Source organism: Mucilaginibacter agri, from assembly GCF_009928685.1.
Classification (GTDB): domain Bacteria; phylum Bacteroidota; class Bacteroidia; order Sphingobacteriales; family Sphingobacteriaceae; genus Mucilaginibacter; species Mucilaginibacter agri.
The window spans coordinates 692,059-749,729 of sequence record NZ_WWEO01000044.1 but is presented as its reverse complement, the minus strand read 5'-3'; the positions used below and the strand labels follow the sequence as shown (position 1 = coordinate 749,729).

Below are 57,671 nucleotides of genomic sequence, written 5' to 3'. Positions count from 1 at the left end.
TGAGCTGACAGCCATTGGTAATAAACTAACAGAACTACCTGCCGGTAAACCATTATTCAAGAAGATAGAGAAACTGTTTGAAGATCGCCGTAAGATGGTTAACGAAACCAAAGTGTTCGATTGGGCAATGGGTGAGTTAATGGCTTATGGTTCGTTATTAAAAGAAGGCCATCCGGTACGCTTAAGCGGCGAGGATGTTAAACGTGGTACTTTCTCACACCGTCACGCGGTAATTACACTGCCTGATACCGACGAGGAATACACGCCGATGAATAATATTGGAGCCGAAGCAAACTTCAGCATCTATAATTCACTGCTTTCTGAGTATGGTGTGTTAGGTTTTGAATACGGTTATGCATTGGCTAACCCACATGCCTTAACCATTTGGGAAGCACAGTTCGGCGACTTTGTTAACGGTGCCCAAATTATTGTTGACCAATATGTAGCCAGCTCTGAAACTAAATGGCAACGAGGTAACGGTTTGGTAATGTTATTGCCTCACGGTTACGAAGGCCAGGGGCCGGAGCACTCATCAGCACGTATCGAGCGTTTTATGGAGCTTTGTGCCGATAACAATATCCAGGTAGCTAACTGTACTACGCCTGCTAACTTCTTCCACGCATTGCGCCGCCAGTTAAACCGCGATTTCCGCAAACCGCTGGTTGTGTTTACGCCAAAAAGCTTATTGCGTCATCCTGCCTGTGTTTCTCCATTGGTAGATTTCACCGAAGGTCAGTTCCAGGAAATGATTGACGATAGCTTTGTTGACGCGAAAAAAGTTAAGCGTGTGCTGTTCTGCTCGGGTAAAATCTACTATGATTTGCTAGAGAAACAACAAGCTGATAAACGTAAGGACGTAGCCATTGTACGTATCGAGCAACTTTACCCAACCCCTAAAGATCAAATGGAGAAGCTTAAAGCTAAATACAGCAAAGCCGACGAATTTATCTGGGTACAGGAAGAGCCGGAAAATATGGGTGCATGGCCGTACATGTTGCGTAAGTTCCGCAAGAGCGAATTGCAGCTGGATGTAATTTCCCGCAAAGAGAGCGCAAGTACAGCTACCGGTTATGCAAAACAACATAACTCTCAGCAATTGTACATCATTGGCAAGGCGTTTGCAGAGCCCGCAGGCAGCCCGGTTAAAGAAACCGTAAAAGAGACAACCCAAAAAATGGCTGAAAGCAGCGCAGATTAATTCAGTTGTCGGTTGTCTGTTATCAGTCAGAAACAATTGATGCAGGAGCTAATACCGACAACAGACAGATAACCGATAACAGACAACTATATTATATAACGTATGAGTTTAGAAATAAAAGTTCCGCCGGTAGGCGAATCAATTACCGAAGTTACCTTGTCGCGCTGGATTAAGAAAGACGGCGACGCTGTAGAGATGGATGAAGTGATCGCTGAGTTGGAGTCAGATAAAGCAACATTTGAACTGACTGCCGAACAAGCAGGAACTTTAAAAACAATAGCTGCCGAAGGCGATACTTTAGCAATAGGCGCTGTTGTAGCCAGTATTGGTGGCGATGGTGCAGCCGCACCTGCCGCAACCCCGGCTCCTGTAACAGAAAGTACAACTGCTGCTTTAGCAGACGAGTCTCCAAATGGTGCTGTTAGCGCGCCTGCTGCGGCTCCTGCTGTGCAAGCAACAGGTTCAATCGAAATTAAAGTTCCGCCGGTAGGTGAGTCAATTACCGAAGTTACCCTTTCACGTTGGATCAAAAAAGATGGCGAAGAAGTAGCTATGGACGAAGCCATTGCCGAATTGGAATCTGACAAAGCAACATTTGAATTAACTGCCGAAAGCGCTGGTGTTTTAAAAACCATTGCTAAAGAAGGCGATACATTAGAAATTGGTGCTGTAGTTTGCAGCATTACAACTGGTGGGTCTGCGCCTGCAGCCGCTCCAAAAGTAGCTGCTCCGGCAGCACAACCTGTACAAGCAAGTGCAGCTCCTGCGGGTCCTACATCTTATGCTGCTGGTACACCATCCCCTGCGGCTGCTAAAATATTAGCCGAAAAGGGCGTTGACCCCGCTTCTGTTAACGGTAATGGTGTCGGTGGCCGTATTACTAAAGAAGACGCGTTAAATGCTCAAGCTGGTGCTAAACCTGCTGTTGCCGCTCAAAACGCCCCGGCTGCGCCAAGTGCACCGGCCGCTCCAAAGGCACCTGTTGCTCCGTCTGCACCTGCTGTAGCGGGCTCTAGGGTAGAGCGTCGTGAGAAGATGACTTCATTGCGTAAAACGATCGCCAAGCGTTTGGTTGCTGTTAAAAACGAAACAGCAATGTTAACTACCTTTAACGAGGTTGATATGGCGCCGATAATGGAATTGCGCGGTAAATACAAAGATAAATTTAAAGAGAAACATGGCGTTGGCTTAGGCTTTATGTCATTCTTCACTAAAGCAGTTTGCGAGGCGTTGAAAGAATGGCCTGCAGTAGGTGCCCGTATAGAAAACGATGAGATCGTATATAGCGATTTTGTTGACGTATCTATCGCGGTTTCTGCCCCACGCGGTCTGGTTGTTCCGGTTATCCGTAATGCCGATCAAATGGGCTTAGCTGATATCGAGAAAGCAGTTGTTGCGCTGGCAGGTAAAGCACGCGAAAACAAACTGACTATTGAGGAAATGACAGGCGGTACCTTCACTATCACCAACGGTGGTGTGTTTGGTTCGATGTTATCAACTCCAATCATCAATTCGCCACAATCGGCTATACTGGGTATGCACAATATTATTGAGCGTCCGGTAGCAGTAAACGGTCAGGTGGTAATTCGCCCGATGATGTATCTGGCATTATCGTACGATCACCGTGTAATTGATGGCCGCGAGTCGGTAAGCTTCCTGGTAAGAGTAAAACAATTACTGGAAGACCCTGCAAGGTTATTGTTAGGCGTTTAATACGCATCAATATAAAGCAAAGCCTTTCAGATTTCTGAAAGGCTTTGTTGTTTAACTATCATGGAATTGCATCGGCAAGACACACCCCAATGAAAGTAACCGCATGTTGCAATGCCAATGCTTTTCTCTCTCGAGAGGATTTGTAGTGCGGTACATACAGTACAAACATAAACAGGGGGTGTGTTATTCAACAAGACTAGAAATTTCAATACAAACTATGAAAAAGAGTAAACCTGTAATATTAGTTGTTAACGATGATGGTATAACCGCCCCAGGTATTAAAGCCTTGATGGAAACCATGGCCGAGATTGGCCGAGTAGTGGTAGTAGCGCCGGATAGCCCGCAATCGGGTATGGGGCATGCTATCACCATTGGTAAACCACTGCGTTTAGATAAGGTTGATATTTACGAGGGCTTTGAGATGTACCGTTGCTCGGGCACACCAGTAGATTGCGTTAAACTGGCAGTAAACACGGTGTTTAAAGGCGAAAAGCCCGATCTGTGTGTCTCAGGGATTAACCACGGGTTGAATAATTCAATCAATGTATTGTACTCGGGTACCATGTCGGCGGCTGTTGAAGGCGCAATAGAAGGCATTCCCTCAATTGGCTATTCGCTGGATGATTTTACTTTACAGGCCGATTTTAGTCATAGCCTTAAATATGTAAAAGAAATTGCCCTGCAGGTATTGGCAAATGGGCTACCAACTGCTACATTGTTAAACGTAAACTTCCCCAATACTAAAGATTTAAAAGGGATTAAGATCTGCCGCCAGGCGCGTGCCAAATGGGCCGAAGAGTTTGACGAACGAGTTGATCCTCACAAACGACCTTACTATTGGCTTACAGGTGTATTTCAATTAGACGATCAGGGCGAAGATACCGACGTTTGGGCTTTAGAACACAATTACGTATCGGTGGTACCGGTTCAGTTTGATATGACCGCCCATCATGCTATCCCGGTTTTAAACGGATGGAAGTTTAACGCATAACCCTGATTCATGAAGCTCGGTATCAATAAGTCAATATTTTCGGCAGGGCTATTCTTGCTGCTCGGTGTATTTGGCAATCCAATTTTTGCTCAATCAACAGTGGTAAAAACAGCCGAAGGTTACGTACGCGGAATAAAAGAAGAACAGGCTATTGTTTTTAAAGGAGTGCCGTATGCGCAGCCTCCTATTGGAGCCCTGCGTTTTAAAGCTCCGCAACCACACGCCAAATGGAAGGATACGCTATCCTGCGAAGAGTTCGGTAATGCCGCCTCGCAAGGCGGCGAGGGTGGCAAAGTAAGAGGAAGCGAAGATTGTCTGTTTTTGAATGTGTATATACCTGTGATCGACACCAAAGCTAAATTGCCAGTGGTTGTTTGGGTTCACGGCGGTGGTATGACGGGCGGAACCGGCAGCACCATGAATGGCCATGCTTTTGCCGATCGTGACAGTGTGGTAACCGTTACTATTAATTATCGCTTAGGAATATTCGGGTTTACATATTTAGGTGATGCCGACGCAGGTTTGCGCACGTCTGGCAATAATGGTTTGCTGGATCTGGTGATGGCCTTGAAGTGGATCAAAAAGAACATCAAATCATTTGGTGGTGATCTGTCTAAAGTAACAGTGATGGGCGAATCGGCAGGCGCCAAACTTACCAGTACTTTGTTGTTGACACCAGCTGCAAAAGGCTTATTTAGCCAGTTGGTATTAGAGAGCGGAGGCGTACAATGCGTGCGGGATTCTGTTACTGCAAAAGCCATTCGCCAACGGATTATGGACGAATTGCACGTAACCAAGGCTGCTGATCTGCTAAACCTCCCAACCGATCAATTAATAACTGCACAAGCAAAAGTATGCAATGGTGCGCAAGGGACTAATTACTTTGGACCGGTTGATGATGGTGTAATAATCTCAGGAAATCCTTATCAATATCTAGCGAGAAATAAGAACAAGAAGATAAAATTTCTGATTGGTACCAATAAGCAGGAAGCCAGGCTATTTATGAATATGGATAAAAGGCTGTACAAGCCAGACTCGTCGGTTTTATCAGCTTGGTTTGGCGATAATTATAAATATGTGTTAGGCGGTTATCAAGCCGCTTTAAAAACAATAGATCCTGACTCGGCAGCGGTTAGTGTGCTTACAGAATATATGTATAAAATGCATTCCTACCGATTGTCGGAGGTTTTGGCAGAGGTCAGCAATCCATTATATATGTATCGTTTTGATTATAGTAAAGACGGCAAAGGCGCGTCGCATGGCGAAGAGCTAGCCTATTTATGGTCTGTACCTGGTAGTAAACACGCGGAAGGTTTTAATGCAGCACTATCGGTACAAATGCATGCTGCATGGGTAAACTTTATTAAAAGGGGCGATCCGGGTAAAGTTAACGGCGCCGATTGGCTTGATTGCACCAATAAGGTTAAAAACGTAATGGTGTTTGATAATACTTCGGCACCAGTGGTGCTTCAACAAATATTTAACGACCGCGATCATCCGTACGGTAGTTTGGTGCTTCATTCGGCTAATTAATATAAGTTGTACATTTGAGCAATCATGCTAAAAAAGAATAACTTGTTTTTAGGGATCGTACTGGGGGCAATATTTCCGGCACTATCCTGGCTGCTGTTCGGCTACCTTTATAAAGGAGTAGTTATTATGCATAAACCTGCGGTGCCGTACCTGGTAGCTATTGCATTAAACCTTGCCATTATGAAGTTTATTGGTCAACAGCAGAATAAAACAGCGCAAGGCATTATGTTATCTACTTTTGCGTTTATGATCTTCATGTTTTTATTTGTATTAAAATTCTGATATGAAGTATTACCTGGTTGCCGGCGAAGCCTCGGGCGATTTGCATGGAGCTAATTTGATGAAGGCTCTTAAAGAGCTTGATCAACACGCCGAATTCCGTTATTATGGCGGCGACCTGATGAAGGCCGAAGGTGGCGAATTGGTAAAGCATTATGCCGATATGGCCTTTATGGGCTTTGTAGAAGTGGTGGCCAACCTGCGTACCATCCTCAAAAACATGGCTGCCTGTAAAAAGGACATCAAAGCTTATCAGCCCGAAGTATTAATACTGATCGATTTTCCAGGCTTCAACCTTAAAATTGCCGAATACGCCAAAAAACAAGGTCTTACAGTTTACTACTATATATCACCCAAAGTTTGGGCCTGGAATCAGAAGCGTGTACTAAAAATTAAGCGGGTGGTTGACCACCTGTTTTGTATTTTGCCTTTCGAAGTAGAGTTTTATAAAAGCTGGGGCATGGATGTTGATTATGTAGGCAACCCGCTGTTGGATGCCATTGCAGCATTTAAACCAAATCCGCAGTTTTTGGAAGCGAACAATCTGGCTGGTAAAAAAATAGTAGCGCTCTTGCCAGGCAGCCGTAAACAAGAGATTAGCCGCTTGCTACCCGATATGATTGGCGCTGCCAAACAGTTTCCAAACCATCAGTTTGTGATTGCAGGTGCCCCGTCGTTCACAGCCGATTATTACGACCAATACCTCGCAGGCGAGGCATTTCCAGTTGTATTTAATGCTACTTATGATTTGCTTACCAACGCCGAGGCTGCCGTGGTTGCATCTGGTACTGCAACGTTAGAGACGGCTCTATTCCATGTGCCACAAGCTGTGGTTTACAAGGGCGGAACGGTTACCATAGCCATCGCCCGTGCGCTTATTAAGATCAGGTTTATATCATTAGTAAATCTGATTGTAGACAGGCAGATTGTTAAAGAATTAATCCAGCAGGATTGCAACCCGCAAACTATAGCTGCCGAATTAGACTTGATATTGAATAACGCAGACTACAGGCTGCAAATGCTTGCCGATTACGATAAGTTAGATGAACGGATGGGAGAACCCGGAGCATCAGCCCGTACCGCCAATTTAATTGTGAAATATGCGCAAAAAAAATAGGGCTCTGACGTTCGTCAAAGCCCTATCGTTTTCATAGGTGTTGGTGTTCTTTTATAGGTAGATGGATGTATTTTATGCTGCAGACAAGCGATTGCCCTGTACAGTTTGAGCAATTTTGTCTATCAGTTGATTTTTAGTTTGTTTCATAGCTTTAAGATCAGCTAATAAAATACTTTTAAGTTCGCTATCGAAGCGATTAACTAATTTGCTAACGGTTGAATTTTTTGAGGTCTTCATAACTGTAATGTTTTTCAGGTTAAAATATTTTATTAACTAATTCTTCTTTACTTTATCAATGTGATCTTTTTCGGTCAGGTTATCTTTTCTGCGCTTAGCTTCCTTGTATTGCCTTACCACTTGCTCTTTTTCGCGCTCATCGGTAGGCTGTTCAGGGTTTAACGGGTTTTCCCATTCTTGCTCTGCATTGTCCTGATTGTTTTTATCAATGGCTACCATATCAGCTGTATTTGATAAGAGCTATTCCAATACGATGCCAAAAAAAGATGCTGATAAAAAAAAGTGTGTAGTCTGATGTTGATTTTAGTTCAGAAATGTCGTAATAATGTCACGCGAGCCATAATCTGAACTGAAAAATATTTTAAAATAAATTTAAGTTATGCCTAAAAATTCTTAAAAGTGTCCGAAAAAATTACTGCACCTGCATTTTTTTGTGATTAGCCAGGTGTACAATTAGTACGATAACAGACAGTATTGTACCAATAGCGCACACACCATTCCATTGAAACTGATCCCAAAGTTTGCTGGCCAAAAACGTACCTGCCGAGCCGCCCACAAAATAGGATACCATGTATACTGTGTTGATACGGTTGCGTGCTTCACCATTTAAAGAGAAGATAATAGCCTGGTTGTTTATATGCGTTGCTTGCACGCCCATGTCCATTATAATTACGCCAATAACTAAACCTACGAGGCTTTGACTCGAAAAGTAAAAGACGATAAAAGAAATGACTACCAGGGCGATGGTGAAGGTTGACAGCTTATAGGAGTCTACCTTGTCTGTAAGCCTGCCCATTAAGCCTACCGCCACCGCACCAAATGCACCTACCAACCCAAATGCTCCTGCCACATCACTGCCTTTGTTAAATTGAGGCAGTTTAAGTAAGAATATAAGCGTAGACCAAAATGCGCTAAACGCAGCAAAGCATAAAGCTCCGCGAAATGCTGCTAAACGTAGTTTAGGCTCGTTCATAAACAGATGGTATAACGACTTCATCAGGTGGCTGTATTTGCCTTTATAAGTAGGGGCCACCTCAGGTAGTAGCCAATAAATGAGTCCCCATAAAATTAGCATAACAATGGCCGCTACGTAAAATATAGCCTGCCAGCCAAAATGCGCCCCAACAAAGCCGCTTAGCGTACGTGAAAGTAGAATACCGATCAATAAACCGCTCATTACAAAGCCTATCTTTTTACCACGCTCATGTGGCTTGGCTAAATGAGCAGCCATTGGGATTAGTAATTGCGGTATAACCGACGAAATACCCACCAGAAAACTAGCTATATACAATAAGAACAGGCTTGGCGCAAGCGCCACGCCAAGTAACGAGATAATTACCAATGCAAAATCAATAAGCATCAGTTTTTTACGTTTAAACATATCGCCCAGCGGAACTATAAATAACAGGCCTGCTGCATAACCTATTTGTGTAAACATAGATACCTGACCCGCTTTGCTGTTGCTTACGTGGAAAGTTTCTGCAATATCTGTAAGGAGGGGTTGGTTATAATAGATGTTTGCTACCACTAAACCGGTAGTAATTGTCATGATCCACAATGTCAACGGGGTTAATTCGTTATGACTGTCGATCGAATGTTTATTATTCATCTGCAAACTTAAAAATACTATTTGCCGTTTTTGTACTTTTTGAAGATTGTTACATAATTTTAGTGTAAATTTTAGTTGTTAAAGTAACATTTATTAAAATTATACTAATGTTTCAGATAATTCGTTCGTATATTTACAATGGTTAAAGGAAATAAATAAAAATAATTTTAAAAATTATTTTGCGGTTTCGAAACTTAGTGTTACTTTTACACCATCGGAAACGATAGCAAAAAAGTCTTCTCATAATTTAGGTTTATAATTGGTTAGTAAAGGCCTCCTGCCCATCAGGAGGCTTTACTGTTTTTAAGGCTTTTTTGATTTGTCGGTAGCGATGGATTTTTTGAAAGGCATATTGAGGTCAACACCATCAAGCGCATGATAGCCAAGCTTTCTATAACTCTCAAATTGAGATTCGTCAAAAAACTGGTCGCCGGTTGATTGTTGCGGAAACTCGATGTTTTGCATTTGATATTCCCTAACATCTGTGGGTAGTGGCGCGGTGAGCGTAGTTTTGATATAGATCAATGTTCCCGAAGGCTGGCTGTCCCCTGGGTATGCGATAGTGCCGTTTACAATTACGCGTTGTTTGCTAAAGCCGGTGTCCTTGTCCTTTTCGGTAATAGCAGCGGTATCAATAACAATCTCGGCCCCAAAGTCAATTCGGCAGCGGCGTATAGCATTTGCCAGGCCTTCGCACACGGCTTTCGGGTCTTCTTCACCATCTCCTAAAATAATATAGGTACACCTGCGGCGTATCAGTTCATATAAACCCATATTATCAAAATGCCCGCCATCTGAGAGGCATACATAGTCGGAGTCGATGTCTGTTTTGCCGATAAGGTCTTTAACAATGTAAGCAATACCTGTTTCAGGGTCTGATCGTTTCCAACGGTTCAAACGTGGGTTGCCCATCCACCAGCCCAGCCTCACGTTAAATATGGTAAGCAAAAATGCTGTAGCCGACGATGAGTGGTAACCCATATTGGGGTTTACGGCAGCTCCCGAAATAGCCATGGCAGTACCGATGTTGGGGCCGCGGTCGTAAGCAAAATTTAGGGTAGGGCGGTAGCCATATTCATATACGTGGTTTTTGTTATTTGCGGTAGAGCGGGTGGGGCTAAAGTCGAATCCACAAAATAATGGCGAAAATATAAATGCCTCTGCTTTGCGGTCTTGCCGGTCCAGTTCGGTTACACTGGTTGCGTTAAGTGCAGTATTTAAAATGGGGTAGGGGCCATAATATTCCTTTTCGACCAAAAACTCCGATAACTTGATGTCATCAGCCTTATCAAACCCCGTAAAGCTATTGGCTGTTTTATTGCGGTCAACTCTGCGCCTAGTAGCACCCAGGTATGCCCTTACTAAACGGTTTCGGTAAAAATGATGTAAAGAGAACTCATTAACACCTATACGCCAGCTTAGTAAAAGCGTCAGCCCGCCGATTATTAAGGTTACTGCAATACTGCCTACAATTTTGGAAAAGAAAGAATAGTGGATTTTTGTTATCACCGTTTGATGCACAATTGCGGTGTGTTTGATGGGGTTGTGTATGATAACCTGATGTACGGAGGTTTTATTAATACCCACCTGGGCATAAACAAGGTTATCAACCGTGCGATTGAAAAATTGCAAAAGCGCTGCCCCGATAAACAGAAAGCCTACCATAAATATATACGGGGCCACCCTAATGAATATTTCTTTAACCGTCCAGCCGGTTTTTTCTTTATTTTCTCCGGAAGATGTGGTGTCATAAGCCATTTTTACGGCTGTGGCAATTACAGCACCCCAGCCGCCAACTATAGTAGTAAAAGCTTTGGGATTGGTGTATAAGCCCGCTAAAAGTTGATATAAGATAAGTGCGCTTGTGGTAGCTATTATCCAGGTTAACATAAACCGGTGGGTGATGGCTCCCATGCGCCCCCACCATTCCCGCTTCTCATCAGGAAAAAGGTTGCCCATTAAGGCCATCCGGATTACAACACAAAGGGACATAACTTCTAATATCAGTGGTACACCGATGATAAAAAGTACTTTGTAGTGTAACCACCCTATCGACCCTTCAAAAAGATCTTGTAATACGATGGAATCGCATATTTTAATCTCCAGGTGATGAAATATTGCCCATACGCCTCCCAGCATATAAATGCCTGCAATAGCAGCAATTATTGATGAAATGACGATGGTAGGATATATCATTCTCTTTTGCATAACGCTTTGGGCGTACCGGTGGTAATTGCCAACAATGGCTACGGCAATAACGAAGACGGAACCTACCAAAGCAGCCGGCCATAACACCTTGGCAACCGCGGCAACCGTGTTTACCTCGTAAGGCATGTAAAATAGCCACGAACTGATGAGGTAGGAAGCAACTACCGCCCAGCCAACCATAAATACTGCTAAAAATTTATGAGTCCCCAAATTGAAGAAAGCCTGCGGAGGTTGTGTTCGATCGTAAGAACGCATACCTAGTGCAGCAAATACAGTTCCGGGTAGTAAAATTATAATAGCCCATATGGCTATGTACAACGGTGTGATGGTGTCGAGCCTTTGCGTCCAATATCGCCATGCCCTAAAAAGCACGTTTATGAGAGAGAGGCCAGTACATAATAGCAAAAGAAGTATAACCTGGTTGATAACGGTATTTCGAAGCCAGGTAACACCAACGGTCCAGGCATCCGCAGACATAATACTGGCATCGGGGGCAAGGTAGTTGCTGTACATGCGAAGCCATCTGATCGGCTGCACTTCGTCGGCCATAGGGTCGGCCGATCTTTTTGGATCAAGTCGTTGTGTTACCTTAGATACCGATCCTGCCCGCTTTATCCAGGTGGCAAACCACGAGCCTATGTAACCCCCACCCGATACGGTTGATAAATAATCAAAATGTGGTAGCAAATCCCGCTCTGCGAGGTCTTGTAACACGCCCAGATTAAACGTAGCAGATCTTATACCGCCTCCGGAGAAGGCAAGGCCTGTGAGCTTCATTTCTTTAGCTCTTAAAAAAGGGTCTTTAGTTTCTTCATCTATTAACGCTTCATTCGGGAAATTAATAGACTGTCTGTTGCCGGCATCTACAGATCGGTGAAGCCTGCTATCGTTTATTTCATTTAACTCTCGGTTAAAGATGGTTTCAAAAGGGAGGGCATTATTGGCAACCATTAGCTGGTCAAGTATCATACTGTCATTAACCAAAAGCTTTTTCGCCAGGTCGTGTCGGTTCTTCCACCAATCGTTGTTAGTTTGCCTGTCGTTGCCCGATAATAGTTCGAAACTGGGTTGCGATTCCCAGATCTGGAAAAGCCGCTGCTTGTAAAGGCTTAATTTTCTACCGCCAACACAAAGTATAATCTGCAATGGCATATAATGCAGGATGGACGACAACACTTCGCGTTCTGTAGGTTTTTCATACAGTATAGATCGAATCATCCGCCGCCAGTGAAACGGGGTGCTGTATAAGGTGCCATCTTCAATTATTCCTTTGCCAAATATTTTCTCATACTGTAAATGATATTGAGCAGTGTGGCTTTTTAGCCAGCCGAGCAATTCTGCCGCAATATGGAAGAAGCACTTGATCGATCGTTCGGGATGTAAATCGCCGTCGCTGCTCCAGATAATCTCGTTAATGCGGATTTGCGGGGTGTTGGTTTCGTTCCAGTAAACACAATCCAGGCATTTTTGTTGCATATCGTCAATATCAACGAGATCCCAGAGATAGCCATCTTTTTTTTGTGTAAGATGTTTAATGCTACTTTCCTTTTTGTAAGCATCTTGTATAACAGTAAGGAAAGAAACCGCTTGGGCGGTTAAATCGGTTATTACATCCATAACTGGTCAGTATTTAGCTAATACAGTTTCATTAACTACATTGGGGGTAGCGGAACTGTATAAAATATTGTACTCTAGGTTGTTATAAATTTAAATAATAATTAATATGAAATTAACAATTATGAAAAAAAATAATTCGACACCTTGGCGTTGATGAGTGGCGGAAATAAATTAAATATAGATTTTATTTTATTGGTTAATGTGATATATTTGCCACCCGAACATGGGGGATTAGCTCAGCTGGCTAGAGCGCTTGCATGGCATGCAAGAGGTCATCGGTTCGACTCCGATATTCTCCACATAGGCCTTCAGTATCACTGAAGGCTTTTTTATTTGATCAAGGCTATGGCGTCCCGATGGAATCGGGAAGGTCATCGGTTCGACTCCGATATTCTCCACATAGAGCCTTCAGTATCACTGAAGGCTTTTTTATTTGATCAAAGCTATGGCGTCCCGATGGAATCGGGAAGGTCATCGGTTCGACTCCGATATTCTCCACATAGAGCCTTCAGTATTACTGGGGGCTTTTTTTATTTACATCTCGCATTACAAATAGTGCCTCCAGTCAAATATTATCCGTAGACCAACATGCCAAACTGATTTTAAATCGGGTACTGTTGCCGAAACAGGTGTGATTACATATGCGCTATGCGGCACGTTTACTCCTCCTGAAATTTGTATCAGGAAGCTTGAGCTCTGAACTTGCGAAAATGACCTGCGGAATGGCTGATACTCTAAAAAAGGAAAATCGAATTCAGTTGATTTATAGGATATGAGCGTAGCGCTTTTCCCGGATATGGGGATTAGTATAGCTTGTACCGGGGTGTTTACTCCGTAAAATGAAACACCAACCTCTCGCCCCAGTACAAATTGGAACCGACCAACAGATGTAGCTATGCCCGATTGCCAGGGAATTAACCCACCATTACCGGCGGCAACCGCCATATTAGCTGCTGCTTTGTGCGAAAATAGGTAAACAAAGGGCGCGGCAAAGATCAAATCGCCCGGAATTAAAAAGAAAGGGATACGCATACGCACATTATAAGCTGATTGCCCCGGAATAGCTGCAGTAACGGAGTTGGTGTGATTGGTAATTTCAGTGTTGATAAACCGTGTGCTCGAAGCTCCGTTTTGTTTCCATCCAAATTGTATAAAAGCTAAACCATCGCCAGCTTCATTTAACACGCCATCTAATCCAAGTCCGAACCGAACGTTGCCTTCTATACCTCCAATTGCCCCTTTTTGGGTTTGATTTTGTCCGAATCCTCCAGATATTCCCTCGGAGTTAAGGGAGGCTGATACGCCAATAAAAGGGCCCATTTCTGACCGGAAGCGTGGCATTTCGCCTAAGCCATTACCTAAGCCAGGCACAGGTGTTTTAATCAAAACATCCATCAAATATTTAAGCTCAGCATCTCGGGCGGGCATTACGTTATTGGTGCATACATTCAGGCTGTCTGGTGTATTTTTAATTGAGGAGTTTGGCGTATAGTCTAAAGTGAGTTTCCCGCTGGCCATGCCAATAAATTGTTCCAGGCTGAGTTTAACGGTAGCTGCTGCCACTGCTGCATCTTCGGGTCGCATAAAAGCGTCGCCACGCAGCACCATACGTTTACCATCCCACGACACTACTTCGAGCCCTTTTTCATTATAATAATCATGGGTTCCTTTACGCAGGGATGCATTACCCCATGTGCCGGCAATATGTCCGGAAGCGTATGAATCTTCTAAAAAGTGCAGAGAGAAAGCTTCGTCTGCTAAAGCTGAAAGAATGAGTACTGATTTTTCGTTGGAGCTTAAATTTCCGGCTGCATATTTAGCTGCCTTTTCGATAGCACTGGTGTGAAACCATGAGTATGCACCCAAAGCATTAAGCGGAGAGCCTTTTAAAAGGCAGGCTTTGAGGTATTCGCGTAGGTCGGAGCTTACGTTAGGCCTAGCGAGCAAAAAGTGAACGTTGTTAGAACCTGCCCTGGTTGCATATTCGGCATCAGCTCGTTGGAGTTTGATATCTGAGTTGCGAATGGCATTAATTTGCTGGCTCCTGTTTTTGGCATTTGCCAGATCTATTTTTAACTGCGCAGCGATATCTGCTACCTTTAATATCCAGTTTGACTGTAATACAGTAGCCAACATTAACTCCGGAGAACAGCTATGATCGCCACCGATAGCCGTCCAGGAAGCGAAATCGAGTCTGTCTGGTTTAACACCCTGGTCTGGGTCTATTACTAATGTCGTGAGGCGGTTGGTGTAATTTTTAGTTGCCTCTGCCCACAGCTTCTCCATAATTGCCCGGTCTTCAGGACTAAGGTTTTGTATGGCAATCAATGCAATTTGACGATGCTCCGGATAGAGCCAGGCGAAAGCGCTGGTAGCGTTTAAACAATTAAGCAGTAGCAATACAACACAATAAAGCAAGGCATTAATCAAACGACGACCTTTTGTTAACGTCCATGTAAATTTAGGAGGGCATAATGAAGCGTAAGCGCTAGAAAGTGTTGATAGGTAATTTGTTATTGGCATTTAATAAAATTACCAACAATAAAATAGCAAGGCTTTTTAATGCCCGCCCAGCGAGTTCCATTTTTAAAAATGGAACATCTTTAAAGATGCGCTAAGCGCCAGATGGCAAATATGACTTGGCAATAGCCCCCAATATTTTTAATGATCTTTCCACCTCTTCATTCCAGGTAATGCCGAAGCTAAGGCGTATGCAGTTGGTAAACTGCTTTTGCAGGGTGAACATAAGCCCTGGTGCAATGCTGATGTTATTTCTGATTGCTTTTTCGTAAAGATCCAGGGTGTTGATACGCTTGTCCATCTCTACCCAGAGCACAAAACCACCTTGTGGTCGGCTTACTTTGGTGCTCTCGGGAAAATAGTCACTGATGGCACGGCTGAATTTTAGTGAATTGCCGTGCAACGCCTGTCGTAGTTTTCTTAAATGATTTTCGTACCGGCCGGTTTCCAGAAATCCGGCTACGGCTTCCTGTGTAAGTGTAGCGGATGATACCGTATTATATAATTTCTGTTTAATAACCAGGTCTTTAAACTGCCCGGGTGCTATCCAACCTACCCTATAACCAGGGGCAAGTGTTTTAGAAACAGAGCCGCACCATAATACCAGGCCGCTTTGGTCAAAGGTTTTGCACGATTTTGGTCTGTTGGCGCCGAAGTAAACATCGCCATATAAGTCATCTTCAATTAGTGGTATGTTATGCTTTTGTATCAGGTTTACCATTTCGCGTTTGTGTTCTTCGGGCATGCAACTGCCAAGTGGGTTGCTGAAATTAGAAACCAATATGCATAGTTTAATTTTATGGGTTTCGAGGGTTTTCTTCACAGCCTCCAGCTCTATGCCGGTTTGAGGGTTTGTTGGCAGTTCGATTACTCTCAATCCAACGCTTTTGGCCATGCGCAGAATGCCGAAATATACCGGGCTTTCTACAATGATGCTATCGCCAGGTTGGGTTAAAGCAGTTAATGCATAAGCCACCGCATTAATGCAACCGGCTGTAGTTACAATATCGCCGTCAGTCAAACCTGCCTCCATATTGTGCGACCAGCGGGCTATTTGCCTCCTCAGCCTTTCGCTTCCCTGCACATGTTCATAAGATGTTCCGTTGGCAGGTAGCTGGCGCATGGCATTGATCATGCTTTTATTTAGTTTGGCAAGAGGTAGCAGTTCTGGCGCTGGAGCGCTTAATGAAAGATTGATAATCTTGCTATTCTCTTGCCGATGATTGTGTACCGTGGTAATAATATCCTCCAGATTATTATTGTCCAAATGTCCCGGTTTACTGGTTTGGGGCACCATCGGAAACCTTTTAGGCGAATTGCTTACGTAGTAGCCCGATTGTGGTCTCGACTCGATAAGCGATTTGCTTTCCAGGTGATAATAAGCTTGCATAGCAGTAGTTTGGCTCACCTCGTATTGTCGGCATATGCTACGTAGAGAAGGGAGTTTATCGCCAATTCGCAACACATTTTTCAGAATTTGGTCTTCGAAGTTTTTAGCTATTCGTAGATATAAAAAATCGGATGCAATATCGGTTGTTGTTTCCATGTTGGGGGTAAACTGCTATGCTGTAAAGTAATAAAATTAAAACTGTATTTGTGTTATTTTTTCTAACTCCCAATGGCCGGTCAACGTAATAATATAATTATGAAGCTTAGCATAAGTTTAGATATACTTGCAATCCAATAATAGTTGCCTGCAGGATGAGCTAAAACGCAGGCAGTTGAATGACTACAGGAATGAACCATATACTCGACAACATCATCTGGAACGCCCTATGCACCGGAAATGCGGACCTTGCCATTGGAAATGACATAGCTAAATATTATGCCCGCGATGTAGCACCATTTGTTGGCCTTAAAGATAATTCGCAGCAAAGCTTCGACGCACTCCATGATCTTCTTTCGTTTAAAGATATTGGCGTCCATTTTACCGCCGAAGAAATTGAGATACCTGCCAACTGGAAGAGTGTTCATCAATTAAATGTGCTGCAAATGGTATACGAAAGCCCGAATCCGCCCGCCGATGAAACACAGCAGTTTGTTGATTTGGGAGAAGACCATATAACTCAAATGTTGGCGCTTACCAAGTTAACCAGTCCCGGTCCGTTCTTTAATCGAACCATTGTTTTTGGTAATTATACAGGCGTCTTTGTTGGCAATCAATTGGTTTCTATGGCAGGCCAACGGATGCAACCATCTCCTTATGTAGAAATTAGTGCTGTTTGTACCCATCCGGATCATGTAGGCAAGGGCTATGCCGCAATTGTTATTCGGGAGCAGATAAGGCGGATTATAGCGCAAGGTCAGATTCCGTTTTTACACGTACGAAATGATAATGCAGGAGCAATAAAACTGTACGAAAAACTGGGGTTTGTAAATAGGAAGGAAATAATTATCTATAATCTCCAAAAGCTATAAAGCGAAAGGCATCATATTTATGATGCCTTTCGCAGTTAACATAAATTATTTATTGGCTATGATAGCTAACAAGGCGTTTATTAATTTGCTTATTTCTTCTCCGGTATTGTAATAATGTATAGAGGCTCTTACAATGCTGGTTAAATGATTTTTGTTCATATAGATCAGCGTGTTTCTTGCTTGACCTACAGATACGTTGATGTTTTGCATCGCCAGTTCGTTCTTTACCGTTTGAGCATCTGTTCCTTTAACAGAAAAGGTAACAATGCCACACTGCTGCGCGCCAAAATCGTGTACCGTAACACCATCTACGTTTCTCAACTGATCACGAAGTATACCTGCCAGGTATTGCACACGTTGCCATATCCTGTCCACGCCAATATTTAAGGCATATTCAACAGCTTTAGCCAAGCCGAGCGTCGTAGCGCGGCTTTTCTCGTATACTTCAAATCTTCTTCCATCATTTCTAATTTCGAAGGTGTTTTCGTCGATTAGTTGTGCCGTATGTCCATCCATAAATAGGGGGCGCAATTTATCTTGCACTTCTTTACGTACATATAAAAAACCGGTTCCGCGCGGCGCCCGCAGGTATTTGCGGCCGGTCACAGACAATATATCGCAGTTGATTTCTTTAACATCAATTGGTACCTGTCCGGCAGTTTGGCAGGCATCTACCAGGTATAATATATTGTGTTTGCGGGCTATTTTGCCAATTTCAACAATGGGTATCATGCCGCCCGCAGTAGAAGGGATGTGGGTAATAGCAATTAGTTTGGTTTGTGCGGTAATAGTTTCCTCCAATGCCCGCAGCGAAAAGTTACCTTGCTCATCATTCGGTATCACCTTAATTTCTACACCATGCGCTTGCTTTGCTTTTAAGAAGCCGAGCAGGTTGGTAGTATACTCCATTTCTGAAGTAATGATCACGTCTCCCGGTTTAAAATCGATGCCGTTAAACGCAAGGCCCCAGGCTATACTGGCATTTTCAACAACCGCTATTTCATCTTTATCAGCATTAATTAAACGGGCTATCAGGTTATAGGTTTCGTCTAATCGTTGTTGGTACTTAGCCTCAGTTTCGTAGCCACCCTGGCTTGCTTCTTCGTAAAGATAATTAACCACTGTATCTACCACTACATCGGGTGGTAGGGAAGCCCCTGCATTGTTAAAATGTACTTTTTCTGAGGTGCCTTTGGTTTCGGCCCTCAGTTGCTTAACTTCTTCGTTACTTAATGCGCTGGTATTCATGGGTTATAAAGTATTTATACAAATAAAGGACTTAATAGAAGACAAAAACAGATTCAGTTTTGTTGTTTTCTACCATAGCAGATATTATGTCACGCTTTTTATTGATAAATGACTTGTACTATTTTGCCACAAAGGTGTTACAACGGTTATTAACGGATAGTTATGTAATATGAAAGTAAAGCATTGAGCGTTAATGTGCTGTTAATGGCTTTAAATTGATATTTTTACGGCAAAATACTACAATATCAATCTGGTTGCGGTCGTTTAAACACGGGCATATCTGATCAAATTATTACATTCAATACATTGATTTTACGCGATTTTTTTTGAGTTTTGCAAACTATTAATACTTTTTTAACGCTTTTATCCTGCCGCTATTTATAAAAATGACCGATTTTACTAAGCTGTCCGAAGAAGAATTGCTGGGGTTGCTGAAGCAGGACAAGCTTAACGCATTTAGGGAAATATACTCACGTCATTGGAAAAAACTCTATAGCGACGCTTATAAACGTGTTAAAAGCAGGGTTTTGGCGGAAGAGCTTGTGCAAGAAGTTTTTACAAACTTCTGGATAAAAAGAAACACATTACAGATAGACACCAGTGTAGCCGGATATCTCCATTCGGCAATTAGCAGATCGGTTATAGATCAGTATCGTAAAGATCTGGTACGCAGCAAATACAAAGAAGCTTTTAAGATAGTACACACCGAGGTAGATAACTCTACCGAAGACGAAATTATGTTTAAAGAACTTAGCTACACTATAGAAGCGCAGGTGAACCAGTTGCCCGATAAATGCCGGTCTGTTTATGAGCTGAGCCGTAAAGAACATAAGAGTAATAAAGAGATTGCGTCGTTGCTAAGTATATCAGAAAAAACAGTCGAAAACCACTTAACTAATGCGTTAAGGAGACTGCGTCATGGCCTGAGCCATTACCTCATGCTCGTAGTTATTTTGCTGTTGAAATAATATTTAAAAAATATTTCATTTTCTTTTGGGGGGTACGTTGTTTTCAAACGTCATCTCTTATTATAACCGAAATTATTTTCTTTTCATGAGGAGACCTTTACCCGTAGAAGTACTGGAGAAGTATATTAATGGAGAATGCACCCAAGCGGAAATAGCGTTGGTAAAACAATGGTATACTTCGTTTGAGAACGACCATGACGATATTTCTGATATAAGCCCGGCCGAAGAGAAAGCGCTGGAAGAGCGCATGTATCAAAATATTTTAAATAATATTAATACAGCCAACGGCAACAACCAACCGCTTATTGAACCTATAACGCGTAATTCTTACAAATGGTATAAGCTGGCAGGTGCTGCTGCGGTAATTTTGATTGTTGGCGCATTTGCGTTGTTAAATTATAGAACGAACCGCGGAAAGCAATCTTTAGATTCTGCAGAATCACAGTTTGTATCAATCACCAATAATTCGGGGCAATTATATAAATCAATCCTGCCGGATAACAGTTCGGTTTGGTTAAGTCCGCACGCCCAGTTAAGTTTCCCAAAAAAATTCGCTAAGCAATCGCGCATGGTATCCATGAAAGGCGAGTGCTTTTTTGAAGTTACTAAAAATCCGGAGCGTCCTTTTATTATCAGCAGCAACTCGATAGTAACCAAAGTATGGGGCACTAGCTTTTTAGTTAAAGACGAAGTGGAAGGAGGTGCTGCCGCTGTATCTGTGCTTACAGGTAAAGTTTCCGTAAGTGTTAAATCTAAGAAGGCAGCGTCGCTAAAAATCGAAGACGGTGAGGTAATGTTATATCCTCGCGAGAAAGTTACTTACCTGGCCGCAAGTCATGCACTGCAGCCCGAGCCTGCTCACGAAGAGCCCGAGTTAAAGATATGGACCCGGATGAACCTTTCATTTGATAATAAACCACTGAGTGAGATCATCCCTGTGTTGAACTCTAAATTCCACGTTCATATAAAAACCAACAGCGCAAAAGTTAACCATTATGTGCTTACAGCCGATTTAGCAGGTTTTAACCTGGCCGATGTGCTGGAGGCGCTTAAGAAATCATTGAACGTAAATTATCAGATCAGGAAAGATAGTATAGAACTTGTATAACCAATTAGTTTACCAAAACCAATATTGAATGAAAAACGAATTACAAACTTAGATCGGCTTCGCGGCGGTTACAAACCAGCCTAAAATAAAAAAACTTAGAAGTGTTGCAGCACTCCTAAGCTTTAAGATAAGCCCCGTTTGGAACGACACCATTGTATGGTGTATGGGCTTTAATTGTCTCATTTTTAACATAGAAACATAACAAATATATGAATTTTCGTTTACGAAGGCCAATCCCATGGGGGAAAATCATGAAGATTACGCTAAGCCAAATACTAATCACTGCGATGGTGAGCGGTATTACATATGCAAGCCCTTTAAAGGCACAAAGCGTGCTTGAAAAAACTGTAAATATCTCTTTAGAGAACACCAATTTACTGGATGTATTAACCTATCTGCAAAAAACGGATAACGTTAAATTTATCTACAGCAAAAATTCAATAGACGTTTCTAAGAAAGTATCTGTTAATTTCAGAAACCAGCCGCTTAAAGATGTGCTGGACCAGGTGCTTAAAACTAACGGTATCGACTACAGTGTAATGAAAGACAGAATTGTTCTTTCTAACGTTCAGCCCGCTGCCGCAAATGGTGTTACAGTACAAGGTGCTGCTGCATCGGCTGTAGCTGCAACTCCGGTAACCGGTAAAATTACCGACGACGCTGGTTTGCCGGTAATTGGCGCTACCATTGTTGAAAAAGGTACAACTAACGGTGTTACTGCCGGTGTAGACGGTTCATTTAAATTAAACGTTAGCGGCCCTAATGCTGTTTTGGTAGTTCAATTTTTAGGTTACCAGTCTAAAGAAGTTGTAGTTGGTTCACAAACTGTTATCAATGTTGTTCTGGCAGCAGATGTAAAAGCCCTTAACGAGGTAGTTGTTATTGGTTACGGTACACAAAAGAAAAGTGTAGTAACTGGTTCAATCAGCCACGTAGGTTCAAAAGATCTTGAAGATCAGGTGGTAACCCGTGTTGATCAGGCTTTACAAGGTCGTACATCAGGCGTAAACGTTGTACAAAGCAGCGGTTCTCCAGGTGCAAGTCCTACTATCCGTATCCGCGGTATTACATCTATCAACAACAGTAACCCATTATATGTAATTGATGGTGTTGTGGTATTAAATGGTGGCTTAGATAACGTTAACCCTAACGATGTTGAATCTATCGAGGTATTGAAAGATGCTTCTGCTGCAATTTATGGTTCACGTGCATCTGCGGGTGTTGTATTGGTTACTACCAAAAAAGGTAAATCTGGTACTCCGCAAATCGGCTACAGCGGTTACATGGGTATCCAAGGCCCTGTAAGCAAAGTTAAATTGGCCGATGCAAGCCAGTACGCTGCTTTAAGAAACCAATCTGTTACTAATGATGGTGGTACAGCTCCTTTTGCTAACCCAGCTCAATATGGTAAAGGTACAAACTGGCAAGATGAGATCTTCAGCAACAATGCGATGATCCAGAGCCATAACTTAAACATTTCTGGTGGTACTGATAAATCTTCTTACTATGTATCATTTGGTTACCTTAACCAGGATGGTATTGTGTTAAAAGATGTATCTAACTACAAACGCTACAACTTTGCGGTAAACACCAATTCTAAATTAAAGAAATGGTTAACCGTAGGCGAAAACTTCGCTTACACTTATATCAACAACCAAGGTTCATTTAATACCAACAGCGAATTTGGCGGTCCGTTAAGCTCATCATTAAACCTTGATCCTATTACTCCTGTTTTGCAAACCAACGCGGCTATTGCTGGTACTTACAACCAATATGCTGTTAAAAATGCTGCAGGCGTACCTTACGGTATTTCGCCTTACGTAGGTAACGAAATTACCAACCCACTTGCTTATGCTCAAACCATCCAGGGTAACTATGGTTGGTCGCACAATATGTTGGGTAATGCATTTGTTGAGATCGAGCCAATTAAAGGTTTAAAAGTTAAAACTCAGATCAACGGTAAACAAGCATTTTTCGGTAGCGAATCATTCACTCCGTTATATTACTTAAACTCTAACAACAGCAACATTACTAACCAGTCTGCTTACAGAGCAAGTAACCGTGGTTTAACCTGGAACTGGGATAACACTATCACTTATGCTAAAACCATCGGTTTACATAACTTCAGCGTTTTGGCAGGTACAAGTGCACAAGAATCAAACGAGGTTGACTTGAACGGTACTTATAACAACCTTCCGGTTAGTACTTTCGATCAGTCTTCATTCAACTTTGCGTTACCAGCAGCTAACAGAGTTGCAGGTGGTGGCGAGGTTCAGCCTTACCATACTTCATCTTACTTCGGTCGTGTTACTTACGATTACGATGAGCGTTACTTATTTACTGGTATCATCCGTCGCGATGGTTCTTCTAAATTTGGTACCAACAACGTATACGGTACATTCCCTGGTGCTGAGATCGGTTGGGTTGCTACCAGAGAAAAATTCTTCCCTAAAGATACCTTTATCGACTTCTTGAAATTCAGAGGTTCATATGGTTCTGTAGGTAACGAGCAATCTTTAGGTTATTTCCAATATACTTCTATTGTAAGCAGCGGTAAAAACTATGTGTTCGGACCAGACGGCTTAGCTATCGGTTATAGCACAAGTAACCCTGCTAACCCAGATTTGAAATGGGAATCTGTACACACTACCGACATCGGTTTTGACGCTGTTTTATTCCACAACTTCAACGTAACATTTGACGTTTATCGCAAAACAACCAAAGGTATGCTAGAGCAATTAGTTATCCCTGGTTATACCGGATACACTGCTCAGCCTTATGCTAACGTTGGTAGCCTTGAAAACAAAGGTTTTGAGTTAGAACTTAACTATAAAAATCATGTTGGTGCATTTAACTACAATGTTGGTGGTAACATCTCTTACAACAAGAATAACGTAACCGACTTAGGTCAAACTGCTTATTTAGATGGTGCAAGTTTCCAAGGTAGCGCTTATACACTGCAACGTACACAAGTTGGCCAGCCGGTTAGATCTTTCTATGGCTTTAACGAATTAGGTACATTTAAATCTCAGGCAGAAATTGATGCTTACACCCATAACGGTGCTAAAATTCAACCTAATGCTAAGCCAGGTGATTTCAAATGGCAGGATGTTAACGGCGATGGTGTAATTAACGATAAAGACCGTTCTTTCTTAGGTAATGCATTGCCTACCTGGACTTACGGTGTTAACGTTAGTGCTAACTACAAAGCATTTGACTTAAAAGTATTTGGACAGGGTGTATGGGGTAACAAATTATTCCAGGCTTACCGTCGTCTAGATTTGCCAACTGCTAACTATTCGGTTGATGCATTAAATGCATGGACCCCGTCAAATAACACAAGCAATTATCCGCGTTTAACAGATTCTGATCCGAACGGAAACTTAAAGAACCCATCAAACTTCTATTTACAGAGTGGTGCGTACTTCCGTATCAAAACTGCGCAAATTGGATACACCGTGCCAAAAGAATGGTTAAACAAAGTTGACATTAAGAAAGTTAGAATTTACTTAAGCAGCAATAACCTGGCTACCTTTACTAAATACAAAGGATTTGATCCTGAAGTTGGTGACGTAGGTGGTAACAACATATTTGGTGTTGACAGAGGTATTTATCCACAGTCACGTTCATTCTTAGTGGGTCTTGATATTACCTTATAATCATTTTAAAAATTGTACAACATGAAAAAGAGATATATAAAGTACGGAGCAGTTGTATTAATAGGCATCGGTGCCTTAGCTTCATGCAAAAAATCATTTTTGGAATTAGACCCTAAAGGTCAATTCCTGGAAGGAACTTACTACTCAACTCCAGATCAGGCATTTGCAGGTTTAGTAGCTGCTTATGATCCTTTGAATACCCAAACAGGTGGTTCTGACAATACTTACTCAGACCCGCTAGGTCCGCTTAACTCGGGTTCTGATGATTGCGTTGCCGGTGGTGGTAGCTCAACTGACCAGAACACCTGGCAGGCTATGAATGATATGACCATGTTAACCCCAGCAGTTGGCCCGCAAGGCGAATTCTGGAACATTAACTTTACCGGTGTAAACCACGCTAACTTAATTTTAAGTAAGTTAGAAGGTGCTGCTATACCAGGCCTTAGCACAAGCTTGCAGGCTCGCTACATCGCGGAAGCAAAGTTTTTACGTGGACACTATTACTTTGACCTGGTTCGTATATTCGGAAATGTGCCTTTGATTTTAAAGGTGTTAACCAGTGCGGATTTATACAATCAAAAACAAGTTGCCCCGGAGGCAGTTTATGCACAGGTTGAAGCAGATTTAACTGCTGCTATCCCTAATTTGCCTGCTACAGTTGCTGCATCAGAGAACGGTCGTGTTACCCAAGGTGCTGCTAAAGCATTATTAGGTAAAGTACTTCTTTACGAGAAAAAGTACGCTCAGGCTGCTGCCCAGTTTGCTGACGTAAACGGTACCCCAGGCGGTACAAGTACTTACGGTTATCACCTGCTAAGTAACTTTGGCGATATCTTTAGCCCAGATCACAAATTTAGCACCGAGTCTATTTTTGAGATTGCGCGTACAGGTAGCCAAAGCTATAGCTGGAACAACTGGAACCAATTTAAATCGAGCGTTTATACGCAAATGATTGGTGCAAGAAGCTTTAATGGGCCTATCTATTGGGCTGGTTGGGGTTTCAATCCGGTTACTACATCGTTAGCTACAGCGTTGAAAGGTGACCCTCGTTATGGTTACACTGTGCTTAACATGGATAGCTTGTCTAAGGCTACTAACAGCACTTATCAGCCAAGCTACCAAAACACTGGTTACTTTATCCAAAAGTATGCACCATTGTTGAAATACAAAGCTGCAACAGGTACAACCGAGCTTAACTTCCCTAACGATTATATCGAGATCCGTTTGGCCGATACTTACCTGATGGAAGCTGAAGCTTTAGTACAAGGTAATGGCGATGTAGCAAGAGCTGCAGCACTATTAAATGCTGTGCGTGCACGTGTAGGTTTAGCGCCTACAACTGCTACTTTAGCTAACATCCAAAACGAGCGTCGTTTAGAATTAGCTACAGAAGGTCACCGTTATTTCGACTTAGTAAGATGGGGCCTTGCGCCAACAGTATTGGCATCTAAGCACTTTACAGCAGGTAAAAACGAAATTTTACCTATCCCGCTTAATGAGCTTAATAATACTGTATTAGTACAGAATAAAGGATATTAATCCATTTATGATACCATTAAAACAGCCGGATAAATTATCCGGCTGTTTTAATTTGCATTGTGTATATTTGACACAATAAAACACTTTAAGTACTCCCGTACTTAGTATAATAATAAGCAGCATAGCGCGCTCAGTAATTTGTATCTGCACCTCATGAAAAGAAAAAATATATACCGGTTAGTGGCTGTATTTGTACTACCACTTATCCTTATTTTTTCTCAATGCCTGCAGGAAAATAAGAAGACTGATGATCCGCGAGGTAACTTATATGCAGGCTCTGCAAGTTGTATTAAATGCCATAAGGATATTTCGCAATCCTTTTTAAACACAGCACACCATTTTAGTACACGTAGCGGCGAACTAAAGAATATTCACGGTAGCTTTAGTAAAGATTCGAGCGTTTTTGCTTACAACGATAGCCTTAAAATAGTAATTGAGAAACAGGGTAAACGCCTGTTTCAGAATGCATATTTAAAAGGCAAGAAAATAGAATCACAGCCCTTTGATATCGTTTTTGGTGGTTCGAAGGCCGAGACTTATTTATACTGGAAAGGTAGTAAAACCTACCAGCTACCCTTATCCTATTTCGAAAACCTGCACAGCTGGACCAATAGCCCAGGTTACGAAGGCGATAAGGTAGATTATAACAGGCTTATCGGCTCGCGCTGTTTTGAGTGCCATGCTTCTTATATCAAACAGAAATCGCCGGAGTCTGGCGCCCTTCACCAGGAACCTGCTTTTGATAAAGCATCCCTGATTATGGGTATTGATTGCGAACGTTGCCACGGACCGGGTGCAAACCATGTAAATTATCATACCGAGTTCCCAGAAGAGAAGCAGGCTAAATACATTGTTAAGTTCGCTTCTTTATCACGTGGACAGAAGCTGGATGCCTGCGCTGTTTGCCACTCAAGTAGTAAAGAGCAGTTTCAAACTTCAGCATTCGGATTTAAGATGGGTGATACGCTTGCCAAGTTTAAAGATCCAAGCTTTTTGCCCGAAGATCCTAATCCGCCAACTTTGGATGTGCATGGTAACCAAAACGGACTGCTGGCAACCAGTAAATGCTTTCTAAAAAGCAATATGGATTGTAGCAATTGCCATAACACGCACGTTAATGAGAGTAATAATATGGCTATCTATTCGCAGCGCTGTATGGCTTGCCATAGCGAGGCCAAGCATAATTTTTGCACCATGGCCCCTAAACTAGGTGAGGTGGTCAAAAATAATTGTATTGATTGTCACATGCCCTTGAAGTCGTCAAATATTATTTCGGTCGAATCTTCTACGGGTAAAAAGGCCATTCCATATATGGTACGCACGCATCATATAGGGGTTTATCCGGAGGAAACTAAGAAGATAATGGCTTTTTTAAGTCAGAAGAAAATTGAACAAAACTAAATTGATTTTAAGTTATTGTATTAAAGGTCTTTAGCGCGTGAGATACGCTTAAGAAAGGGTCAAGTGAGATTGATCCGGATTTTAGTTGGTTATCATCTAATTGATAACTGTAGCGTTCCGGGGTGAGAGCCGGAACGCTTTTTTTATGCCCTGTTTGCTTCTTCTTCGCCGCGCTAGTTTTCATAGCCAACAACTTTTGGCTATAAGGCAATAAAAACTAAAATATTTGTAGTGGTGTTGCAATGTTGTTGCGACGATGAATATTTATGATTAAAAGTTTGAAAAGGGTCCCTATCCTTCGTTATATTCTAATAGTATTGCTGGTAATTGCCCTTTTTTCGGGTGCTTTTTACTTGTACGTTCGCTATAATAGCGCTCAAAAGCTCCAAAATAACATCGCAAAGCTAATTAGCATGCGCGAAAGCTCCGATATAATCGACAGCTGTTTACTCAATCTTTACAGCGCTGATAATAACAGTAGGCTCTATGCAATTACTGGAGATAGGAAATATGCCACTCTATTTTCTGAACAAATTAGTACCGTAAGTAAACAACTCGGGCGTATTAAGGTGGGCAACACTAATGTGGCTGTGTTAGACGCCGATAAATTAAGAGGACTGATTACGGAAAAGAAATCAAAAACACACAATTATGTGAGGCTAAGATTACTAACCGATAGCCTCATAGGATCTACCCTTAAGATAGACAGTATATTAACCCATCAAAGCACAAGACAGCGTACACCGGTTATCAAAACTGTTAAAACAATAGTACATATAGATACCATTAAGCAGGTTGATACCCCTAAACGGAAAAAATTCTTCGGAAGATTATTTGCTTCTATTGGCGGTAAAAGCAAGGAGAAAATAGTTGGGAGCACTGCCGGATCTGTAATTGTAAAAAGGGATACCGTAACTAAAACTACTATTCAATCGGGTGCTATTTATGACTCGATAGCACGCAAAAACCGTAAAAATCACACCAAGCTTTATACGGCAAATACCAAACTACGGGCCGATGAGCATGATATTCTGCTGATTAATAATAACCTTATCAGTGATATTATTTCTGAGCTGAGAAGATATAAAACCCTCGAACTTGCCTATGCGTCGGAAAGTAAAGCCGAGCTTGCGGGTAAGGTAACCAACGTGTTTAAAGATTATAACGCTTTGTCGAAGCTAACGCTTACCGCACTGGTGCTGCTGCTCATTGTAGTATTATACAACATCTGGAAGATACTGGATAATGAAATAACTATTATAGATCAATCTGACAAAGCCAGACTGTATGCTAATAATAAAAGCAATTTTATGGCTAGCATGAGCCACGAAATCCGTACACCCCTTAACTCGGTTATCGGGTTTTCGGAACAATTAGGCATGGGGAGATTCTCTGATGATCAGGCGCAACAGATTAATGCTATCAGAAGTTCGTCGCAAATGTTACTAGAGGTAGTTAACGAGATTCTGGATTTCTCGAAGTACGAGACCGGAAAGATGACCTTTGAGCAGCAACCATTTATGCTGTATAGTGCTTTAAATGATGTGCTTAACACCGTGAATATTCAGGCTGCTAAAAAGGGCCTATTGTTGAAGCATGATATTAAGTTTGACGAAGATTGCTGTGTTAGTGGAGACATATTGCGCCTTAAACAAGTAATTATGAACCTGCTGGTTAATGCTATCAAATTCACACCATCGGGTGAGGTGATGCTGCAGGCCAAATTAATGGCTTCGGCCAAGGGGCAGGTTATTCTTAAAGTGCGCGTTAAGGATACCGGTATCGGTATTAAAAAGCAGGATTTACCCGGTATATTCGATGAGTTTTCGCAGGTTGATGAGGCTCAGAAAATAACCCGCCATAAGGGTACCGGTTTGGGCCTGGCAATATGCAAAAAAATCATAGAATTGCAGGGCGGCCGTATTAAGGCTATCAGCGAAATGGGTAAAGGCTCCGTATTTAGCTTCGAATTGCCGCTAACCATGGCAAGCAAAGATGACTGTGTTGCCGAAAAGCAAATCAGCTCTGATGAATTGGCCAAAGTGGTTGCGGGCGCCCACGTATTACTGGCAGAGGATAACGAATTAAATGTGCTGCTAGCCAAAACCATCTTAAAAAAATGGAACATCACCTGCGATGTAGCTTATAACGGTCAGCAGGCTATTGAACTATTTGAGGAGCGTATATACGATGTGGTGTTAACAGATATACAAATGCCAATAATGGGTGGGCTCGAGTTGTTGTCGCTGATCAGAAAATCGCCAAATGCTTTAAAGGCCGAGGTACCGGTGATAGCATTTACGGCCAATATTTTAAAAGAAGCACGGGATGCTTATTATAAAGCAGGTATGGATGATATTATATTAAAACCGTTTAACGAGCGCAGCCTGATAGAGAAGATAAGCAACACGATAAAAAATAAGTTTAACAACACCTATAAGTTTCTGTCGCAAAATATGGCGAATACCGAAGATGAGATAGAAGAAAAGAAAGTTGGCTAAGACAGCGCAACGCCATGTTGTTTTCTGAATAATACAGGCGAAATATCAGTATGCTTTTTAAAGTAATTACTAAAATGCGCAGATTCTGTGAAGCCCAATCGATACGCTATTTCTTTTATAGATACAGCTGAATTCTGAAGTAAGGACTTAGCTTCGGAAATGGTCTTTTCGGCTATCCAGGTACTAATTGCTTTGCCGGTTTTGCTCTTAATTACACTGCTGAGGTAGTTTGGGTGCAAGTTTTGAGCGTCCGCATATTCCTGCACGCGGAAGACATGGTCGGCGGCGCCATTGCTGAGGTCGCGGTAGTGTTTTTCCAGGTTACGTTTAAAATTCTTGACGATTTCCGAACTGCGGTTTCCCTCATAAATAGGGTTGTAATCCTTCCAGAAATACTCTTTGATCTTTAACAGCATTACCACAAAAAGGCTGCCTATCATACGATTGCGGTATGGAGAGTGCGAGTTATACGCCCTGGCTATTTGCTCATACAGTTGCTCAAATTCTGCAAAAAGCGCTTCATTTAATACCCTGGGCGGTACTGTTTCGGCCAGCATAAACGGAAACTCTTCAAAAATATCGGCGTGCACGTTTTCCTTTAAAAACGATTCGCTTAGGGTGATCATGTAAACGTCGTTCAGTTGATGCCATTCGAACGATTTGTAGTGACCCGGGTTGGTGAAATAAATAGTACCGGGTTCAGTGTCAAAGATCTTGTCGTCTGTAGTGTATTTCCCTACCGAGTTTTTTACAAAAACAAACGAAAAGAAATTGGCCCTGAACACCGGCGATATATAAGGCGTTTCGGTATGTATGTCCTTGAGATTATGAACGTCAAATTCGCTATGATCATCAATTCTGTCAACCGGTAAATGAAGGTATTTGTAAAGGTCCTTTATCCGGTTAAAGATCAGCAACTTTTCTTCCTTCATTGCAATGCAATTAAACTTCGGCCAAATATTTATGCACAAAACTAATGGCCATAGAGCCTTCACCCACTGCAGATGCCACACGGTTCATGGCGCCTGCACGTACATCGCCTGCGGCAAAAATGCCGGGGCAGCTTGTTTCTAATAAATAAGGGTCGCGTTTAGATTTCCATATTTTTTTAAATCCGTCGTTACGATGCAGGTCTGACCCTGTTTCTACAAAACCCCGATCATCTGTAATAATAGCATCGCACAGCCAATCTGTATACGGCTTAGCGCCGATGAAGATATAAAGTGCAGCAGCGTCTACTGTTTTGGTTTCGCCGGTTTTGAGATCTTCGATTATCAATTGCTCCAACCTGTCAGAACCTTTGGCCTCTTTCACTTCCGTGCACGACAGAATTGTGATGTTTTCAACACCTTTAATCTGATCGATAAGGTACGACGACATGGTTGACGAAAGGTCGGGCTTGCGTATGATGATGTATACATGCTTTGCAAATTTGGAAAGGTACATAGCCCCCTGGCCGGCCGAGTTACCGCCGCCAACTACATACACCAATTTATCGCAACAGGCCGAAGCCTCTGTGGTAGCTGCGCCATAGTAAACGCCTGCTCCGGTAAAATCAGATATACCGGGAGTATCCAATTTACGGTAATCAACCCCAGTTGTAATTACAATGGCTTTGGTGGTAATGGTGGTATCATCATCAAGGGTGATCATTTTATAACCATCCTTAAAGTTGATCTCTTTAACTTCCTGAGGGGTTAAAAATTCGGTGCCAAATCTGGATGCCTGGGTTAAGGCACGACGGGTAAGGTCGGAACCACTCAAGCCAGTTGGAAAGCCCAAATAGTTTTCTATTCTCGAGCTGGTACCTGCCTGTCCGCCGGGCGATTTACGCTCGATCAATAAAGTCTTTAATCCCTCCGAAGCACCATATACCGAAGCTGCTAAACCCGCAGGGCCGGCACCAATAATAGCTACGTCGTAAACCTCGCTTTTAGCTTTAGAGCTAAGCCCGATTTTTTCGGCCATCTCCAGCATTGATGGCGAAAGTGCTATGCTGCCATCCGTATAAACAACAGCGGGCAAATCTTTAGCATCAATTTTATTGATAGATAGCATACTTTTGCCCTCATCGGTATCTATATCTACCCATAAATAAGGCACCAAATATGCTGTTAAAAAGGCCTTGATATCATGCGTTTTAGGCGAAAAGTTGTAGCCTAATAATTTAATACCGCTAAAGTCGGGGCGGTAGTGGCTCTGCCAGTCATCTAGCAGGTCGTCAACCACAGGGTATAATTTTTCCTGCGGTGGGTCCCACGGTTTACTTAGGTAATAATCGAGCTTTACTTCGTTAATTGCTTTAATAGCTGCGTCGGTATCGGAGTAGGCGGTAAGCAAAATGCGCTTGGCATCGGGGTAAAACTCAATGGTTTTAGTTAAAAAGTCAACGCCTTCCATTTCGGGCATGCGTTGGTCTGATATAAACATGGCTACTACTTCGCCTTTGTTTTTTAGCTCAACTAAACTGGCTAATGCTTCGTTAGCAGAGGTAGTACTCAGTATGCGGTATTCGTTGTGGTATTGTACCCTTAAATCGCGACTAATTGCCCTTAGTACGCTGTTGTCGTCATCTATAGAAAATATTATGGGTTGTTTCATGGCAAGAGTGTGTTTTAGAAAATATTACTATTTCTCGTCAATAGGAATGCAAACAAAAAATGAGGTTTTGCCGGGCTCCGATTTTAATTTAACCGATCCATGGTGCTGCTCTATAATGCGCATTACCACATCGAGGCCTAAGCCGGTTCCCTCACCAATATCTTTAGTGGTAAAGAAAGGGTCAAATATCATGGAGCTAATCTCTTCGGGTATGCCCGGGCCATTGTCTGTAATGGTAACTACTACATTGTTCCTTTCTTTTTTGGTGTTAATTGTTAAAATGCCTTTTCCGTTTACAGCCATGGCATCAATGGCGTTGTCAATAATATTGGTCCATACCTGGTTTAGTTCGCCTGCCAACGCTTTGGCCAAAGGTAGGTCGTGGGCAAAATCTGCCACTATTTCTACATTGGCTTTCTTAATCTTGTAGTTAAGCATGGTTAACGTGCTCTCGAGGCCGGTGTGGATATTGATATATTGCTTATCGCCACCACGATCCATATGGCTAAAGTTTTTCACAGCGCCCACCAATTCAGAGATCCGGCTGGATGCCTCTTCAATCTCTTTTACAATTCTGCTGGTGGTTAAGTGGTAGCTTAGCCATTTAAAAACCGGAATTAATGCATGTTCTGGCGGTATAGCTGCCAGGCTTTCCAAGTCTTCTATTGTGAAGCCGTCGTATACCAGTACTTCCGCGAAGGCATAGTCATTTATGCCTTGGTCCATCAGCCAATCCGTAAACTCATCTTCTTTGGCAGATTTTTCGAGCATGCTCAGTTCGGGTTTATCTGGCCGGTCTATAATCTCGTGCAAACGTTCCTGAAATAGCTCCATCTGTCCATGATCAAGCTTAAGGCCAGCTGTTTGTTTAAAGATCTTAGGTATATTGTTCAGCAGTTCGGCAAGTGATGATGCATTACGGCCAATAGCAGCAGCAGGATTATTCAACTCATGCGCTAGGCCTGCGGAGAGCTTGCCTAAGGCAAACATCTTTTCGTACTGCTGCTGCCTTGTGGTAGCAAACCTAACACGGGTTATCATGGTGTGTACCAAAGCCTCGGTAAGTTCGAAGTACATTTTAGTGGCCTTCTGTATATTTTCGATAGGTACCGACATCACCAGGGCTTCCTGTATACAGATAACGCGCACGATAGACACTTTTCCGCGGGAATAGGGTAAATAACCGCTGATAGTACCAGGTTCGGAAATGCCGATCTCATTGATCTGGTTTCCTTGTTGGATATATACACTAAATTTACCTTCTAACAGAAAACTGGTAGCCGTAAAGGTATCTCCGATTTCAAAAATAGTTTCGCCTACTGCAAACTCACGGCATTCGCCATTATCCAAAAGCCATTGCAATTGGTCATCAGGTACTTCAGATAGGGGTTCAAAACTTTTTAACAGTTCAACAGTACATTGCTGCATAACAAGATGTTTTATAAGTTGTAAATACCAAAGACGGTATTAGGTGGTAGAAAAATGTCAGTTGCGTAGATACTGCCAAGATACGCACAGTATTATAAATCAGATAATATTTGTAACTAAATATTGCTGTGTGAGTGCAAATATGCGCACTGTAATGTCAAAACAATATTAAATTATGGTTTACAAAAATGCCGGTAGCTTAAACAAGACTGCCGGCATCGGTAACTGAAAATTTATTAATATATGTAGGGGGCGGTTATTGGCACATCCAAGTTCCTTTTTCGTGAAAGTTGATCAATTGAAGCATAACGTCAATTGCTATCTCGTAATTTTTGGCTCCAACCAGTTTTTTATATTGTTCCTCAAGCTTGAGGATTTGGTTTTTAACATGTTGGTAAAACTTCTCGCCATCAGCGGTTAAATACAAAGTCATGGAGCGTGCGTCTGTCTGGCTTTTTTCGCTTCTTACCATGTTTAGGCTTTCCAGTTCTTTAATAATCTTACTGGTGGCCTGTTTAGTAACATTCAATCGTTCGGCAAGTACGCTATTTGAAATGCCGGTACGGCCTATCGACATAAATAATGGCAAGTGCGAATAGTTAAAACAAGGCTGATCACCGCAGCATAGCTGTTTACTAATCCACTCGTCGGTAAAGCGTTTCAGCAGGTATACAAGTTTAACAGCAATTCTCTTTGAGTCTTCAGCAGTTTCCATATTTAATATCTTTCTGGTCTTAAAGTCAGAGTGGCTAATGCCTTATCTGCGTTAATCCCCTATATTATAAACGGTCGTTAGTCAACTAAGTTTACGAATTTATTATTAAAAATCAAATTTAACTAATGCTCTCACACCCCATTTCGGCGCACCCGGATTATCCAGGTAAGTAAAACGCCTAACCATATCGAGCCTTAATATCTTGAAGATATTACCCACACCAACGCTACCCTCTATGTAAGGACCGTTGTTAAGCGCGTGGGTTGTTGCCACACCCTGATCGTTAACCGGGTATTGCAATAATGCAGGGTTATTATCTGGATTATTTTCTGGTCTTACACCACCCCAAAGTGCTTTAACATCAATAATCTCACGTAATTTCAAATCTTTTAGCAACGGCACTTTGTTAAAGAAGAAGCCGTTGAAATTATGGTCGAGGTTAACGCTTGCATAGTGGTCGCTCACAAACTCCAGGAAGTTCATTAAGTTGTATGATTGCAATTGCAAAGCATAAGTTTGGTTGGCATGGTGAATGTCTGACAGTGGGAAAGGCACGGTGCCAAATATGTAGTTACCTTCAACAGTTACATCGGTATAACCTAACTGCGACATGTAAAAACGTTTGTTGACATTGCCTGTTACGTTCTCGTATTTATAATTACCACCTAAAAATCTCACGCCTTGATTGTAACGTAAGGTAAAGATTGGGTATTTATCAATGATAGGGATACGATATAATTTACCTTGATAAAATCTTTCGTGAGGGGCGTAGCGTAATTCTAACGAAAACTCTGTAGTATTTAACTGATTAACGTTACTGATGCTGCTGTTAATATCCGCGCTGTTAGTAGGTAAGCTACCATAGCCATTAAGGAAATACAGTGAACCTGCTGCGCTCTGATTCCATTTTTTGAAACCTACTTTATATGAGAAGTGGTTTAAAAACTCGTGCACATAATCTAAACGGAAGATGTCATTATACAACCACATGTCGTTATCACCACGTTTGAACGATAGCAAGAAATTATCTTCCTGAACAAATTGTAATTCCTGACCAGGGATTTTGGTATCATGCTGGAAACTTGCCCTGATATAATTTTGAGGGAAAGAATAGATCGACTTGTCGTTAAGCGAATAAGTGCTGCTTAAAAAGTACTTGAATTTTTGGTCTTTGGTGCCATAAGCGCCATAAGTTTCCAGGTAATAACGTTTGCTGAAAGTAGGGGTAGTACGGCCACCAATACGTGGGCGAAAACCTTCTACCGGGTTAAAACTATAAAATGTATTAACGGGGCCAACTTCAAACGGTCCGTAGTTCTTATAACCGGCAACAAACAGAGTAACCAGATCCATAGTGCGTTTAAACGATGGGATGGTTTGTAAGCTGTCGATGTTTTTATAGATAGCAGCCTGGGCAGCAGGCAAAGTATCCGGGCGGCTCATCATCCAGTAACGGTCATCTTTGGTATCTGAAGCCTGCGCTATAACTTGGGCAGGGCCATCATACGTTTGCTTAGGACGGGGCGTGTTAATGGCAAAGTTGGTTAGTATAACTTTACGTTCGCCATAAATACCACCACCTTTGTTTTTGTTAAGGCCGAAGTCCATTTTCAGGTCGCTTTGGCTTAGGTGATATTTACCGTCGGCACTTTTATCAAATGCCAAGGTTGCCTGCATCTGGCGCACAAAGTTTAAGTTAATGTTTTTGTTAACGGTTAACTCAGCGCTTTCTACAGCATAGTTACCATCCATAGTTACATACAACTTACCTTCAAAAAGGAGGTCGTTGGTGTTACGGGGTGTAAAGCTTAACTCAATTAAGTTAGGCGATTGGTCTTTAAGTGTATCGGTAATAAAAAACTTATAGAAATCAGGGGAATGATCGGCAATAGGACTTAAGATCTGGTTGGTAAGCAACGAAACGTTGTTATCATAGATATTAATGTCCTGATATATACGGTTGAAGTAAGAAGAAAGTCCCTGATTGTCTATAAAGTTCTCATCGTATTTTACTTGTTTGTTGGCCTCTACAATTTGTTTTTTGGTAAAAGGTGCCTTGCGGAAATAGTTTTGCGAAAGCTTTTCTTCCATGTAGATAGGCAACAGGTTTTTACCACCTATTTGGGTAGAATCCTGCTCCTGGAATAAGAACTGATAGTTTTTAAACAGGCGTTTGTTTTTGAATTTTTCGGACAGGTTGCTTAGATAAAAATTCATACGCTCGTACTGTTTGTACTCGCTGTAATCGTAATTCTCTAAACGGTTCTGGCTTTTGTGGGCAATAACCTTGCGGATCAGTTCCACAGCCGGGTTGTCTTTGTTACGGTATTTAGCTTTTTTACCACCTTTAACAACTACCTCGCCAAGTAAACGGGTATCAACACCTAAGGCGATGTTAATGGTTTGCTCTTTACCTGGCTCAATAGCTCTTACCACAGTTTTATAACCTACAAATGAAACCTTAATTTGGTTATAAGTAGCGTTAGAGGTAGTGATTGTGAATTTACCATTGTTATCTGTGCTGATACCTTGCGTACTGCCGGCAAATACCACCGTAACATAAGGTAAAGTTTCTTTGGTTTTAGCATCGGTAACTGTACCTCGTACAACGGTGTTTTGGGCCTGCGCAAACAGGGTAGTACTTATTAATAAAAGCAGCAGTAAAGTGCTTTTATATCGGAGTTTGGTTAATATCTTTTTCATTGTTTTTGGGAGCGTGATTTAGTTTATGAAGGAGTGGTTGTTATGATCAAAAAATGACGAACCGCTTTTAATCGGCTGGGCATTTGAAAGTGGTTTAGCAGTATTAACACGGGTTAAACTAACAAGTGCCTGTGCATAGCTACGGATAGATAGTACCAGGAACTCCATATTAATATCTGCACCTAATAGATTTTGCTTTAACCCTTCATTTAAAGCATCAACTACATAGGTTTTTATAGCGTTGCCCGACACTGCATTTAACTGCAGGTTCACCTTTGGTAAATGCAATTGAACAGGGTTCCTTAATGCAAGCTTGTGGCGAAGCGCAACAAGTTTTGCCGGGAAACTGCTAAAAGCATTTTGGTGTAAGTCGAGCGATTTCATGATTCTTTCTGATTGACGCTACAAAGGTAAACTAAGTTGACTATATTGGTCAACTTAGTTTACGATTTTGCGGTAGTTTTAACAGTCTAATGACACTTCTATATATTTTAATAAGAGTTATGATATAAGCGGGTCGGCTAATAATATTCGAGATAGACGCCGATAGTGTGTTTATGTTACACTAACTATCTTTAAATTTATCTGTCTAATTAAATGCCAGTGTTGTAAATTACTGTTAATCAATAATTTATAAAATGTCATAGAAATGTTGAATAACTATATATCAATTAAGTGCGATAAAATCACGATATATCGAACGGCGAAATAGTTTGGCTAATCAAAAGAGATGGTTAAGTTTATTAAGGTTACTTTCTTAATAAATAATGGCTGTAGGTGCGGGTGTATGTTGATGCATTTGCATGCTACCGATACAAATGATATTTGAGTGGTGGCAAATCTTTTTAATGATTTTTATTGATATTAGTTGGAACAATTGCGGCGAAAAATCATTTTACAAAAATTATACTGTAAATAGCCGCCATAACATGTTTTGTTATGATGAAATATCAGTGTGGTAAAAGATCAGCTTCAAGACAATTTATGTATTTTAAAAACACCTGCCTTTATACGCTCAAACTATCTCTGTTAATTGCTTTAATAAGTATCTGCTTTTCTGCCTATGCTCAATCGCCGATAATTGGCGATAGTATCAAAGTGGCGATAGAACCGGGTTATGATAGCGTGGGTAAATCGCAGCGGTTTTTCTTTGGCGAAAACTATCGTCATTTATGGTCGGCCCCGGTTAAGATCAAAGTATTTCATTTAAATAGCGAAAAGGGGGGCCTGAAGATTGAGCAGAAAGGCGGCGGTATGCAAACCAAATCGCTAAGGCTCAAAGATTCAACCGGGCAGGAGTGGGTTTTGCGTACTATACAAAAATATCCGGATGCGGTATTACCGGCCACACTGAGGCCAACTGTTGCTGCCGCCATTATACAAGATCAGATTTCGGCAGAGCATCCTTTTTCGGCATTAATTGTACCGCCGCTCGCCCAGGCGCTTGGCGTGCCGCATGCAAACCCGCAAATTGTTTATGTGCCAGATGATCCCGGTTTGGGCGAGTTTAGGAAAGACTTTGCCAATCAGGTTTTTTTGTTCGAGGAACGGGAGCCCGGTGACGAGAAAACGGATAACACACCAAAAGCACAAAAGAAACTACAAAACGATAACGATAACCGCGTTGACCAGAAACTGGTATTAAGGGCGCGATTACTCGACTTTTTACTGGGCGACTGGGATCGCCACGAAGACCAATGGCGCTGGGAGCGAGACGGGGATAAAGACAGCATTGTATATAAACCCGTACCGCGTGACCGTGATCAGGTTTTTTACAGCACATCTGGCGTTGTTGCCTGGTTAGTGTCGAGGCACCTGATGATGGCCAAATTTCAGGATTACCACGGGCGTATCCGATCCATCAACCGTTGGAACCTGAATGCCCGGAACTTTGACCGTTACTTTTTAAACGGCTTGAATGAGCAAGATTGGGAAGAAGCAATTGCGTACGTGCAAAACAAGCTTAACGATAAGCTGATAACTGATGCTATTAAGTTAATGCCCGATACCATTTATCAACTATGCGGAGCAGATCTTACCCAAAAAATGATTTCGCGCCGTAATGTGTTGAAGGAACAGGCTTTAAAATATTATCGTTTTATATCTACATATGTAGATGTGCCGGCGTCTGACAAACGCGAGAAATTTGAGATCGTAAACCAGCCTGATGGAAAGCTTTCTGTAACCATTAATAAATTTAAGGACGAGAAGGAAGGTAAAGTTACTTATCAACGGACGTTCGATCCAAAGGATACGCGAGAGGTAAGACTTTACGGATTTGATGGTAAAGATGAGTTTAACGTTAAGGGCGACCATTCGTCGTCTATTAAAGTACGGATGATAGGCGGCGACGGCGAGGATACTTTTAAAATAGACAGCAACGTGCACAACAAGCACAACCTGGTTATATATGACAGGGCAGATCAGAAGAACAACCTGCCACCATCCAACCAGGTCCGTATCCGCACCTCTACAGACACTGCTGTTAATAATTATGAGAGTAAAAACTTTAAATACGACTTTCTGCAACCCCTAATTTATGGCAGTTACAATAAGGATTACGGGGTGCAGTTTATAGGTAATTTTGTGTATCAAAAACAAGGCTTCCGTAAAGAACCTTATGCCTTTAAACAAAACCTGTTGGTTAACTATGGTTTTGCCACAAGCTCGTTGATGCTAAACTATAATGGCGAATTTAAACAGGTAACCGGCAAAAGCGATCTGATTGTAAATGTGCTTTCTAAAGGGCCTCATTATAGCAGCAACTTTTTTGGAGTGGGTAACGAGTCGGTATTTATTGATGAGGGCGATAAAAAGATCCATTATTATCGCGGTATCTATAATTATGTAGGTGCCGATGTAAGGCTGAGACATACATATGGCAAGTGGAAGGTAAGCGGCGGCTTGTTGGGCCAGTTTTATGATGGCGACGAAGATGATAATGGCGACAGATATTTGAACGTTTATAATCAGGAACATCCAGACGAAAAGGTTTTCGGCTCGCACGCCTATGCGGGTTTAGTAGGAAGTTTCTCATTAGATACCCGCGATAAAGAATCCGAACCGCATAAAGGTGTTTACTGGGTTACAGCGCTTACGGGTATGCAGGGCCTTATTCACGGCGATCGTACCTATGGACAAGTTTTAACGGAGTTCAGCTCTTATTTTAATCCCGACAGAGATTCCATATTTGTTATTGCAGCTCGCATTGGTGGCGGTACTACAATTGGCGATGCGCAATATTTTCAACAAATGAAACTGGGCGGCAGTCAAAACTTAAGGGGGTATTATTTATGGCGTTTTGTAGGTAAAACCATGGCTTATAACAACATGGAGCTAAGATTAAGATTGGGTTATATCCGATCATATGTTTTGCCGGGCACTATCGGGTTAATAGCCTTTAATGATGTGGGTAGGGTATGGTCGCCAGGAGAATCTTCGGATGTATGGCACGATGGATATGGTGGTGGTTTTTGGTTTAGTCCTGCCAGGTTAATATTGGTTCAGGCGGTGTTGGGGCTTTCTAAAGAGGGCGCATACCCTTATATATCGGCTGGGTTTAGGTTTTAACCTTTATGAGTTTATCGCGTTTAGCTGATGATAAAGATCATTGTAAGAATAAGCGTAATGCCCAGCGGTGGGTAGATTGTTTAATACTTTCACTCTTAGTGCCTTTAAACCCGACACGGCTTGCAGGTCTTCAATCTCAAATTGCTCAATTTCGGCTGCCAATACATGTTTGGCCTGTAAAAGTTCAATGTATTTCCGGTATTCCTCTTCCTCTTCGTACTTCGAGTACACAATAACAATTTTACCCGGCTGGGTAATGCGTACCGTTGTTCCTTTTATAAAGGCTTTATCAATTCGTTTTTTTATAACCTCATACCGGATGTTATAGGCCCCATCCACGTCGAAATGCTTCTCGTCCATTCTGAAACGAATGGCTAAAGGTGCACTAAACACCAACAGTAAGCCGGTTACATTTAAGTGGTAAGGCAGGTCGGCTTTAAGGAAGTGCTCTTCTACAGTCATTTCGCTCAATACCTGTAGTTGCCATAAACGCAGGTGCTGCAAATGGTTGTAATTAAAACCTTTGTTTGGCGTAATAGAATTACCGATATAGAGATTGTGTTCTACACCATCGGTTTTAAAACGTTCGTAATAATGAGGGAAGTATTGTTGAATTTCCGCCTGGCGTTTATCAAGTATACTTGCTAATTTTTCGTTAATAACAGATAGTGTTTTTTCATAGTCTCGACGGTTGCTATAAAAGCCGCCGGTTTGCTGGTCGGTATCATCAAAATACTTTGTCAGCATTTCGCGTATATCGTAGCTAAAGCTATCCAACTGATTAAAAATTGGATAAATATAGTTGTTAATGTAACCTAATATATGCTGTTCGGTGTCCGCCTTAATATCTATGCTGAGATCTTCCAGAAAGGCTTTCAGATCATTTAATTGTTCTTCTGCATCGTCTATAAACTCGCGCTGGCACATTTTTTCCAGTATGTTAACCAACTCCTTTAACTGGTTAATCAGATCGGCCTTAACGCTGCTGTTACGGGTAATAGAAGAGTCTTTAATATCTATTTGCCCATACAGCGGATACACCTCTTTAAATCTAATTTCTTTCAGTTCGTAATCAAACCCCGAATTATGGTGTATGATAAAGTTTTGTGCTTCGCGTTTAAATTTCCAGTGTACACTGGGGTGTAAAGTGGTGTAATAGTTTTGGATAATAGCCTGTATCTGGTTCTGCAGCTCTCCAACCTTGCGGTCAATAGTATCTATAATAAACGGCATTATAATGTCGAGCTTTTTGGCATTTACGCTATTAAAGTCATTTGCCCGGCAAGATACCAGTTCTAAAATACCCAGCAGATTGCCGTTTTTAACTACCGGCGCTAATACGAAGCTTTCAATCTTTTGCACTTTAAAATAACTCAGCAATTTACTGTCCGGGTTGTTTTTCACCATTTCAGATACATCCGAAATGGCGAAATAACTATTGTCTTTAATCAGTAGCTGATAGGAGTCGCTTCGGAGCACATTGGTGCAGTAGTCCTCAAACTGCTCGGGCAGCATATGGCTTTTAAACTTTTTAATAAAGCCCGTGGTGGTAAACTTACCCTCTTCGGGCTCAAATGCAGTAAAACCTACGTGTATATCCGGAATGTTAAAAATTGACTGGAATATAGACTCAAGCGTTTGGTGCAGATCGGGTTCTGTTTGAAAACCAAGCAATGTGCCTTTTAAAATAGATAAAGCATTCTCGGTAGTGGCATCATAAAGGCTCATCAGGGCGAAACCTCTAAGGTCCCAGCTACCGGGTGGAAATTTTTCTTTCCAAAGGTCGAGGTTATCGTAATTATCAATGAGTTGCTGAACCTCCTCCTGGCTTAGCTTAACAGCCTTTTCTGTTGGAGTGATCTCCATAAAATCGACATTATATAAAATGCGATAATGTTTAGTGATACCATCTGCCGTAGGTATATCATAAAACAAAGGCTTGCTGAAATTAAGCGACGTGTTGTAATGCACGTTAAGGATGATACAGCAGGTCATTACATAAAACTGATGATGATCAAGGTCCCGAATATTAATCTCGAAACCTGGCCCGGCGGCATTTAGTATGTTTTGAAATCGTTGCGTATAGTTAAAAATTAAGCTTAAGAAAGGGATACTTACAGCTTTGATCTCATTAAGCGTAAGTGCAGGGGGGAACAGATCACTTACCAATAAACTGATAAGTGTTTCATTCTCTTTTAACGTTGATACATCTTTAATGCCATTTCTTACTTCGGGATGTGCAGCTACTTGCGCTAACAAACTCCGGGCTTCTTCGGCTCGAGGGCTGGTTTCGCTTGCGGCAATCTTTTCCAGCCCTTCAATTATCTTATGAAATGAAAGTTGAATGTTGAACGGGCTTTCTTCAAATTGCGGAAGCATCATAGGCGATGTAGAATTTAAGATGTATACAAATTTACCAAAAAAATAAGCTTGCAGTACTCATACGTAACTTTTTACCGCCTCATGAAAATACTGTTGTAAATACTTTATGGTCAAATGGTTTTGTTACTTTTTCATAAAGGAAAAAGCGGCGGCAGTGCCTGCCCCGATAACAGCACCCGTAGCTACATCGGTAGGGTAATGCACACCTAAATACATGCGCGAATAACCAATAGCCCCCGCCCACAAATAAGATGGCGCTATCACATACCATTTAGGGTAAGCAATGGATAAAGAAGTAGCCGTGGCAAAAGCCGTAGAGGTGTGCCCCGACGGGAATGATGTACTGCCCGCTCGGTAAACAGCACTGATATTTACGTTTTTGATGAATGGCCTTTGACGTTTAACAAAATGTTTGAGCAACAAAGTAACCCCATAGCTGATAGCCGTACTACTGGCTACATAAAAGGAATTTTGACGCATTGCTTTATTGTCGCTGATTACCCCACCGATTAACAAGCCTGCCGGTACACCTACATCTACATAGTGAATGGAGTGGGTAATAAATAGCATGGCGTCGGTTTGCTGAGGAGTGCGACTTTTTGCAAGGTCAATCATAATCCTATCGTCAAATTGCTGCAGGCCGGATTGGGCACGCACATTGCCGAATGAAAATACCAGTATATTGGTGATGAAAATCAGTCGGGCAAAATGGAGGCTGAAGGCTGTTTTCATTCGGATGGCGACTAGGAGATTTAATATTATATTTATACCAGGCGAATTTATTTGCTGCCGGGTAAATCCAAAATACGATTATTAAGTTATTTCTATCTAATCGATATTAAAAGGCACTGCCTTAACAAATACAAAAATGGTGAATTATCAGCATCTACTAGACCAGGTTTGCGATTATGCGTTAAACTACTTTAAAACGCACAACACAGATAAACTGGTATACCATAATAAAAAACATACCGAAGATGTGGCTAAGGCTACCAACCAGATAGCCAATCACTACCAATTAAACGATCGTGATTTTTTTGTGGTGTCGGCTTCGGCCTGGTTTCACGATCTGGGTTACATGGTTAGTTTACAAAATCATGAAGAACACAGTGTAGATGTGGCCCATGCATTTTTAGAAAAACACAATGCCGATGTTGAAGATATAAACACTATTGAAAGTTGCATCCGAGCCACTAAGATGCCTCAGCAACCTGTTACTTTACTGGAGAAAATTTTATGCGATGCCGATCTTTTCCATTTAGGTACTGAAGATTTTGCCAAAAAGGACAGGCAAATGTTTGAAGAATATAATGGGATACATAAGACAGAGCTGAGCAAACTGGAATGGCGGCAAAAGTCTATCACCTTTTTAGAGAGCCATCATTATAATACTGATTACTGCCGCTTGTTACTGGATAGCGGCAAAGAAAAAAATATTGAAGAGTTAAAAGCAAAAGTTGCAAACGCCGTGAACAAGACAGAAGATACCCCTGTGAAAGAAATTGAGCAACCCATACCTACGCCTGCTCCTAATGGTGAGGTTGGTTTCCCCCCTCCCGAAATTGAGTCTATAAAAAAGAAAAAGGATAAAAAAGAAAGGCCTGAAAAAGGAATCGAAACCATGTTCAGGATAAGTTCGAGCAACCACCAACGCTTGAGCGATATGGCCGATAACAAGGCCCATATCATGATCACGGTTAACTCTATCATCTTGTCGGCCATCATCAGTTTGCTATTGCGCAGGCTGAGTGAGTATGAGTACCTGATTGTGCCTACCTTTATTTTGCTTACGGTGAGCTTATTGGCCATGACGTTCTCTATTTTGTCTACCCGCCCGTCTATTCCCCCGGGCACATTTACCAAAGAGGATGTGGATGAGAAAAAAGTTAACCTATTGTTCTTCGGTAATTTTTACCGCATGCCAATAGAAGATTACATCTACGGTATGCAAAAGGTAATGGAAGACAAAGAGTTTTTGTACGGTAGCCTTATTAAAGATGTATATACCCAGGGTGTAGTACTAGGTAAAAAATACCGGTTACTACGCATAGGTTATAACATCTTCATGTTCGGACTAATTATTGCGGTGATAGCGTTCATTATTGCTTCGGCGTTTTTTGGTAACAAACCAGCATAACTTTAATGGCAAACTACCGCTTTTTTAACCGGGATCTGAGTTGGCTTGGTTTTAACCAACGTGTAATGGAAGAGGCCGCTAACCCGGCCGTTCCACTTTTGGAGAGAATCAAATTCCTGAGTATATTCTCATCAAATCTGGATGAATTTTATCGCGTCCGGATGCCCGTATTGAGGGCGCTGAAAGTGATAGGTGAAAAAGATAAATCAGATATCAATGCTGATGAACAAACTGATATTTTACAGAAGGCAGTTGATTTTATTAACCAACAGCAATCACGATTTGGTGACATATTAAGGCAACAGCTACTGCCCGCTTTTAAGGAACAGCGTATTCACATTATTTACAATGAAGAATTTCCGGAAGGCGTTCATAAAGCAACAGTAGAATATTTCCTGACCGAAGTGCTGGCCTTTTTGCAACCCGTGTCATTGAATGATAAAACCGAATTCTTCCCCGAAAACAATAAGCTGTATTTTATCGTACAGTTAAAAGACCAGCAGGGCGCAGAACAAGTTGTGTTGTTGAATATACCGTCGGACGAGTTATCACGCTTTTTTTCCACTAAAATAGCGGGAATCCAATACATAGCCTTCTTAGATGATATCATAAAATTTAACCTCGATAAAGTTTTTCCGGGCAGCAACATTGCCGGCTGCTACAGCTTTAAAGTAACCCGCGACGCCGAACTGGATTTGAAGGATGAGTACTCGGGCAGTTTATCAGATCAGATAGAAAAGCAGCTAAGTAAGCGCGATTTTGGCCTGGCCACTCGCTTTTTGCATCAGCCGGGGATACCACTACGCATTCTTCAGATGGTAAAACAGCAACTCGACTTGCTGAACGCTACTAACATTGAGGGTGGATATTACCACAATTTTAAAGACTTCTTTTCGCTGCCGGTAAATGCACCGGGAATGTCGTACGAACCCTGGCCGGGCTCAAGTGCACCGGGTATCCGGTCGGACATACCTTTAGTAGATCAGATTGCTGAGCGGGATTTTATGATCCACACACCCTATCAGAATTACGAAACCATTTTGCGCTTCTTTAACGAAGCCGCTGTAAACCCTGATGTTAACGAGATCTTTGTGACGCTTTACCGTGTGGCGAGTAACTCGCGCATTGTGCATGCTTTAATCAGTGCTGCCAAAAACGGCAAAAAGGTAAACGTAATGGTAGAGCTGAAAGCCCGTTTCGATGAGGCTAACAATCTTAAATGGGCCAAGGTAATGAAGGATGCCGGCGTTACCATTACCTACAGTGTTACAGCCTTAAAGGTACACGCCAAAATAGGGCTGGTTAAAATGGAAAAGCAAGGCCGTATGGTTTACGCAGGTTTATTGGCTACAGGCAACTTTAACGAAAGCACGGCGAAGTTTTATACCGATCATATTCTGTTTACTGCTAACCATGAGCTGTTGGGCGAAATGGAGTTGCTATTTATGTTTTTAGCCAAGCGCGAAAAACCGTCAAAATCAACCCCCGTTAATTTTAACAAACTACTGGTTGCCCAGTTTAACCTGCAAACCCGCTTTAGCGAACTCATAGACCGTGAGATTGCTTTTGCCAAAGAAGGGCTGCCTGCAGAGATCAACCTCAAAATGAATAACCTGGAAGATCAGGTGCTGATCGGCAAGCTATATGAAGCGTCGCAGGCTGGCGTTAGAGTGTCGTTGATTATTAGGAGTATTTGTTGCCTTATTCCCGGCGTTAAAGGGATGAGCGAAAATATCACCGTTAAACGCATTGTAGACCGCTATTTGGAGCATGGCCGTGTATTTATATTCGGAAATAACGGTAATAAGGAAGTTTACATGGGCTCGGCCGATTGGATGAACCGGAATATATATCATCGTATAGAGGTCTGTTTTCCGGTTTACGACGAAGCGGTTAAGCAGGCTATGATCAGTATTGTTGATCTTCAGTTAAAAGATAACGTACAGGCTGTAATGCTCAATCAGCAATTAGAAAACATCCCTATTAAAGCCGAAGAGCCTTTGGTGCGCTCACAGGAGGCTATTTATCAGCTACTTTCGTTAAAGTAAAATCAATTCATTTTGTTCATTGTGATATTGCTCAAATATTTGATTTGCAATATGTTAAGTTGTGCTTTATATTTAAACCATATTTCGCCAATCATTCTGCCATCTAACGAAATATCATACTAAAGACCCCGCTATATTTTTATTTAAACTATTGATAATCACTTGATTGAATCAATGGCATGCGTTTTGGTTATCAAGTTGCAAAAAATCAGAGACCTATGAAAAAACAGCGCCAAACCCCAAGCGCGGCATCTTTTCTGGTGATTTGGAAATTAATGTTCAACCGAACTATACAAAAATAGTGTTATGGAAAATTATGCTACTAAAACAGAGGCTATAATTGCTCTTCAGGAGCGGGGTTACGATCAGGATTTTGTTTTAAAGGACGAGTACTTATTCTATGTACAGCAAAGCGAACTAATGAAGCCCGATGATTTCGAGATTACGGAAACATACCGCTTTGAGGGGCACCGCCGTCTTTGCGATAATTACGTTATTTACGGTATCTGCACGGTTGACAGCGATATCAAGGGTATTTTGATGACTCCTTACAGTGCCTATGGCAAAGGTGTATCAATACGTTTATGGAGCAAATTGGCAAATACCCTCAAATAGCCGTAACTTCAGCCTACATTTAACACGACACCCAAATAACAATGAAAAACTACATCGGAATCACTGACGAAAGCCGTCAGGCAGTTGCTGAGCAACTCGCAAAATTACTGGCAGACGAATTTTTATTGTACACCAAAACACGTAACGCGCACTGGAATGTTGAAGGACCCGACTTTCATTCCATGCACCTGTTTTTTGAGTCGCAGTATGAGCAGCTTGATGATATTATGGATAGCGTTGCAGAACGTATCCGCTCTATCGGCCATTATGCACCAGCAACTTTAAAAAGCTTTTTGAACCTTACGCATCTTACAGAGCAGGTTGATAGCAAGAACGACAGTATGACTTTTTTAAAAGAACTGCTGGAAGATCATTTTAGCATCATCGAATTTATAAGAGGAAACATAGATCCTTTTGCCAGCAAGTATCACGATTACGGCACCAGTGATTTTATTACCGGCTTAATGGAAACACACGAGAAATTAGCCTGGATGCTAAAAGCTCATCTTAAATAAAACGACTTGAACAAAATAGAAAAGCCGGGTAGTTGGTAAAACCATCCGGCTTTTTGTATTGAAATCAAGCTCTCTTTAGGCAAGATCCTGGATAAAAATCTGGCTTAGTTGTTCGTACAGTTCGGGGTGCTTGGTTTTAAGCTGTTCTGGCTTTTCGAAAAAGTATTCGGAAACAACAGCCAAAAACTCCGCTTCGTTGGTGAGCGCATACGGGTTAATGTCAGACTTGCCTGCCTCGATGCGACGCATTTCCTGGTGAATCAGTTTAATCCATGGTGCCGCATATTGATGTTGCATCAATAGTTCGGGAATACCATCCGTGGCTCCGTCAGATTTATCCAATAGGTGAACAAACTCGTGGATAGCTGTATTCTCTTTCCCGGAAGAGGCCGAAAAACCTTTTATAAGCGCTGCTCTCGAAAGCAGCATTTGCCCATTCATATAGCCCGAGCCTACCATACCCATAATATTCCGATCTTCTGATCCTTCAAACTGGAAATCGTTGTCGAATGTATCTGGGTAAACAATAACATTGGTTAGATTTTTATACTTCCATCCGCCAAAACCGAAAATAGGGATAACTGCGCTGGAAGCAACCAATATGCGATCTACTTCGGTAATGTCCATACCTACTCCTTCAATGCGCACATACCCCAAAAACTGATCGACCATTTGTGCGAACCTGGTTTTAGCCGCCTCATCTAATTTAGCGTAATAGGATACGTGTTCCTGTAACAAAGCCTTGTGCTCGGGAGGAGGAATTACATCTACCGCAACAGGCGCGCCGGCAGATTTTTTTCTTGTTATAAGATAGATAATTATAACAGCTACTAAGGCAATAAGGGCAATATTCATGGGCAAAAGGTAGTAATTTTTGGGTTGATTAGTAGCTGTTTATTTTATTGCGGGCTTAGGTTGTTTAACAGGAATGGTTATAATTGTGTATTCAACATTTCATCTATGCGTTTATCTATCCTTAAGTTCCTGTTTAGTTTATTTCTTTGTTTTTTTACCGCCCCTAATGTTTTTGCTGACGAAACCTGTAAACCTGTTGGCCTTAAGACGGAATATCTCAACAATCCACTAGGCCTGGATGCAGATCACCCGCGCTTTACCTGGTATTTGCAGGATGGCAGGCAGGGTGCAAAGCAAACTGCTTATCAGATCTATGTAGGCACAGATTCCATTGCGCTCATCTCCGGAAAAGCAAATGCGTGGCTTGGTGTTAAAACTGCTTCCTCAACAAATATCGTTACCTATGCAGGGAAGGTACTGCAACCCTTTACCAAATACTATTGGAAAGTTAACGTGTGGGATAAGGATGGAAAACAATCATCGTCCGCGATAGCGAGTTTTGAAATGGGGATGATGCAATCCACCAACTGGAAAGGATCGTGGATTAGCGATAGTAAGGGAAGAGATGTAAAAGAAGCACCTTATTTCAGGCAATTATTTAGCGCCAACAAAAAGATCAAATCGGCAAGAGCTTATATAGCGGTTGCTGGTCTGTATGAACTCTATATTAACGGTCAAAAAATTGGCAGCCATCGCCTCGACCCCATGTACACCCGTTTCGATAGACGCACACTGTATGTTACTTATGATGTTACCACACAATTGCAGCAAGGTAAAAATGCCATAGGTGTTCTGCTGGGCAATGGTTGGTACAACCATCAATCTACTGCGGTGTGGAATTTTCACGAAGTTACATGGCGCAACCGCCCAGCCTTTTGCCTCGATCTAAGGGTTACTTACGACGATGGCACGGTAGAAACCATCACTTCAGATAAAACATGGAAAACAGCTTTTAGTCCCGTTATACTGAACAGTATTTATACAGCCGAGCACTATGACGACCGTTTAGAGTCAACCGGATGGAATACCCCCGAATACAAGGATACAGCCCGTTGGAAATTTGTATACCTGCGCCAGGCCCCGTCGCGCAATATTGTTGCACAAGCCATGCAGCCTATTCGCGATATAGAGCAGATTCCTGCGAAATCGGTTAAAAAATTTGATGATCAGTCTTATGTTTTTGATCTAGGAAGGAATATTTCAGGCGTAAGCCGCATCACCCTCAAAGGCGACTCTGGTACAATTATTCGTTTGAAACACGGCGAGCGTTTGTATAAGGATGGTCATGTAGATCAATCTAATATCGATTTACATTATCGCCCTACCGATGATAAAGACCCTTTCCAAACGGATATTTATATTTTGAACGGCAAGGGGGAGGAGACATTTAGTCCGCGATTTAATTATAAGGGGTTTCAGTATGTTGAATTAACCAGCAGCAAGCCTGTGCAGTTGACCAAAGAAAGCCTTACGGGCGTATTTATGCACAGCGATGTGGAACCAATCGGTAATATTTCGTCATCAAACCCAACCATTGATAAAATATGGGCTGCTACCAACAACTCCTACCTATCTAACCTGTTTGGCTACCCAACAGATTGCCCGCAACGGGAAAAGAACGGCTGGACCGGCGATGCGCATATTGCTGTTGAAACTGGCCTATACGGTTTTGATGGAATTACGATTTACGAAAAATGGCTGGCCGATCATCGCGATGAGCAGCAGCCTAATGGTGTACTTCCGGCAATTATACCAACCAGCGGCTGGGGGTACTCATGGGCAAACGGACCCGATTGGACAAGTACCATCGCCATTATACCCTGGAATATTTACATGTTTTATGGAGACAAAAAGTTATTGGCCGATTGCTATGACAATATTAAGCTTTATGTGGATCACCTGAATGACGTAGCGCCAACCGGACTAACTTCGTGGGGGCTTGGCGATTGGGTTCCGGTAAAATCGGTTTCGCCGGTGGAGTTAATTACCTCTTCCTACTACTTCGCCGATGCTTCGATTCTGGCTAAGGCTGCTAAGGTGTTGGGCAAAAAGGATGATGAAGTAAAATATACCGCACTGGCTAACAAAATAAAAAATGCCATCAACGCCAAATACTTAAATACAGCCACCGCCATGTACGGTGAGGGCCTGCAAACGGAGCTTTGCGTTCCGCTTTACTGGGGTATAGTTCCGGAAGAGCTAAAAGCCAAAGTGGCCGCAAATTTGGCTAAACGTGTGGCTGCAGATAACTACCATTTAGACGTGGGAATATTAGGAGCCAAGGCCATTTTAAATGCACTGAGTGATAACGGTTATGCAGATGTAGCTTACAAAATTGCATCGCAGGAAACCTATCCATCGTGGGGTTGGTGGATCGTAAACAACGCGACTACGCTTTATGAGAATTGGAATATCGACTCCAAGTCAGACATATCGCTTAACCATATTATGTTCGGGGAAATTAATGCATGGCTGTACAAAGGCATAGCGGGAATAAAAGTTGATCCCGCTCAACCCGGATTTAAGAATGTGTTACTGGACCCTCATTTTGTAGTCGGCTTAGATCACTTTGAAGCCAAACACAATGGGCCTTACGGCGAAATCATTTCGTCATGGATTCGAAAAAAAGAAGGCGTTAGCTATCATGTTGTAGTGCCGCCTAACGCAACGGCAACTATTAAATTCCCGGTTGCAGAAGGTAAAAAAGTTTATCTGGACAATAAATTGATAAGCAGTCTCTATTCGGCAGAAGCAGGTAGTTATACTTTTGAGATCAAGTAAAGAACGGGCGCGTAGGAGAAACTAAACTTTTTAATAAAAAACCATTGTGTTGTTTTGACGCAATATTTTTTTCAATATCTTTAGTCAATTATAAACCACTGATAATCATGATAAATAGAAGAAGTTTCCTGAAAAATTCGGGCATGATGAGCCTGAGCGCGCTTTTTTTAGCTAATGCAGATTTGTTTGCCGCCGAGCCGCATGCGCTGGGTGTACAGCTTTTTACTGTTTTTGATACCATTGATAAAGACGTTGAGGGTACGCTCAGAAAAATTGCAGCTATCGGTTACAAAGAAATTGAGTCTGCATTTAGTAAACAACCCGGTTACTATGGCATGACTCCTAAACAGTTTTCTGCACTGTGCAAGAAACTAGGTTTATCGTGGAAATCGCACCACGTGTTAGGCGCACCATTTAAATTGCCTCCGGGAACAAAACTACCTGTTGGGGCAGATGGTAAGCCGATGAATTTATCGATAGTGAAAAATCTTAAAGATAATATGCAGGAACTGGTAGACCAGGCCGCAGAGGGCGGTATTCCATACCTGGTATGCGCCAATACGCCAACGGCTACAATCGAAGAAATTAAAAGTTCTATCGAGGTTTTAACCAAAACCGGCGAAGCTTGTAAAAAAGCCAAGATCCAATTGTGTTATCACAACCATGATATGGAGTTTAAAGAAGTAGACGGTAAAACACCATACAGCATGCTGCTCAGCGAAATCAGCCCCGAATTGTTAAAATTTGAATTAGACCTCGCTTGGGCTACTAAAGCGCGTGTGGATATACCTAAAATGTTTGCCGATCATCCGGGTCGTTTCCCACTGTTGCATGTTAAAGATATTAAAGGCGATTCAACCTTAGGCCCGGTTGGTAGCGGCGTAGTTGATTTTAAAACCGTATTTGCACATGCAGCCACCGGAGGCGTTAAGCATTACTTTGTGGAGCATGATATGCCTAAAGACGCTTACGCAAGCCTTACCCAAAGTTACAAAGCATTACGGGCTATGGGTTTATAATAATCCTTACTATATTGTCAGGCAATTATTAACCTATAAAAACTACTTATGCGTAACATTTTTTTAGCCGCCTTGGTGTGGCTGTCGGCCGTGCCTGCCTTTGCGAAATCGATATTGATATTTAGTAAAACTGCTGGCTATCACCACGAATCGATAGCAGCGGGGATACCTGCAATTATGAAACTAGGAGCAGAGAACGGTTTTTCGGTGGATACCACAACCAATTCGGCCTTGTTTACTGCGGATAACCTTAAAAAATACGATGCTGTAATATTTTTAAGCACCACCGGCGATGTATTGAACGACGAACAGCAGAAAACTTTCGAGGCATATATCAAATCGGGAAAGGGATTTGTGGGGGTGCATGCAGCTACAGATACAGAGTACGATTGGCCTTGGTATGGCGATCTGGTAGGCGCATATTTTAAAAGTCATCCGAAACAGCAGCAGGCAACATTTCATGTGGTTGATCGCAAATTTATAGCTACCAAAGATTTGCCCGAAACCTGGGTGAGATTTGATGAACTATACAACTTCAAATACATTGCAAAAGGCTTACATGTGTTGATCACCATTGACGAGAAAAGCTATACAGGCGGCGAGAACGGCGATAATCATCCGATGAGCTGGTATCACCAATACGACGGCGGTCGTGCGTTTTACACAGAACTTGGCCACACCGACGAGTCGTACAGCGACCCGCTTTATTTAAAGCATTTATTGGGGGGCATTAAATACGCAGCTGGCATAAAGTAATAGCAATCAGTAATTCGGGATGATTATCAATACTAAAACAAAATTAATAGGGGTAATCGCCGGGTTACTTTTATCAGCTTGTAACAGTCAGTCAGATCTGAATACAAACGAATGGCGGGTTTATGGGGGCAATAAGCAATCCACCCGCTATTCGTCTTTAAAACAGATCGATACCAGCAACGTAAAGCAGCTCCAGGTTGCCTGGATCCACCATACCAATGATGCCGATACCACGTCGCATTCGCAGATTCAGTGTAATCCTATTATTGTCGACGGTATATTATACGCCACAACACCGCACCTCAAACTAGTGGCACTCGACGCCACGACAGGCGACCAAAAATGGGTTTTCGATCCGGATCAGAAAGATATTAATAGCACTACCTCCATCAGGTTTATTCTTAACAACAGCAGGGGTGTTACCTATTGGGAAGATGGCGATGATAAACGCATTATCTTTTGCGCAGGTTCGTACATCTATGCCATCAACGCCAAAAATGGTCAGCTGATTAAAAGCTTCGGCGATGGCGGGCGCGTAGATATGCACGATCACCTCGACCGGGTAATGAAAGAGGCTTATATAACCGCCACCACACCCGGCATCATCTATAAAGACCTATACATTGTAGGCAGCCGCGTTAACGAAACATCCGACGCTGCGCCGGGACACATCCGTGCGTACGATGTGCGTACCGGGCAATTCAAATGGATCTTCCATACCATACCTCATCCCGGTGAAAAAGGTTACGAAACCTGGGAAGATCCTAACGCGTGGAAACGCATCGGTGCAGCTAACTCATGGAGCGGTCTTAGTCTTGACGAAAAGCGGGGGCTATTATTCGCGCCAACCGGTTCAGCAGCTTTTGATTTTTACGGAGGCAAACGTAAAGGGACGGGGTTATATGCCAATAGTTTATTGGCTTTAGATGCTGGCACGGGTAAATTAGTTTGGCATTACCAGGTAATCCACCACGACGTTTGGGATAAAGATTTGCCAACAGCACCCTCTCTTGTTACTATTAATAAGGACGGGAAGAAGATCGACGCCGTGGCGCAGCCCACCAAACATGGATTTGTTTTTGTGCTCGACAGGGAGACTGGCAAACCCTTATTTCCCGTTGATGAAAAACTTGTAGATACCCATACCGAATTAGTGGGAGAGAAGCTTTGGCCAACGCAACCCATCCCACGTTTGCCCGAACCATTTGTAAGGCAAACCTTATCGGATAAGGACATCAACCCTTATCTCCCGGTACAATCGCGGGCAGACGTTTTAGCCCAATTGCATGGTTATCGATACGGCAGCATGTTTATCCCGCCGGGTAAGCAACCATCGGTGATATTTCCGGGTTTTGATGGTGGGGCTGAGTGGGGCGGACCAGCAGTTGACCCAACCACCGGATGGATGTATATAAACGCCAACGAAATGGCTTGGATACTTACGATGATAAATGCACCCAAACAACCCGCCGGGACGGAAGATTTTGGGCAAGCCGGTCAACGACTTTTTGCTCAAAATTGTATGGGCTGCCATGGGCAAGACCGCAAAGGCTCGGGTAATTACCCATCGCTCATCAACATCGAAAAAAAATACCACGATCAGGACATTCTTAATCTTATTGCCACAGGCAGGCGTATGATGCCATCGTTTAAACAATTGAGTTTACAAGAGAGGCAGGCTATCGTATCCTTCATTACCAATAATACCGCCAACAAATCAAAGAAATTTACACCAGTTAACGCCCCGGTAGATAGCTTCTTAAACTTGCCATATCAGATGACGGGCTACAAGAAATTCCTGAGCAAGGAAGGCCTGCCAGCCATTGCACCGCCCTGGGGAACGCTGAATGCTATTAACCTAAATACCGGAAAGATTGCATGGAAAGTGCCATTAGGGCAAGACCCAGCTATAAAGATTAAAGACGTTGTAACAGGCACCGAAAATTATGGTGGCCCAGCCGTTACCGCTGGTGGACTTGTATTTATAGCTGCCACAAAAGACAGTAAGATCCGTGCCTTTGATAAGCAAACAGGTAAGCTGCTTTGGGAAGCCACGCTACCAGCATCGGGTTTTGCAACGCCGAGTGTGTATGAGGTAAACGGGAAACAATACGTGGTAATTGCTTGCGGTGGTGGCAAGCTTGGTACTAAATCTGGCGATGCTTATGTGGCTTTTGCTTTACCCGGCAAGTAAACCATTTTGCTGATTCTACGCCGCGGGTGGTGCAGTGGTGCAAAGTTCCACATGCACCACTGTGTTCCTACTTAAAAGTCTTTTTTAATCAAATATTTGTTTAAGTATTTAATATTCAAATTTTTATATAATCGACTTTTAAGTAAGTGGGTCTGCCTATGCACCACCTTTACTAACTTTTAAGTCTTTTTCGCCGTCGATGTTCCACCAGCAGCAGTGTGAGAAAGAATATGTATGCGGTATAAGGTTGGTGATAGCACTGGCCTCAGATCAAAAAAAATGTCATCCCGAACGATAGTGAGAAATCTTATATACTTTGTTAATTAACTGCATAAGATTTCTCCTTCGTCGAAATGACAAGGTTGGTTATTACTTTGATAGTAGTTATTTAAGTATTACACCCCCGGATGAGTCGGATCATAATCCGGAGCCGATCTTTTGGGATCATAATGCAAGCCAGGGGTTAGCCAGTAAAGCAATACCACCCTCGAATATCTGAAGTTAAATGGTGAAAGAATCAGCGCAACACCTAACAAAATAGCGGCGTAGATCCAAGGGTTTTCGCTGCCGGTAAGTATGTAGGTACCCACCGCCAGCGTTACCATTTGGGCAACGTTAAGGGCGTAACTTACAAACATAGCCACATAAAAATATCCCGGCTCAATTTCAAAATGAAAGCCACAATGCGGACAGGTTTCATTCATTTTTTGCCCGCTGATGGTATACATCGGGGTCGAAAACATGTTGCCAACGCGGCATTTAGGGCATTTGGCATGTATTGCTGCATTGAATTGAGGGATTTCCATTGCTTCTTTATCTAAGGTTAACGTTTTCATGATGTTGCGGATTTGTTATTTGTTTTCTGAATTCTTCGGGTGTTGAGCCGGTTTGTTTTTTAAAGAATTTGGTAAAATAAGAGTAGTCGGCAAAATTCAGTTGGTCGGCCACTTCAGATATTGTTGTGCCGGGATTCACCAGCAGCCTTTTCGCTTCCAGTACAATTCGGTTGCGAATCAGTTCTCCTGCCGAAATGCCCAGCACATCGTTACACAACGCATTGAGGTGGTTGGGGGTTATGTACAACAGTGCGGCGTAATCCTTTGGTAGTTTGAGCGTCGAGAAATTCGTCTCAATCAGTTTCTGAAAGTTGCGAAGTAGTGTATAATTATACGGCGTGGTATTATGGCTGTGCTGCGCAAAGGTTAAACGGCTTATAGCAATAAACAATTGCAGCATCAGGGCTTTTACCATATCCAAAGCCAGCCTGCCCGATGTTTCACTTTCGAAAATCAGTTGTTCGAAGAGCCTGATCACTTCAGGTTTTAGCTCCGCCGGGAGATCGATCACCTGGTCCGACGTTGAGCCGCTAAAGAACGGAAACTGCTCCAGGTAGTCTGGCTGCAGCAGAAACGAATGGAAAAACGGCACCGAAAAGTTGATCACATAACCATCTACATGGCCTTCAAAACTCCAGCTATGCACCTGGCC

At 42.2% G+C, this 57,671-nt stretch carries 40 protein-coding genes and 2 tRNA genes (2 of these 42 only partly in view); 24 read left to right on the top strand and 18 right to left on the bottom strand.

The window, feature by feature from the left end; all coding sequences use genetic code 11:
* From GSY63_RS19405 to lpxB, 6 genes are all read left to right on the top strand, one after another.
* A protein-coding gene (locus tag GSY63_RS19405) for a 2-oxoglutarate dehydrogenase E1 component (RefSeq protein ID WP_166587477.1) crosses the window boundary here: on the top strand, positions 1–1,198 show its end. Its footprint begins 1,607 nt before the window's first position; the window shows 1,198 of its 2,805 coding nt (coding positions 1,608–2,805); its start codon lies beyond the left edge, outside the window; the stop codon is at positions 1,196–1,198.
* 102 nt (positions 1,199–1,300) lie between these two features.
* Positions 1,301–2,911 (top strand): 2-oxoglutarate dehydrogenase complex dihydrolipoyllysine-residue succinyltransferase, encoded by a 1,611-nt coding sequence (odhB, locus tag GSY63_RS19400; RefSeq protein WP_166587476.1) that lies wholly within the window; start codon positions 1,301–1,303, stop codon positions 2,909–2,911.
* 217 nt (positions 2,912–3,128) lie between these two features.
* A complete protein-coding gene (gene surE, locus GSY63_RS19395) occupies positions 3,129–3,902 on the top strand; it encodes a 5'/3'-nucleotidase SurE (RefSeq protein ID WP_166587475.1) in 774 nt (257 codons plus the stop codon).
* A 9-nt stretch (positions 3,903–3,911) separates the two neighbouring features.
* A complete protein-coding gene (locus GSY63_RS19390) occupies positions 3,912–5,435 on the top strand; it encodes a carboxylesterase/lipase family protein (RefSeq protein ID WP_166587474.1) in 1,524 nt (507 codons plus the stop codon).
* 24 nt (positions 5,436–5,459) lie between these two features.
* Complete coding sequence (locus GSY63_RS19385) at positions 5,460–5,717, top strand: hypothetical protein (protein ID WP_166587473.1); 258 nt, start codon at positions 5,460–5,462, stop codon at positions 5,715–5,717.
* Position 5,718: 1 nt separating this feature from the next.
* Positions 5,719–6,831: a lipid-A-disaccharide synthase gene (gene lpxB, locus GSY63_RS19380; protein ID WP_166587472.1), complete on the top strand. Its 1,113-nt coding sequence runs from the start codon at positions 5,719–5,721 to the stop codon at positions 6,829–6,831.
* 72 nt (positions 6,832–6,903) lie between these two features.
* Here lpxB and GSY63_RS19375 read toward each other — a convergent pair whose 3' ends face one another.
* The 4 genes from GSY63_RS19375 to GSY63_RS19360 form a co-directional block, all read right to left on the bottom strand.
* Positions 6,904–7,068, bottom strand: coding sequence for a hypothetical protein (locus GSY63_RS19375; RefSeq protein WP_166587471.1), 165 nt, complete (start codon positions 7,066–7,068; stop codon positions 6,904–6,906).
* A gap of 36 nt (positions 7,069–7,104) precedes the next feature.
* Positions 7,105–7,287: a hypothetical protein gene (locus GSY63_RS19370; RefSeq protein WP_166587470.1), complete on the bottom strand. Its 183-nt coding sequence runs from the start codon at positions 7,285–7,287 to the stop codon at positions 7,105–7,107.
* Between the two features lie 193 nt (positions 7,288–7,480).
* Complete coding sequence (locus tag GSY63_RS19365) at positions 7,481–8,677, bottom strand: MFS transporter (RefSeq protein ID WP_208094600.1); 1,197 nt, start codon at positions 8,675–8,677, stop codon at positions 7,481–7,483.
* A gap of 303 nt (positions 8,678–8,980) precedes the next feature.
* Positions 8,981–12,502, bottom strand: a complete 3,522-nt coding sequence (locus GSY63_RS19360; RefSeq protein ID WP_208094599.1) for a patatin-like phospholipase family protein — start codon at positions 12,500–12,502, stop codon at positions 8,981–8,983.
* A 225-nt stretch (positions 12,503–12,727) separates the two neighbouring features.
* On the opposite strand from GSY63_RS19360, the gene GSY63_RS19355 reads away from it, so the two are divergent.
* Positions 12,728–12,801: transfer RNA gene (locus GSY63_RS19355), tRNA-Ala, on the top strand.
* A 20-nt stretch (positions 12,802–12,821) separates the two neighbouring features.
* Positions 12,822–12,900 (top strand) — tRNA-Ser (locus GSY63_RS19350).
* 148 nt (positions 12,901–13,048) lie between these two features.
* On the opposite strand, the gene GSY63_RS19345 is transcribed toward GSY63_RS19350, so the two are convergent.
* Both GSY63_RS19345 and GSY63_RS19340 read right to left on the bottom strand, forming a co-directional pair.
* The gene (locus tag GSY63_RS19345) at positions 13,049–15,025 is read right to left on the bottom strand and encodes a hypothetical protein (RefSeq protein ID WP_166587469.1); all 1,977 of its coding nucleotides are present in this window, start codon (positions 15,023–15,025) and stop codon (positions 13,049–13,051) included.
* Between the two features lie 91 nt (positions 15,026–15,116).
* On the bottom strand, positions 15,117–16,568 hold the full coding sequence (locus GSY63_RS19340) for an aminotransferase-like domain-containing protein (protein ID WP_166587468.1): 1,452 nt from the start codon (positions 16,566–16,568) through the stop codon (positions 15,117–15,119).
* A gap of 179 nt (positions 16,569–16,747) precedes the next feature.
* Here GSY63_RS19340 and GSY63_RS19335 point away from each other — a divergent pair, with 179 nt between their 5' ends.
* A complete protein-coding gene (locus GSY63_RS19335) occupies positions 16,748–17,440 on the top strand; it encodes a GNAT family N-acetyltransferase (RefSeq protein WP_166587467.1) in 693 nt (230 codons plus the stop codon).
* 45 nt (positions 17,441–17,485) lie between these two features.
* Here the strand turns inward: GSY63_RS19335 and GSY63_RS19330 are convergent, their stop codons facing one another.
* Positions 17,486–18,688 carry an aminotransferase class V-fold PLP-dependent enzyme gene (locus tag GSY63_RS19330; RefSeq protein ID WP_166587466.1) on the bottom strand — a complete coding sequence of 401 codons (1,203 nt, stop codon included), beginning with the start codon at positions 18,686–18,688 and terminating at the stop codon, positions 17,486–17,488.
* 386 nt (positions 18,689–19,074) lie between these two features.
* Between GSY63_RS19330 and GSY63_RS19325 the strand changes: the two genes are divergently transcribed.
* The 6 genes from GSY63_RS19325 (at position 19,075) to GSY63_RS19300 (ending at position 29,864) form a co-directional block, all read left to right on the top strand.
* Positions 19,075–19,656: an RNA polymerase sigma-70 factor gene (locus GSY63_RS19325; protein ID WP_166587465.1), complete on the top strand. Its 582-nt coding sequence runs from the start codon at positions 19,075–19,077 to the stop codon at positions 19,654–19,656.
* 85 nt (positions 19,657–19,741) lie between these two features.
* On the top strand, positions 19,742–20,764 hold the full coding sequence (locus GSY63_RS19320) for a FecR family protein (protein WP_166587464.1): 1,023 nt from the start codon (positions 19,742–19,744) through the stop codon (positions 20,762–20,764).
* A 251-nt stretch (positions 20,765–21,015) separates the two neighbouring features.
* The gene (locus tag GSY63_RS19315; protein WP_166587463.1) at positions 21,016–24,423 is read left to right on the top strand and encodes a TonB-dependent receptor; all 3,408 of its coding nucleotides are present in this window, start codon (positions 21,016–21,018) and stop codon (positions 24,421–24,423) included.
* A 21-nt stretch (positions 24,424–24,444) separates the two neighbouring features.
* Positions 24,445–25,962 (top strand): RagB/SusD family nutrient uptake outer membrane protein, encoded by a 1,518-nt coding sequence (locus GSY63_RS19310; protein WP_166587462.1) that lies wholly within the window; start codon positions 24,445–24,447, stop codon positions 25,960–25,962.
* A 153-nt stretch (positions 25,963–26,115) separates the two neighbouring features.
* Entirely contained in the window at positions 26,116–27,363 is a 1,248-nt protein-coding gene (locus GSY63_RS19305; protein WP_166587461.1) for a cytochrome c3 family protein, read from the top strand.
* Positions 27,364–27,776: 413 nt separating this feature from the next.
* Positions 27,777–29,864 carry an ATP-binding protein gene (locus GSY63_RS19300; RefSeq protein WP_166587460.1) on the top strand — a complete coding sequence of 696 codons (2,088 nt, stop codon included), beginning with the start codon at positions 27,777–27,779 and terminating at the stop codon, positions 29,862–29,864.
* Here the strand turns inward: GSY63_RS19300 and GSY63_RS19295 are convergent.
* From GSY63_RS19295 to GSY63_RS19270, 6 genes are all read right to left on the bottom strand, one after another.
* Complete coding sequence (locus GSY63_RS19295) at positions 29,861–30,796, bottom strand: helix-turn-helix domain-containing protein (protein ID WP_166587459.1); 936 nt, start codon at positions 30,794–30,796, stop codon at positions 29,861–29,863. The genes GSY63_RS19300 and GSY63_RS19295 overlap by 4 nt on opposite strands.
* A gap of 10 nt (positions 30,797–30,806) precedes the next feature.
* Entirely contained in the window at positions 30,807–32,465 is a 1,659-nt protein-coding gene (locus tag GSY63_RS19290) for an FAD-dependent oxidoreductase (protein WP_166587458.1), read from the bottom strand.
* A 27-nt stretch (positions 32,466–32,492) separates the two neighbouring features.
* Positions 32,493–33,893: an ATP-binding protein gene (locus GSY63_RS19285; RefSeq protein WP_166587457.1), complete on the bottom strand. Its 1,401-nt coding sequence runs from the start codon at positions 33,891–33,893 to the stop codon at positions 32,493–32,495.
* A 256-nt stretch (positions 33,894–34,149) separates the two neighbouring features.
* Entirely contained in the window at positions 34,150–34,608 is a 459-nt protein-coding gene (locus GSY63_RS19280) for a MarR family winged helix-turn-helix transcriptional regulator (RefSeq protein WP_166587456.1), read from the bottom strand.
* Between the two features lie 105 nt (positions 34,609–34,713).
* Positions 34,714–37,311: a DUF5686 and carboxypeptidase-like regulatory domain-containing protein gene (locus GSY63_RS19275; protein WP_166587455.1), complete on the bottom strand. Its 2,598-nt coding sequence runs from the start codon at positions 37,309–37,311 to the stop codon at positions 34,714–34,716.
* Between the two features lie 18 nt (positions 37,312–37,329).
* On the bottom strand, positions 37,330–37,695 hold the full coding sequence (locus tag GSY63_RS19270; protein WP_166587454.1) for a hypothetical protein: 366 nt from the start codon (positions 37,693–37,695) through the stop codon (positions 37,330–37,332).
* A gap of 600 nt (positions 37,696–38,295) precedes the next feature.
* Here GSY63_RS19270 and GSY63_RS19265 point away from each other — a divergent pair.
* Positions 38,296–40,881, top strand: coding sequence for a BamA/TamA family outer membrane protein (locus GSY63_RS19265; protein ID WP_166587453.1), 2,586 nt, complete (start codon positions 38,296–38,298; stop codon positions 40,879–40,881).
* Between the two features lie 3 nt (positions 40,882–40,884).
* On the opposite strand, the gene GSY63_RS19260 is transcribed toward GSY63_RS19265, so the two are convergent.
* Both GSY63_RS19260 and GSY63_RS19255 read right to left on the bottom strand, forming a co-directional pair.
* A complete protein-coding gene (locus GSY63_RS19260; RefSeq protein WP_166587452.1) occupies positions 40,885–43,263 on the bottom strand; it encodes a GAF domain-containing protein in 2,379 nt (792 codons plus the stop codon).
* Between the two features lie 123 nt (positions 43,264–43,386).
* Positions 43,387–43,995 carry a phosphatase PAP2 family protein gene (locus GSY63_RS19255; protein WP_208094598.1) on the bottom strand — a complete coding sequence of 203 codons (609 nt, stop codon included), beginning with the start codon at positions 43,993–43,995 and terminating at the stop codon, positions 43,387–43,389.
* Positions 43,996–44,131: 136 nt separating this feature from the next.
* On the opposite strand from GSY63_RS19255, the gene GSY63_RS19250 reads away from it, so the two are divergent.
* The 4 genes from GSY63_RS19250 (at position 44,132) to GSY63_RS19235 (ending at position 48,578) form a co-directional block, all read left to right on the top strand.
* The gene (locus GSY63_RS19250) at positions 44,132–45,400 is read left to right on the top strand and encodes a Pycsar system effector family protein (protein ID WP_208094597.1); all 1,269 of its coding nucleotides are present in this window, start codon (positions 44,132–44,134) and stop codon (positions 45,398–45,400) included.
* Between the two features lie 5 nt (positions 45,401–45,405).
* Positions 45,406–47,448 (top strand): polyphosphate kinase 1, encoded by a 2,043-nt coding sequence (gene ppk1 / locus GSY63_RS19245; protein WP_166587451.1) that lies wholly within the window; start codon positions 45,406–45,408, stop codon positions 47,446–47,448.
* 306 nt (positions 47,449–47,754) lie between these two features.
* Positions 47,755–48,063: a phosphoribosylpyrophosphate synthetase gene (locus GSY63_RS19240; protein WP_166587450.1), complete on the top strand. Its 309-nt coding sequence runs from the start codon at positions 47,755–47,757 to the stop codon at positions 48,061–48,063.
* 41 nt (positions 48,064–48,104) lie between these two features.
* A complete protein-coding gene (locus GSY63_RS19235; RefSeq protein WP_166587449.1) occupies positions 48,105–48,578 on the top strand; it encodes a Dps family protein in 474 nt (157 codons plus the stop codon).
* A 75-nt stretch (positions 48,579–48,653) separates the two neighbouring features.
* On the opposite strand, the gene GSY63_RS19230 is transcribed toward GSY63_RS19235, so the two are convergent.
* Positions 48,654–49,433, bottom strand: coding sequence for a M90 family metallopeptidase (locus GSY63_RS19230; protein ID WP_166587448.1), 780 nt, complete (start codon positions 49,431–49,433; stop codon positions 48,654–48,656).
* A 105-nt stretch (positions 49,434–49,538) separates the two neighbouring features.
* Here GSY63_RS19230 and GSY63_RS19225 point away from each other — a divergent pair, with 105 nt between their 5' ends.
* From GSY63_RS19225 to GSY63_RS19210, 4 genes are all read left to right on the top strand, one after another.
* A complete protein-coding gene (locus GSY63_RS19225) occupies positions 49,539–52,214 on the top strand; it encodes an alpha-L-rhamnosidase (RefSeq protein WP_166587447.1) in 2,676 nt (891 codons plus the stop codon).
* Between the two features lie 107 nt (positions 52,215–52,321).
* Positions 52,322–53,233 carry a sugar phosphate isomerase/epimerase family protein gene (locus GSY63_RS19220; RefSeq protein ID WP_166587446.1) on the top strand — a complete coding sequence of 304 codons (912 nt, stop codon included), beginning with the start codon at positions 52,322–52,324 and terminating at the stop codon, positions 53,231–53,233.
* Between the two features lie 48 nt (positions 53,234–53,281).
* On the top strand, positions 53,282–53,989 hold the full coding sequence (locus GSY63_RS19215; RefSeq protein WP_166587445.1) for a ThuA domain-containing protein: 708 nt from the start codon (positions 53,282–53,284) through the stop codon (positions 53,987–53,989).
* A 19-nt stretch (positions 53,990–54,008) separates the two neighbouring features.
* Positions 54,009–56,183, top strand: a complete 2,175-nt coding sequence (locus tag GSY63_RS19210) for an outer membrane protein assembly factor BamB family protein (protein ID WP_166587444.1) — start codon at positions 54,009–54,011, stop codon at positions 56,181–56,183.
* A gap of 395 nt (positions 56,184–56,578) precedes the next feature.
* On the opposite strand, the gene GSY63_RS19205 is transcribed toward GSY63_RS19210, so the two are convergent.
* Both GSY63_RS19205 and GSY63_RS19200 read right to left on the bottom strand, forming a co-directional pair.
* Entirely contained in the window at positions 56,579–57,019 is a 441-nt protein-coding gene (locus tag GSY63_RS19205) for a DUF983 domain-containing protein (RefSeq protein WP_243749272.1), read from the bottom strand.
* Positions 56,997–57,671, bottom strand: the 3' portion of a protein-coding gene (locus GSY63_RS19200; RefSeq protein ID WP_166587443.1) for an AraC family transcriptional regulator. The gene runs 228 nt beyond the window's last position; the window shows 675 of its 903 coding nt (coding positions 229–903); its start codon lies off the right edge, out of view — the gene reads right to left on this strand; its stop codon occupies positions 56,997–56,999. Before GSY63_RS19200 ends, GSY63_RS19205 begins: the two co-directional genes overlap by 23 nt.

Excerpts from the sequence above, each read along its gene's own strand:
- GSY63_RS19325 (WP_166587465.1), top strand. The coding sequence starts at position 19,075 with ATGACCGATTTTACTAAGCTGTCCGAAGAAGAATTGCTGGGGTTGCTG.
- GSY63_RS19225 (WP_166587447.1), top strand. The coding sequence starts at position 49,539 with ATGCGTTTATCTATCCTTAAGTTCCTGTTTAGTTTATTTCTTTGTTTT.
- GSY63_RS19340 (WP_166587468.1), bottom strand. The coding sequence starts at position 16,568 with ATGGAAACAACAACCGATATTGCATCCGATTTTTTATATCTACGAATA.
- GSY63_RS19310 (WP_166587462.1), top strand. The coding sequence starts at position 24,445 with ATGAAAAAGAGATATATAAAGTACGGAGCAGTTGTATTAATAGGCATC.
- GSY63_RS19260 (WP_166587452.1), bottom strand. The coding sequence starts at position 43,263 with ATGATGCTTCCGCAATTTGAAGAAAGCCCGTTCAACATTCAACTTTCA.
- GSY63_RS19295 (WP_166587459.1), bottom strand. The coding sequence starts at position 30,796 with ATGAAGGAAGAAAAGTTGCTGATCTTTAACCGGATAAAGGACCTTTAC.
- GSY63_RS19250 (WP_208094597.1), top strand. The coding sequence starts at position 44,132 with ATGGTGAATTATCAGCATCTACTAGACCAGGTTTGCGATTATGCGTTA.
- GSY63_RS19265 (WP_166587453.1), top strand. The coding sequence starts at position 38,296 with ATGTATTTTAAAAACACCTGCCTTTATACGCTCAAACTATCTCTGTTA.
- GSY63_RS19360 (WP_208094599.1), bottom strand. The coding sequence starts at position 12,502 with ATGGATGTAATAACCGATTTAACCGCCCAAGCGGTTTCTTTCCTTACT.
- GSY63_RS19320 (WP_166587464.1), top strand. The coding sequence starts at position 19,742 with ATGAGGAGACCTTTACCCGTAGAAGTACTGGAGAAGTATATTAATGGA.
- GSY63_RS19370 (WP_166587470.1), bottom strand. The coding sequence starts at position 7,287 with ATGGTAGCCATTGATAAAAACAATCAGGACAATGCAGAGCAAGAATGG.
- GSY63_RS19255 (WP_208094598.1), bottom strand. The coding sequence starts at position 43,995 with ATGAAAACAGCCTTCAGCCTCCATTTTGCCCGACTGATTTTCATCACC.
- GSY63_RS19390 (WP_166587474.1), top strand. The coding sequence starts at position 3,912 with ATGAAGCTCGGTATCAATAAGTCAATATTTTCGGCAGGGCTATTCTTG.
- GSY63_RS19345 (WP_166587469.1), bottom strand. The coding sequence starts at position 15,025 with ATGCCAATAACAAATTACCTATCAACACTTTCTAGCGCTTACGCTTCA.
- GSY63_RS19230 (WP_166587448.1), bottom strand. The coding sequence starts at position 49,433 with ATGAATATTGCCCTTATTGCCTTAGTAGCTGTTATAATTATCTATCTT.
- GSY63_RS19375 (WP_166587471.1), bottom strand. The coding sequence starts at position 7,068 with ATGAAGACCTCAAAAAATTCAACCGTTAGCAAATTAGTTAATCGCTTC.
- GSY63_RS19290 (WP_166587458.1), bottom strand. The coding sequence starts at position 32,465 with ATGAAACAACCCATAATATTTTCTATAGATGACGACAACAGCGTACTA.
- GSY63_RS19270 (WP_166587454.1), bottom strand. The coding sequence starts at position 37,695 with ATGAAATCGCTCGACTTACACCAAAATGCTTTTAGCAGTTTCCCGGCA.
- GSY63_RS19220 (WP_166587446.1), top strand. The coding sequence starts at position 52,322 with ATGATAAATAGAAGAAGTTTCCTGAAAAATTCGGGCATGATGAGCCTG.
- ppk1 (WP_166587451.1), top strand. The coding sequence starts at position 45,406 with ATGGCAAACTACCGCTTTTTTAACCGGGATCTGAGTTGGCTTGGTTTT.
- GSY63_RS19215 (WP_166587445.1), top strand. The coding sequence starts at position 53,282 with ATGCGTAACATTTTTTTAGCCGCCTTGGTGTGGCTGTCGGCCGTGCCT.
- lpxB (WP_166587472.1), top strand. The coding sequence starts at position 5,719 with ATGAAGTATTACCTGGTTGCCGGCGAAGCCTCGGGCGATTTGCATGGA.
- GSY63_RS19280 (WP_166587456.1), bottom strand. The coding sequence starts at position 34,608 with ATGGAAACTGCTGAAGACTCAAAGAGAATTGCTGTTAAACTTGTATAC.
- GSY63_RS19385 (WP_166587473.1), top strand. The coding sequence starts at position 5,460 with ATGCTAAAAAAGAATAACTTGTTTTTAGGGATCGTACTGGGGGCAATA.
- surE (WP_166587475.1), top strand. The coding sequence starts at position 3,129 with ATGAAAAAGAGTAAACCTGTAATATTAGTTGTTAACGATGATGGTATA.
- GSY63_RS19330 (WP_166587466.1), bottom strand. The coding sequence starts at position 18,688 with ATGAATACCAGCGCATTAAGTAACGAAGAAGTTAAGCAACTGAGGGCC.
- GSY63_RS19205 (WP_243749272.1), bottom strand. The coding sequence starts at position 57,019 with ATGAAAACGTTAACCTTAGATAAAGAAGCAATGGAAATCCCTCAATTC.
- GSY63_RS19315 (WP_166587463.1), top strand. The coding sequence starts at position 21,016 with ATGAAGATTACGCTAAGCCAAATACTAATCACTGCGATGGTGAGCGGT.
- GSY63_RS19275 (WP_166587455.1), bottom strand. The coding sequence starts at position 37,311 with ATGAAAAAGATATTAACCAAACTCCGATATAAAAGCACTTTACTGCTG.
- GSY63_RS19305 (WP_166587461.1), top strand. The coding sequence starts at position 26,116 with ATGAAAAGAAAAAATATATACCGGTTAGTGGCTGTATTTGTACTACCA.
- GSY63_RS19285 (WP_166587457.1), bottom strand. The coding sequence starts at position 33,893 with ATGCAGCAATGTACTGTTGAACTGTTAAAAAGTTTTGAACCCCTATCT.
- GSY63_RS19365 (WP_208094600.1), bottom strand. The coding sequence starts at position 8,677 with ATGAATAATAAACATTCGATCGACAGTCATAACGAATTAACCCCGTTG.
- odhB (WP_166587476.1), top strand. The coding sequence starts at position 1,301 with ATGAGTTTAGAAATAAAAGTTCCGCCGGTAGGCGAATCAATTACCGAA.
- GSY63_RS19210 (WP_166587444.1), top strand. The coding sequence starts at position 54,009 with ATGATTATCAATACTAAAACAAAATTAATAGGGGTAATCGCCGGGTTA.
- GSY63_RS19235 (WP_166587449.1), top strand. The coding sequence starts at position 48,105 with ATGAAAAACTACATCGGAATCACTGACGAAAGCCGTCAGGCAGTTGCT.
- GSY63_RS19300 (WP_166587460.1), top strand. The coding sequence starts at position 27,777 with ATGCGCGAAAGCTCCGATATAATCGACAGCTGTTTACTCAATCTTTAC.
- GSY63_RS19335 (WP_166587467.1), top strand. The coding sequence starts at position 16,748 with ATGACTACAGGAATGAACCATATACTCGACAACATCATCTGGAACGCC.
- GSY63_RS19240 (WP_166587450.1), top strand. The coding sequence starts at position 47,755 with ATGGAAAATTATGCTACTAAAACAGAGGCTATAATTGCTCTTCAGGAG.